This is a genomic window from Sphingorhabdus sp. EL138 (assembly GCF_945890115.1).
GTDB lineage: Bacteria > Pseudomonadota > Alphaproteobacteria > Sphingomonadales > Sphingomonadaceae > Sphingorhabdus_B.
The window spans coordinates 110061-166023 of sequence record NZ_CAMDCK010000001.1; the positions used below are offsets into that span (position 1 = coordinate 110061).

At 56.1% G+C, this 55963-nt stretch carries 63 protein-coding genes (2 of these 63 only partly in view); 37 read left to right on the top strand and 26 right to left on the bottom strand.

Annotation, left to right across the window (positions count from 1 at the left end):
- The 8 genes from Q0O07_RS00605 to Q0O07_RS00640 all read left to right on the top strand — a co-directional run.
- Nucleotides 1-80 carry the 3' end of a ribose-phosphate pyrophosphokinase gene (locus tag Q0O07_RS00605; RefSeq protein ID WP_295489152.1) on the top strand. 856 nt of this gene lie to the left of the window's left edge, so 80 of the gene's 936 nt are visible here — the last part of the coding sequence; its start codon lies beyond the left edge, outside the window; it ends in the stop codon at nt 78-80.
- Entirely contained in the window at nt 80-859 is a 780-nt protein-coding gene (gene hisN, locus Q0O07_RS00610) for a histidinol-phosphatase (RefSeq protein WP_295489153.1), read from the top strand. The genes Q0O07_RS00605 and hisN overlap by 1 nt, the downstream gene beginning before the upstream one ends.
- A complete protein-coding gene (locus Q0O07_RS00615; RefSeq protein ID WP_295489154.1) occupies nt 847-1734 on the top strand; it encodes an AraC family transcriptional regulator in 888 nt (295 codons plus the stop codon). The genes hisN and Q0O07_RS00615 overlap by 13 nt, the downstream gene beginning before the upstream one ends.
- 107 nt (nt 1735-1841) lie before the next feature.
- A complete protein-coding gene (gene rpmI, locus Q0O07_RS00620) occupies nt 1842-2042 on the top strand; it encodes a 50S ribosomal protein L35 (protein ID WP_125231188.1) in 201 nt (66 codons plus the stop codon).
- Between the two features lie 99 nt (nt 2043-2141).
- Entirely contained in the window at nt 2142-2507 is a 366-nt protein-coding gene (gene rplT / locus Q0O07_RS00625) for a 50S ribosomal protein L20 (RefSeq protein WP_295489156.1), read from the top strand.
- 135 nt (nt 2508-2642) lie between these two features.
- Nucleotides 2643-3725 (top strand): phenylalanine--tRNA ligase subunit alpha, encoded by a 1083-nt coding sequence (gene pheS / locus Q0O07_RS00630; RefSeq protein ID WP_295489302.1) that lies wholly within the window; start codon nt 2643-2645, stop codon nt 3723-3725.
- Nucleotides 3722-6121: a phenylalanine--tRNA ligase subunit beta gene (gene pheT, locus Q0O07_RS00635; protein ID WP_295489157.1), complete on the top strand. Its 2400-nt coding sequence runs from the start codon at nt 3722-3724 to the stop codon at nt 6119-6121. The genes pheS and pheT overlap by 4 nt, the downstream gene beginning before the upstream one ends.
- Nucleotides 6122-6196: 75 nt before the next feature.
- Nucleotides 6197-7759 carry a peptide chain release factor 3 gene (locus Q0O07_RS00640; RefSeq protein ID WP_295489158.1) on the top strand — a complete coding sequence of 521 codons (1563 nt, stop codon included), beginning with the start codon at nt 6197-6199 and terminating at the stop codon, nt 7757-7759.
- Here the strand turns inward: Q0O07_RS00640 and Q0O07_RS00645 are convergent.
- A complete protein-coding gene (locus Q0O07_RS00645; protein ID WP_295489159.1) occupies nt 7756-8007 on the bottom strand; it encodes a Beta-galactosidase C-terminal domain in 252 nt (83 codons plus the stop codon). The genes Q0O07_RS00640 and Q0O07_RS00645 overlap by 4 nt on opposite strands.
- Entirely contained in the window at nt 7977-8174 is a 198-nt protein-coding gene (locus Q0O07_RS00650; protein ID WP_295489161.1) for a beta-galactosidase, read from the bottom strand. Before Q0O07_RS00650 ends, Q0O07_RS00645 begins: the two co-directional genes overlap by 31 nt.
- 211 nt (nt 8175-8385) lie before the next feature.
- Between Q0O07_RS00650 and Q0O07_RS00655 the strand changes: the two genes are divergently transcribed.
- Nucleotides 8386-9531: a fatty acid desaturase gene (locus Q0O07_RS00655; protein WP_295489163.1), complete on the top strand. Its 1146-nt coding sequence runs from the start codon at nt 8386-8388 to the stop codon at nt 9529-9531.
- A gap of 91 nt (nt 9532-9622) precedes the next feature.
- Here the strand turns inward: Q0O07_RS00655 and fliP are convergent, their stop codons facing one another.
- From fliP to Q0O07_RS00670, 3 genes are read right to left on the bottom strand one after another with little or no spacing between them, the layout of a single operon-like run.
- Nucleotides 9623-10417, bottom strand: coding sequence for a flagellar type III secretion system pore protein FliP (fliP, locus tag Q0O07_RS00660; RefSeq protein WP_295489164.1), 795 nt, complete (start codon nt 10415-10417; stop codon nt 9623-9625).
- On the bottom strand, nt 10414-10695 hold the full coding sequence (locus Q0O07_RS00665) for a hypothetical protein (protein WP_295489165.1): 282 nt from the start codon (nt 10693-10695) through the stop codon (nt 10414-10416). The genes fliP and Q0O07_RS00665 overlap by 4 nt, the downstream gene beginning before the upstream one ends.
- Nucleotides 10696-10708: 13 nt before the next feature.
- Nucleotides 10709-10942, bottom strand: coding sequence for a FliM/FliN family flagellar motor switch protein (locus tag Q0O07_RS00670; protein ID WP_295489167.1), 234 nt, complete (start codon nt 10940-10942; stop codon nt 10709-10711).
- Nucleotides 10943-11053: 111 nt separating this feature from the next.
- Between Q0O07_RS00670 and flgC the strand changes: the two genes are divergently transcribed.
- From flgC to Q0O07_RS00705, 7 genes are all read left to right on the top strand, one after another.
- Entirely contained in the window at nt 11054-11458 is a 405-nt protein-coding gene (gene flgC, locus Q0O07_RS00675) for a flagellar basal body rod protein FlgC (RefSeq protein WP_295489169.1), read from the top strand.
- A gap of 17 nt (nt 11459-11475) precedes the next feature.
- Entirely contained in the window at nt 11476-11790 is a 315-nt protein-coding gene (fliE, locus tag Q0O07_RS00680; protein WP_295489171.1) for a flagellar hook-basal body complex protein FliE, read from the top strand.
- 2 nt (nt 11791-11792) lie between these two features.
- Complete coding sequence (locus tag Q0O07_RS00685; RefSeq protein WP_295489172.1) at nt 11793-12056, top strand: flagellar biosynthetic protein FliQ; 264 nt, start codon at nt 11793-11795, stop codon at nt 12054-12056.
- The gene (gene fliR / locus Q0O07_RS00690; RefSeq protein WP_295489173.1) at nt 12049-12825 is read left to right on the top strand and encodes a flagellar biosynthetic protein FliR; all 777 of its coding nucleotides are present in this window, start codon (nt 12049-12051) and stop codon (nt 12823-12825) included. Before Q0O07_RS00685 ends, fliR begins: the two co-directional genes overlap by 8 nt.
- Complete coding sequence (flhB, locus tag Q0O07_RS00695) at nt 12818-13891, top strand: flagellar biosynthesis protein FlhB (protein ID WP_295489174.1); 1074 nt, start codon at nt 12818-12820, stop codon at nt 13889-13891. The genes fliR and flhB overlap by 8 nt, the downstream gene beginning before the upstream one ends.
- A 9-nt stretch (nt 13892-13900) precedes the next feature.
- The gene (locus Q0O07_RS00700; protein ID WP_295489175.1) at nt 13901-14212 is read left to right on the top strand and encodes a hypothetical protein; all 312 of its coding nucleotides are present in this window, start codon (nt 13901-13903) and stop codon (nt 14210-14212) included.
- Between the two features lie 188 nt (nt 14213-14400).
- Nucleotides 14401-15228, top strand: coding sequence for a flagellin (locus Q0O07_RS00705; RefSeq protein WP_295489177.1), 828 nt, complete (start codon nt 14401-14403; stop codon nt 15226-15228).
- Between the two features lie 108 nt (nt 15229-15336).
- Here Q0O07_RS00705 and Q0O07_RS00710 read toward each other — a convergent pair whose 3' ends face one another.
- Complete coding sequence (locus Q0O07_RS00710; RefSeq protein WP_295489179.1) at nt 15337-15750, bottom strand: hypothetical protein; 414 nt, start codon at nt 15748-15750, stop codon at nt 15337-15339.
- 54 nt (nt 15751-15804) lie between these two features.
- On the opposite strand from Q0O07_RS00710, the gene Q0O07_RS00715 reads away from it, so the two are divergent.
- Nucleotides 15805-17673 carry a hypothetical protein gene (locus Q0O07_RS00715; RefSeq protein WP_295489181.1) on the top strand — a complete coding sequence of 623 codons (1869 nt, stop codon included), beginning with the start codon at nt 15805-15807 and terminating at the stop codon, nt 17671-17673.
- A gap of 340 nt (nt 17674-18013) precedes the next feature.
- Complete coding sequence (locus Q0O07_RS00720; RefSeq protein ID WP_295489182.1) at nt 18014-18532, top strand: hypothetical protein; 519 nt, start codon at nt 18014-18016, stop codon at nt 18530-18532.
- A gap of 45 nt (nt 18533-18577) precedes the next feature.
- Here the strand turns inward: Q0O07_RS00720 and Q0O07_RS00725 are convergent, their stop codons facing one another.
- From Q0O07_RS00725 to Q0O07_RS00740, 4 genes are read right to left on the bottom strand one after another with little or no spacing between them, the layout of a single operon-like run.
- Nucleotides 18578-19552, bottom strand: coding sequence for a peptidoglycan-binding protein (locus Q0O07_RS00725; RefSeq protein WP_295489184.1), 975 nt, complete (start codon nt 19550-19552; stop codon nt 18578-18580).
- A complete protein-coding gene (locus Q0O07_RS00730) occupies nt 19549-19980 on the bottom strand; it encodes a flagellar export protein FliJ (protein ID WP_295489186.1) in 432 nt (143 codons plus the stop codon). The genes Q0O07_RS00725 and Q0O07_RS00730 overlap by 4 nt, the downstream gene beginning before the upstream one ends.
- Nucleotides 19964-21301: a flagellar protein export ATPase FliI gene (fliI, locus tag Q0O07_RS00735; protein ID WP_295489303.1), complete on the bottom strand. Its 1338-nt coding sequence runs from the start codon at nt 21299-21301 to the stop codon at nt 19964-19966. Before fliI ends, Q0O07_RS00730 begins: the two co-directional genes overlap by 17 nt.
- Nucleotides 21302-21326: 25 nt before the next feature.
- Entirely contained in the window at nt 21327-21716 is a 390-nt protein-coding gene (locus Q0O07_RS00740; RefSeq protein WP_295489187.1) for a flagellar biosynthesis repressor FlbT, read from the bottom strand.
- 133 nt (nt 21717-21849) lie between these two features.
- On the opposite strand from Q0O07_RS00740, the gene Q0O07_RS00745 reads away from it, so the two are divergent.
- From Q0O07_RS00745 to Q0O07_RS00770, 6 genes are read left to right on the top strand one after another with little or no spacing between them, the layout of a single operon-like run.
- Nucleotides 21850-23082 carry a flagellar hook protein FlgE gene (locus tag Q0O07_RS00745; RefSeq protein WP_295489188.1) on the top strand — a complete coding sequence of 411 codons (1233 nt, stop codon included), beginning with the start codon at nt 21850-21852 and terminating at the stop codon, nt 23080-23082.
- A gap of 36 nt (nt 23083-23118) precedes the next feature.
- Nucleotides 23119-25224, top strand: a complete 2106-nt coding sequence (flgK, locus tag Q0O07_RS00750) for a flagellar hook-associated protein FlgK (protein WP_295489189.1) — start codon at nt 23119-23121, stop codon at nt 25222-25224.
- A gap of 10 nt (nt 25225-25234) precedes the next feature.
- Nucleotides 25235-26164, top strand: coding sequence for a flagellin (locus Q0O07_RS00755; RefSeq protein ID WP_295489191.1), 930 nt, complete (start codon nt 25235-25237; stop codon nt 26162-26164).
- 29 nt (nt 26165-26193) lie between these two features.
- Nucleotides 26194-27072: a flagellar motor stator protein MotA gene (motA, locus tag Q0O07_RS00760; protein WP_295489192.1), complete on the top strand. Its 879-nt coding sequence runs from the start codon at nt 26194-26196 to the stop codon at nt 27070-27072.
- Nucleotides 27069-27878, top strand: a complete 810-nt coding sequence (locus Q0O07_RS00765; protein WP_295489193.1) for a flagellar motor protein MotB — start codon at nt 27069-27071, stop codon at nt 27876-27878. The genes motA and Q0O07_RS00765 overlap by 4 nt, the downstream gene beginning before the upstream one ends.
- A gap of 7 nt (nt 27879-27885) precedes the next feature.
- Nucleotides 27886-28347 carry a hypothetical protein gene (locus Q0O07_RS00770; RefSeq protein WP_295489194.1) on the top strand — a complete coding sequence of 154 codons (462 nt, stop codon included), beginning with the start codon at nt 27886-27888 and terminating at the stop codon, nt 28345-28347.
- An 85-nt stretch (nt 28348-28432) separates the two neighbouring features.
- Here the strand turns inward: Q0O07_RS00770 and Q0O07_RS00775 are convergent, their stop codons facing one another.
- The gene (locus tag Q0O07_RS00775) at nt 28433-28885 is read right to left on the bottom strand and encodes a flagellar assembly protein FliX (protein WP_295489195.1); all 453 of its coding nucleotides are present in this window, start codon (nt 28883-28885) and stop codon (nt 28433-28435) included.
- Between the two features lie 135 nt (nt 28886-29020).
- On the opposite strand from Q0O07_RS00775, the gene Q0O07_RS00780 reads away from it, so the two are divergent.
- The 6 genes from Q0O07_RS00780 to Q0O07_RS00805 all read left to right on the top strand — a co-directional run bounded on the left by Q0O07_RS00780 (nt 29021) and on the right by Q0O07_RS00805 (nt 33653).
- Nucleotides 29021-30148, top strand: coding sequence for a flagellar basal body P-ring protein FlgI (locus Q0O07_RS00780; RefSeq protein ID WP_295489196.1), 1128 nt, complete (start codon nt 29021-29023; stop codon nt 30146-30148).
- Complete coding sequence (locus tag Q0O07_RS00785) at nt 30145-30450, top strand: rod-binding protein (RefSeq protein ID WP_295489197.1); 306 nt, start codon at nt 30145-30147, stop codon at nt 30448-30450. Before Q0O07_RS00780 ends, Q0O07_RS00785 begins: the two co-directional genes overlap by 4 nt.
- Nucleotides 30443-30862 (top strand): hypothetical protein, encoded by a 420-nt coding sequence (locus Q0O07_RS00790; RefSeq protein WP_295489198.1) that lies wholly within the window; start codon nt 30443-30445, stop codon nt 30860-30862. Before Q0O07_RS00785 ends, Q0O07_RS00790 begins: the two co-directional genes overlap by 8 nt.
- A 39-nt stretch (nt 30863-30901) precedes the next feature.
- On the top strand, nt 30902-31240 hold the full coding sequence (locus Q0O07_RS00795) for a flagellar biosynthesis regulator FlaF (protein WP_295489200.1): 339 nt from the start codon (nt 30902-30904) through the stop codon (nt 31238-31240).
- A gap of 639 nt (nt 31241-31879) precedes the next feature.
- Complete coding sequence (locus tag Q0O07_RS00800; protein ID WP_295489201.1) at nt 31880-32803, top strand: sigma factor; 924 nt, start codon at nt 31880-31882, stop codon at nt 32801-32803.
- Nucleotides 32793-33653: a hypothetical protein gene (locus Q0O07_RS00805; protein ID WP_295489202.1), complete on the top strand. Its 861-nt coding sequence runs from the start codon at nt 32793-32795 to the stop codon at nt 33651-33653. The genes Q0O07_RS00800 and Q0O07_RS00805 overlap by 11 nt, the downstream gene beginning before the upstream one ends.
- A 123-nt stretch (nt 33654-33776) precedes the next feature.
- Here the strand turns inward: Q0O07_RS00805 and Q0O07_RS00810 are convergent, their stop codons facing one another.
- From Q0O07_RS00810 to Q0O07_RS00845, 8 genes are all read right to left on the bottom strand, one after another.
- Nucleotides 33777-34451, bottom strand: coding sequence for a flagellar hook capping FlgD N-terminal domain-containing protein (locus tag Q0O07_RS00810; RefSeq protein WP_295489203.1), 675 nt, complete (start codon nt 34449-34451; stop codon nt 33777-33779).
- Between the two features lie 9 nt (nt 34452-34460).
- Nucleotides 34461-35774, bottom strand: a complete 1314-nt coding sequence (locus tag Q0O07_RS00815; protein ID WP_295489205.1) for a flagellar hook-length control protein FliK — start codon at nt 35772-35774, stop codon at nt 34461-34463.
- A gap of 76 nt (nt 35775-35850) precedes the next feature.
- The gene (flhA, locus tag Q0O07_RS00820) at nt 35851-37929 is read right to left on the bottom strand and encodes a flagellar biosynthesis protein FlhA (RefSeq protein WP_295489206.1); all 2079 of its coding nucleotides are present in this window, start codon (nt 37927-37929) and stop codon (nt 35851-35853) included.
- Nucleotides 37930-37960: 31 nt separating this feature from the next.
- Nucleotides 37961-39292: a sigma-54 dependent transcriptional regulator gene (locus Q0O07_RS00825; RefSeq protein WP_295489208.1), complete on the bottom strand. Its 1332-nt coding sequence runs from the start codon at nt 39290-39292 to the stop codon at nt 37961-37963.
- Nucleotides 39292-39639, bottom strand: a complete 348-nt coding sequence (locus tag Q0O07_RS00830; RefSeq protein ID WP_295489210.1) for a FliM/FliN family flagellar motor switch protein — start codon at nt 39637-39639, stop codon at nt 39292-39294. Before Q0O07_RS00830 ends, Q0O07_RS00825 begins: the two co-directional genes overlap by 1 nt.
- Before the next feature lie 4 nt (nt 39640-39643).
- Nucleotides 39644-41164: a flagellar basal-body MS-ring/collar protein FliF gene (gene fliF, locus Q0O07_RS00835; protein WP_295489211.1), complete on the bottom strand. Its 1521-nt coding sequence runs from the start codon at nt 41162-41164 to the stop codon at nt 39644-39646.
- Nucleotides 41165-41314: 150 nt separating this feature from the next.
- Nucleotides 41315-42007: a hypothetical protein gene (locus Q0O07_RS00840; RefSeq protein ID WP_295489213.1), complete on the bottom strand. Its 693-nt coding sequence runs from the start codon at nt 42005-42007 to the stop codon at nt 41315-41317.
- Nucleotides 42008-42019: 12 nt separating this feature from the next.
- The gene (locus Q0O07_RS00845; RefSeq protein WP_295489215.1) at nt 42020-43054 is read right to left on the bottom strand and encodes a flagellar motor switch protein FliG; all 1035 of its coding nucleotides are present in this window, start codon (nt 43052-43054) and stop codon (nt 42020-42022) included.
- Between the two features lie 195 nt (nt 43055-43249).
- Here Q0O07_RS00845 and Q0O07_RS00850 point away from each other — a divergent pair, with 195 nt between their 5' ends.
- Genes Q0O07_RS00850 through Q0O07_RS00860 form a run of 3 tightly spaced genes read left to right on the top strand, consistent with a single transcriptional unit; the run spans nt 43250 to nt 46824 of the window.
- Nucleotides 43250-45835 carry a hypothetical protein gene (locus Q0O07_RS00850; protein WP_295489216.1) on the top strand — a complete coding sequence of 862 codons (2586 nt, stop codon included), beginning with the start codon at nt 43250-43252 and terminating at the stop codon, nt 45833-45835.
- A gap of 29 nt (nt 45836-45864) precedes the next feature.
- Entirely contained in the window at nt 45865-46278 is a 414-nt protein-coding gene (gene flgB / locus Q0O07_RS00855; protein WP_295489218.1) for a flagellar basal body rod protein FlgB, read from the top strand.
- Between the two features lie 21 nt (nt 46279-46299).
- Nucleotides 46300-46824, top strand: a complete 525-nt coding sequence (locus Q0O07_RS00860) for a hypothetical protein (protein ID WP_295489220.1) — start codon at nt 46300-46302, stop codon at nt 46822-46824.
- Nucleotides 46825-46945: 121 nt separating this feature from the next.
- On the opposite strand, the gene flgH is transcribed toward Q0O07_RS00860, so the two are convergent.
- From flgH to flgF, 4 genes are read right to left on the bottom strand one after another with little or no spacing between them, the layout of a single operon-like run.
- On the bottom strand, nt 46946-47671 hold the full coding sequence (gene flgH, locus Q0O07_RS00865; protein ID WP_295489221.1) for a flagellar basal body L-ring protein FlgH: 726 nt from the start codon (nt 47669-47671) through the stop codon (nt 46946-46948).
- Between the two features lie 22 nt (nt 47672-47693).
- Entirely contained in the window at nt 47694-48209 is a 516-nt protein-coding gene (flgA, locus tag Q0O07_RS00870) for a flagellar basal body P-ring formation chaperone FlgA (protein ID WP_295489223.1), read from the bottom strand.
- Between the two features lie 2 nt (nt 48210-48211).
- On the bottom strand, nt 48212-48997 hold the full coding sequence (flgG, locus tag Q0O07_RS00875; RefSeq protein ID WP_295489224.1) for a flagellar basal-body rod protein FlgG: 786 nt from the start codon (nt 48995-48997) through the stop codon (nt 48212-48214).
- Nucleotides 48998-49036: 39 nt separating this feature from the next.
- The gene (flgF, locus tag Q0O07_RS00880) at nt 49037-49780 is read right to left on the bottom strand and encodes a flagellar basal-body rod protein FlgF (RefSeq protein ID WP_295489226.1); all 744 of its coding nucleotides are present in this window, start codon (nt 49778-49780) and stop codon (nt 49037-49039) included.
- A 121-nt stretch (nt 49781-49901) separates the two neighbouring features.
- On the opposite strand from flgF, the gene Q0O07_RS00885 reads away from it, so the two are divergent.
- From Q0O07_RS00885 to Q0O07_RS00900, 4 genes are read left to right on the top strand one after another with little or no spacing between them, the layout of a single operon-like run.
- On the top strand, nt 49902-50414 hold the full coding sequence (locus Q0O07_RS00885; RefSeq protein ID WP_295489228.1) for a flagellar basal body-associated FliL family protein: 513 nt from the start codon (nt 49902-49904) through the stop codon (nt 50412-50414).
- A 5-nt stretch (nt 50415-50419) separates the two neighbouring features.
- Nucleotides 50420-51370, top strand: coding sequence for a FliM/FliN family flagellar motor switch protein (locus Q0O07_RS00890; RefSeq protein ID WP_295489229.1), 951 nt, complete (start codon nt 50420-50422; stop codon nt 51368-51370).
- A complete protein-coding gene (locus Q0O07_RS00895; protein WP_295489230.1) occupies nt 51324-51767 on the top strand; it encodes a DUF6468 domain-containing protein in 444 nt (147 codons plus the stop codon). Before Q0O07_RS00890 ends, Q0O07_RS00895 begins: the two co-directional genes overlap by 47 nt.
- On the top strand, nt 51767-52426 hold the full coding sequence (locus Q0O07_RS00900; protein WP_295489232.1) for a hypothetical protein: 660 nt from the start codon (nt 51767-51769) through the stop codon (nt 52424-52426). Before Q0O07_RS00895 ends, Q0O07_RS00900 begins: the two co-directional genes overlap by 1 nt.
- 124 nt (nt 52427-52550) lie before the next feature.
- On the opposite strand, the gene Q0O07_RS00905 is transcribed toward Q0O07_RS00900, so the two are convergent.
- From Q0O07_RS00905 to Q0O07_RS00915, 3 genes are all read right to left on the bottom strand, one after another.
- Nucleotides 52551-53813, bottom strand: a complete 1263-nt coding sequence (locus Q0O07_RS00905; RefSeq protein WP_295489233.1) for a sensor histidine kinase KdpD — start codon at nt 53811-53813, stop codon at nt 52551-52553.
- 201 nt (nt 53814-54014) lie between these two features.
- Nucleotides 54015-55433: a hypothetical protein gene (locus tag Q0O07_RS00910; RefSeq protein ID WP_295489235.1), complete on the bottom strand. Its 1419-nt coding sequence runs from the start codon at nt 55431-55433 to the stop codon at nt 54015-54017.
- A protein-coding gene (locus tag Q0O07_RS00915; RefSeq protein WP_295489236.1) for a response regulator transcription factor crosses the window boundary here: on the bottom strand, nt 55434-55963 show its 3' portion. Its footprint extends 181 nt past the window's final position; only the last 530 of its 711 coding nucleotides appear in the window; its start codon lies beyond the right edge, outside the window; its stop codon occupies nt 55434-55436.

Here is a 55963-nt window from a genome sequence, read left to right on the forward strand (position 1 = left end):
AGCTTCCGATCGCGCCCTTGTTGGGTGAGGCGATCAAGCGGATTGCGGACGAAAGCTCGGTTAGCTCCTTGTTCGATTGATGACACCTGCCGATATCCTCCTTGCCAATCGCTTGGCGGACGCCGCAGGACAGGCAATCCGTCCGTTTTTCCGGACAAGCTTCGCACAGGAAACAAAGGCAGATGCCTCACCTGTAACTGAAGCGGACCGCGCAGCCGAAAGCGCAATACGCCGAATGTTAGACGCAGAATGTCCCCGCGACGGCATCATTGGTGAAGAATTTGGTGAGAAAACTGGCACATCAGGCCGTCGCTGGATTATCGACCCGATTGACGGCACCGTCAGCTTCATGGCCGGGCGCCCGATATTCGGGACGCTCATCGCGTTGTTGGAGGACAATTGGCCCGTGCTGGGTGTGATTGACCAATGCATCAACGGCGAACGCTGGGTTGGCGCTGCGGGATATCCAACAACATTGAACGGCACACCAGTGCAAACCCGTTCGTGTAGGGCGCTTGCCGACGCGACCTTGGCGACATCTGGACCACAATATTTCAGCCAGCATGATGGCGACCATTTTATGGCGCTTGCAGCGCAAACAGCGCATAAGAAAATGCTGTTTGGCGGGGATTGTTATAATTACGCATTGCTTGCCAGCGGCCATATCGACATCGTTGTGGAAGCAGGGTTGAAACTGCATGATTTTGCTGCTTTAATTCCCGTGATAACCGGAGCAGGGGGCATGATGAGCGACTGGTCGGGAGAGCCGCTTCACGGGGGTTCGGATGGACATATCATAGCGGTGGGCGATCCGGCGCGCCTTGACGATGTGCTTGAGGCACTTGTATGCCATCATTAGCGGGCGCAGGCTCCGTTCAATTCATTTTGCCGGCCAAACCGCTTCGGCGCTATCTTTCCTCTTATTATTTCCTTGATACTGGTACCAACGGGCCCGAGCAGGAGGATGTAATCTATCCGGAATGGGCAACCGTGCGCTTTGCCTTGCGCGGGCAGGCAACAGGCAACACCGTCCGTTTGAATTCCCGCGATATTCCCGCCGAAAGCGTTACGGGGCCAACGGGCCGGGCCGCATTGGTGCGCTTTCGCAACATACAGCTTGTCGGGTTCGGATTATTGCCTTTAGGTTGGTATCGGATCATTGGATGTCCAGCAGATCGCTGGGCCGACAGAGTAAGCGCGGTGGATGCGGCCCCTGAGTTCGCGCGACTTGCGCAGTTAAGGCGGGAAATAGACGGAATCACCGATCCAGAGCAAATTGCGGCATTGTTCGATCACATCATGCTGCAATCTCTAGGCGACCCCGACCCGCTAGAAGCGGACATTGACAACATCCACCAAGCCATAGCCAATCCCGAGATCAGCAATGTACGCGACCTTGCAGAGGCATCCGGGATGAGCCAACAACGGCTTGAGCGGCTCGCGCGCCGGATATTCGGTTTCCCGCCCAAATTCATGCTGCGTCGCCAACGTTTTTTGCGGACATTGGCCAATGCAATGCAGCATCCGGACCTCACATGGTCCGATGCGATGGACGGACAATATTTTGACCAAGCCCATTTTAATCGCGAATTCCATCAATTTATGGGCATGTCCCCTGGCCATTTTCTCGTCATGCCGCGTGCAATCAGCAGCGCGTCGACCCAAGTACGCGCGGAACAGGTCGGTCAGCGACTGCAATCCTTACAGGTTCCGGAGCCTTGGAAGGGGCAATAGACTTGCATTCGCCTGCGAATCCCGCTAGTCGCGCGCCTTCCGAATAAGCAGGCTGGCCAATAGGGCTGCCATGTCGGCTTGATACGGACTCAACAAAGGAGACCAAAATGCCCAAGCTCAAGACCAAGAGCGGTGTGAAGAAACGCTTCAAAATCACCGCAACAGGCAAGATCAAACATGGCGTCGTTGGAAAGCGGCACCGTTTGAGCAGCCATAATGCCAAGTATATCCGGCAAAACCGTGGCACCAGTGTGATCTCTGATCCCGATGCCAAGACAATCAAGAAATGGGCGCCATACGGTCTGTAAGACCCGCGCACGTTTTCAGACCAAACGTGGTGCGAAAAAGTGGGAACCGGTTTTTCGGTTAAGCCACGCGACCACGTAAAAAATTAAAGGATATAGATTATGGCACGCGTCAAACGTGGTGTGACCACCAAAGCCAAACATAAAAGAATTTTAGAGCAGGCGAAGGGCTATTATGGCCGTCGCAAAAATACGATCCGCGTTGCACGTCAGGCCGTCGAAAAGGCCGGCCAATATGCATATCGCGACCGTAAGGTAAACAAGCGGAACTTCCGCGCATTGTGGATCCAGCGTATCAACGCCGCAGTTCGCGCCGAAGGCATGACCTATGGCGTGTTCATGCACGGCCTGAAGCTTGCTAATGTCGAATTGGACCGTAAGGTTCTTGCGGACCTCGCGATGAACGAAGGCGCGATGTTTAGCACGATCATTGCGCAGTCGAAAGCGGCGCTCGCGAAAGCAGCTTAAGCCTCTAAAACTTCGATATTGCGCAAAAGGGCGTGGGCGGCACTTGCCGTTCGCGCCCTTTTGCTTATTCAGTTCAGGCAGTAAATTTTAGGAAAGTGCGGGCGTTAGATTCCCGCCTTCGCGGGAATGACGAGAATTATGGATATTGAAACCCTCCAAACCGAGCTGATGGCGGCTATCGAGTCAGCGGACACGCTAGAAGCGCTGGAGGCTGTCCGCGTTTCTGCGCTTGGCAAACAGGGCAGCGTGTCGGCTTTGCTGAAGACGATGGGCGGCATGTCGCCCGAGGAACGGCAAACCCAAGGGCCGATCATCAACGGCTTGCGTGAAAGCATCACCTCAGCGCTTACCGCGAAGAAAGCAGATCTCGAAACGGCAGAGCTAAACCGCCGCCTCGCCACTGAGCGTGTCGACATGACGCTGCCTGCGCCAGACGCCCCGCGCGGGACCATCCACCCTGTTAGCCAAGTCATGGATGAACTGGCCGAGATTTTTGCCGATATGGGCTTTGCCGTTGCCGAGGGGCCGGAAATTGAGGATGACTGGCACAATTTCACCGCGCTCAATATTCCCGAAACGCATCCGGCCCGCGCGATGCACGACACATTTTACTTCCCCGACGACATGGCCCGTGATGGCCAGAAAATGGTGCTGCGCACGCATACATCGCCCGTGCAAATCCGCACCATGACGTCACAGGAACCGCCCATCCGCATCATCGCCCCAGGCCGTGTATACCGCAGCGACAGCGACGCGACCCACACGCCTATGTTTCATCAGATTGAAGGCCTTGTCATAGACAAGGGCATTCACCTTGGCCATTTGAAATGGACGCTGGAAACATTTTTGAAAGCCTATTTCGAACGCGAGGATGTCGTCCTGCGTCTGCGCCCCAGCTATTTCCCGTTCACCGAACCATCGGTGGAGGTTGATGTCGGCTATTCCGTCATCAACGGCAAGCGCGTTATCGGCGGGTCCGAAGGCTGGATGGAAGTGCTCGGCTCAGGCATGGTCCACCGTAAGGTTATTGAGGCCTGCGGCCTTGATCCCGATGTCTGGCAGGGCTTTGCGTTTGGCACCGGCGTCGACCGTTTGGCGATGCTGAAATATGGCATGGATGATCTGCGCGCCTTCTTCGACGGCGATAATCGCTGGCTGCAACATTATGGGTTCAATGCGCTCGATGTACCGACGCTGAGCGGAGGCGTAGGCGCATGAAATTTTCCTTATCTTGGTTGAAAGAGCATCTGGACACCGACGCGGATATGCAGGCTGTCGCCGATTGCCTGAACCGCATTGGGTTGGAAGTCGAAGGCATTGAAAACCCGGCTGACGCCTTGTCCGCCTTCCGCATTGCAAAGGTTATCAGCGCCGCGCCCCACCCACAGGCTGACAAGTTGCAAGTCCTGTCCGTTGACGCAGGTGGGGATCCGCTTCAAGTTGTCTGCGGCGCGCCTAACGCGCGCGCCGGTATGCTTGGCGTCTTTGGCCCGGCCGGCGCTGTCGTGCCCGCCAATGGCATGCTGCTGAAGGTCGCGGCTATTCGCGGCGTCGAATCGAACGGCATGATGTGTTCCATCGCAGAGCTTGAACTTGGCGATGATCATGATGGCATTATCGAGCTTCCAGACAATGCACCCGTTGGGCAAATCTATGCCGATTGGGCGGGCCTTGATGACCCAGTCATCGATGTTAGCATCACGCCGAACCGTCAGGATTGCATGGGCGTGCGTGGCATTGCGCGCGACCTGGCGGCAGCGGGGCTTGGCACGCTAAAGCCGCTGGGCGACGTCTATAAAATTGACCTTTCCGCGCCTTTCGAGGGCAGCGACCCCGCGCCGAACGTCCGCACGGATGACGCAGCCGGATGTCCCGCATTTTATGCGCAATCCGTCTCCCGCGTGCGCAATATTGATTCGCCCGAATGGATGCGCGCCAAATTGAAAGCGATTGGCCAAAAGCCAATTTCGGCATTGGTCGACATCACCAATTTTCTGTCAATTGACCTTGGTCGTCCTTTGCATGTCTATGACCGTGCAAAATTGAACGGCGCACTTGTCGCCCGCAAGGCGGTTGATGGTGAGCAGCTGGTTGCGCTTAATGGCAAAACCTACACCTTGGATGCCAGCATGACTGTCATCGCCGACGACGCGATGGTGCATGACATTGGCGGCATCATGGGCGGCGAACATAGCGGTGTTTCGGAAGATACAACTGACATCCTAATTGAATGCGCCTTTTTCGATCCTGAACATATTGCCCGCACGGGGCAGAAGCTTGGCCTGACAAGCGATGCGCGTCAGCGTTTTGAACGCGGCGTTGATCCGGCGTTTTTAGACAACGGGTTAGCGATTGCCACCAAGTTGTTACTGGACCTAACGGGCGGGACGGCGAGCGCGATCACCCGCGTTGGCCAAGCGCCCGTTGCGCCGCGTATATTTTCTTATGACACCGATTATTGCCGCCGCCTTGGCGGGGTTGATGTTGCGCCAGAGGAACAGCGCAGCATTCTTGAAAGACTCGGCTTTTCCGTCACATCCGACTGGAGCATAAATGTCCCATCATGGCGTCGCGACGTCGATGGACCGGCCGATATTGTCGAAGAAATCGTGCGCATGATCGGGCTCGATAATGTCGTGTCGGTGCCATTGCCGCGCGCAGACGGCGTGGCCAAGCCCACCGCGACGCCCGCACAATCCTTGGAACGCAAAGTCCGGCGCGCTGCGGCGGCACGCGGGCTGAATGAAGCGATCAACTGGTCCTTTCTGCCGCAAAAGGCGGCGGACGCCTTTGGTGGCGGCGCATGGAGCCTAGCTAACCCCATATCTGAAGACATGAAGGTCATGCGGCCCTCCTTGTTGCCAGGGCTGCTGTCTGCCGCACAGCGCAACATGGACCGCGGCGCATCCTCCGTTCGATTATTCGAGATTGGGCGGCGCTACTTTATGGGCGCTGACGGCGCGAGCGACGAGCGCGCGACCACAGGTATCGTGCTGGCAGGCGATCGTTCCGCACGAAACTGGGCAACAGGCAAGGCCGCGCGCTTTGATGCCTTTGATGCAAAGGCCGAAGCGATCGCCCTGCTCAAGGCCGCGGGTGTCGCCACAGACAGTCTGTTGGTGATGGATGATGCCGGCGCGCATTATCATCCGGGGCAGTCGGCCACGTTGCGCATGGGGCCAAAGACCATATTGGCGGCCTTTGGCACTGTACATCCGGCGACTGCGAAGGCGTTCGACCTTGACGGCAGTGTCGTTGCAGCGGAAATCTTTTTGGATGCCATACCGTTGAAGAAGGCAAGCGGCTTCATGCGACCAGCATTCACACCGCCAGCGTTGCAAGCGGTAACGCGCGATTTTGCGTTTCTGGTCGCAGAGAGCATGCCTGCCAATGATCTGGTTCGCGCCATAAAGGGATGTGACAAGGATGATATCGTGGCGGTCCGTCTGTTTGACCGCTTTGTCGGACAAGGCGTTCCTGAGGGGCAAGTGAGCCTTGCGGTTGAAGTTACGCTTCAACCCACCGAGAAAAGCTATAGCGATGACGCGCTGAAAGCCATGTCAGACAAGATCATTACCGCGGCCACAAAATTGGGCGCCGTGCTGCGCGGATAAAAAGGCGGGGCGATTGCCGCTGACCTGCTGACAAACGGGTTGAAGCGTTAATCAATCACCCCTAAGCCGCGCGGCATGACGCTGAACCGCCGGACCTTTGCCATTATTTCCCACCCTGATGCGGGTAAGACCACGCTGACGGAGAAATTGCTGCTGCAAGGTGGAGCAATTCACTTGGCTGGTGAGGTCAAGGCACGCGGGCAGGCGCGGCGTGCGCGTTCGGACTGGATGAAGATCGAACAACAACGCGGCATTTCGGTAACCTCGTCGGTGATGACGTTCCAGAAAGATGGCATTGTTTTTAATCTGCTCGATACGCCGGGGCATGAGGATTTTTCCGAGGATACCTACCGGACGCTGACGGCGGTCGATTCGGCCATCATGGTCATTGATGCCGCCAAAGGGATTGAGCCACAGACGCGCAAGCTGTTTGAAGTCTGCCGCCTGCGCAGCGTGCCGATCATCACCTTCGTCAACAAGGTCGACCGCGAAGGCCGCGCCGCGTTTGAAACTATCGACGAAGTGGCCGATGCACTCGCGCTTGATGTCTGCCCGATGAACTGGCCCGTCGGCATGGGCGGTGAATTTGAAGGCCTGTATGATTTCCATAGCGGACGCCTGAGCCAACCGTCCGGCGACAGTAAGGCATTTGAAGGTAAGACGAGCGATCATAAAGGGCTTGACGCGGCCACGCTGGAACAGGTGCTGACGCCAGCCGGTATCGCACGACTGCGCGAAGAGGCGGAGCTTGCGCAGGCTGGATATTCGGACTTTGATCTGACGGCTTTCCAGAACGGCGACCTGACGCCAGTCTATTTCGGGTCTGCGTTGAAAGAATTTGGCGTGATCGAGCTGATTAACGCCATTGCGGCTTACGCCCCCTCACCTAGGCCACAGCCAAGTTCAAAGGGCAATATCGATCCTTCGGACAAGGAAGTCACCGGCTTTATTTTTAAGGTGCAGGCCAATATGGACCCGCAGCACCGTGACCGTATCGCATTCATGCGCCTATGCTCAGGTACGTTCAAGCGCGGCATGAAGCTGACGCCATCCGGGCTTGGAAAGCCGGTTGCGATTCATTCGCCCATCCTGTTTTTTGCTCAAGACCGCGAAATTGCCGACAGCGCCGAACCCGGCGACATCATCGGTATTCCGAACCATGGCACGCTGCGCGTTGGCGATACATTGTCGGAACGCAATGATGTACGCTTTACGGGTCTGCCCAACTTTGCGCCGGAAATCTTGCGCCGTGTCGTGTTGCGCGACCCCACAAAGACCAAGCAATTGCGCAAGGCGCTCGATGATTTGAGCGAAGAGGGGGTGATTCAGGTATTCTACCCTGAAATTGGTTCCAATTGGGTCATTGGCGTTGTCGGGCAATTGCAATTGGACGTGCTGCTCTCCCGGCTTGAGGCGGAGTATAAGGTTGATGCGTTCTTGGAAGCTGCGCCGTATGACACCGCACGCTGGTTGATGGGTTCGGAAAGCGCATTGGCGCAATTTGTATCGTTCAATGGCGGCAATATGGCCAAAGACCGCGATGGTCACCCTGTATTTATGGCACGCTCGTCATGGGATGTGGGGTATCAGCAGGAAAAGCATCCGGACCTGAAATTTAGCGCAACCAAAGAACGCTAACGCCAGACGGCAACACCAAAAGGTTCGATTTCTGCGCCACCGATGACAAATACTGCGCCAACTGGCGCAGGGGCATGCGCATGCGTTTCAGCGAGATTGAAAGCGAAGGTCAGATCGCCCCGAGAGCGCAAGCGCAAGGTCGGCGGCAGCGGCGTTATCGCGACCCCAGCCTCAGCGCACAGATCCACCAGCAGGTTTTTGACAAACGCATCGTCTGTCAACGTCGCGAGATATAAGCTCCGCCCCAACGGGGCGGCGTTGCGGTCGGCGTGCCCAAAACAACCTTGAGGCCCACAGCGCCGAGGGTTTCGATCGCGCGGTCCATCCACGCCCAATCAAAAACGCCTTCGCTTTTTTCGATCCGCCCCCAAGCAAATTCGCCAATCCGGACATAGGTCAGCCCAAGCGCACGCATCCGATGGGCGTCACGCGCCCAATATTCTTCCGGCCAATGTTCGGGATATTAGCAAACACCTAACACAGGCCATGTTTAGCGGACGCCGACCGCCTGACAAGCCTGTAGACGTTGTGCTTGCAGGAACGCGAATGGCGTAAGGGGAACAACAGCGCCATAATTTGCCCATTCTGCCATTTTCTCGCCATGACTGGTGCGTATCTAGGGTGGCATGACAATAACTGGCCCCATTGATTCGCCTATGCGTAACAGCAATCTGACCGCGCATACCCCCGCAACGGATGTCCAGCCGGATACCGATATTGCGCAGCGCGCGGCCGCGCTCAAGCGCGTGCCCGATGACAAAGCGATGCTGCGCGCTGTGGCAGAATTGACGCGCGACTTGGGCGCGCCCAATCCACGTATTTTTTGGTCTGACTTTCTGGCTTCGGCCTTTTTGGGCTATGCTGGCCTTGCCGTAGCCATCCTGTCCGGTAATCTTTGGCTGCAAAGCGTGGCGGCTCTCATATCCGTGCTTGCGCTATATCGCGCCGGCGGCTTCATCCATGAAGTCAGCCATGTAAAGCATTCCGCCCTGCCTGGTTTTCGCTTTGGCTTTAACGCGGTGATTGGCGTGCCTTTGCTTGTGCCATCCTACATGTATGAAGGCATTCACAATCTCCACCATGCGCGCACGCGTTATGGCACGGATCAGGATCCGGAATATCTGCCGCTGGCGTTGATGAAGCCTTGGACATTACCCTTGTTCATATGCGTCTCGCTGTTTGCGCCCTTTGCTTTGCTGTTCCGCAACGCCGTGCTTGCGCCGCTTTCGCTGTTCATTCCCGCGCTTCGCCAGATTGTGGTGGAACGATATTCGGGCCTTGCAATCAATCCCGCCTTCCGCCGCCGTCCGGCTGAGGGCGAAGCACATCGCAACTGGATCATACAAGAAACCGCCGCGAGCATTTGGTCGATTGTTCTGCTGGGCGGCGTGTTCAGCGGTTTTATTCCGATGCATGCCTTTCTGATATTTTTGGCTATCGTCTCCAGCGTTGCCGTGCTGAATCAGGTCCGCACGCTCGTGGCCCATTTGTGGGAAAATGACGGTGAACCGTTAAGCGTCACTGCGCAGTTCCTTGACAGCGTCAACGTGCCGCCTCCGGGCGTGCTGGCGTCGATTTGGGCGCCCGTCGGGCTGCGTTACCATGCGCTTCACCATTTACTCCCAAGCGTGCCTTATCATGCTTTGGGCGAGGCCCACCGCCGCCTGACGGCACAATTGGCCCCCGATTCCGTTTATCACCGCGCAAATTATGATGGTTTGGCCGGATTGATAACGCGGCTCACACGCAGCACCTTCGTGCGCGGCGCTTAACCAGCAACATTTATAGTGACCCCGAAAGGGTCCACGCGCCCCGCCCGACTTTCGTTTACTAGACGCATGAGCATATTGGGCTAACTGCTTCCTACTGGAAACTTCGGACGAGTGAGCCGGCAACCAGCGACCAGCCATCGGCCAAGACAAAGAAAATGATTTTCAACGGCAATGATATTGTCGGCGGCGGCAGCATCATCATGCCCATCGCCATCAACACGGCGGACACCGCCAGATCGATGATTAGGAACGGGAGCAGAAGCAGGAAGCCGATTTCGAACGCGCGGCGCAATTCTGAAATCATGAAGGCTGGAACGAGGGTCGTGAACGGCACCTCAGCGGCTGATTTTGGCACAGCCTTCGAACCGGCTGGCAAACTCGCCTGCCGCATATCGTCGAAAAGTTTCAGGTCATCTGGCCGCACGTGTTTGAGCATGAACTGCTGAAATGGCTTGCTTCCGCGTTCAAAGGCCTGCTCTTCGGTGATCGTTCCGCTATTGTAAGGCTGGATGGCGTCTCGCCACGCCACGTCAAAGGTCGGCGCCATGACGAAGAACGAAAGGAACATTGCGAGGCTGATCAGCACCGGGTTGGGCGGCACACCGGGCGCACCTATACCGTTTCGTAGCAAAGATAGCGCCACGACTATGCGGGTGAATGACGTCACCGTCATCAAAATGCCAGGAGCCAGGCTCAGGACCGTGAGCAGCAGGACGAGCTGAATAGTTTTGCCAGGTGCCCAGCCGCCAGCCATTCCCGCCGCATCAGAAGCTGCACCAGACAAAGCCCCTGCCGCAGCCTCAACGGCCTGCGCATGGGCCAACTCCGGCAGACTGCCAAGCGCGAACGCGAGCCCGATCGGCAAAAAGACACGGACAAGCTTCATTCTTTGTGACCTACAAGGATGTTTTGCTCAACCAGCAGCATGGAATTGGGACCGATCAGAATGAGGTGATCGAAAAAATCGCGGCGCACCATGACCAACGTATGCTTGGCATCCACCGGCACCCTCAGCACAACTGATACGTTAGGCTCGAAATCGCTCCGGCCAAAACCACGACCTTGGAAAAGGCGGAAGCGCCGAATGCCCCATACCGCCAGTATGAGCAGGGAGAGCACAAGGACAAGGGTACCGAATGTGCGGGCAAGGCTAATGAAATCCAAGTGAAGACTACCTTTACGTGGTTTGGTTCAGGATCTCGCTGATCCTGAGTGAAATCTTGTCGCCTTTGAGAAGCACCTCGCCCGAGGCAACGGGCACATCGCCCGCATAGACCAGGGTAAGATCTTCCTGCCGGCGATCGAGTGGGATCATGGTGCCGCGGGTCATCTTGAGTAACTGAGAAATCGGAGCTTCAGCGGCACCAATCACTACAGATAGTTCAATTCTTACGTTGTCGAGCGCTTTCATTTCATCTCCCTCATGCCACTCATATAGGACTATTTTTCCGCTATCTGGAGCGTACTAGGCAAAATCTTCCTATGAGGGATGCACCACGGCTCATTTCGAAAGGTGTCCCGCATGGAACTGAAGAATATCATGGCTATCTCCGCTTCGGCATTGCGCGCACAGTCGCTCCGCATGCGTGTTATTGCGGAGAACCTCGCCAACTCGGACTCGATTGCCGCAAAACCCGGTGCCGAGCCCTACCGGCGCAAGGTCGTCAATTTCGAGCCCACGGATATTGGAGGGGCTGGCCAGGGTGTCAGCATTTCGAGTGTCGGGCAGGACCAGTCCGCGTTCAAGCGTGCTCTGCGTCCTGGGGCTCCATCCGCCGATGCCAACGGTTATATTGACCTGCCCAACGTCAATACAGCGATGGAGATGGTTGATATGCAGAGCGCCCAGCGATCCTATGAGGCCAACCTCAGCGCTATCCAAGCATCCAAAAATTTGACGATGCGCACCATCGATCTACTCAAATGATACTCGGGAGATAATCCATGTCCATTGGTGCACTTGATGCAATTAATGCCTATGGGCGGCTGGTCCGCCCAACCTCGCTTTCACCTTCTAATGAAGTAACGCCGGGAAGTGAGACATCCAACTTCGGCAACATTCTGACTGGCGTGATCAGCAACACAACAGATTCACTCAAGGCCGCCGAAAATGCAACGGCGCGTCAGATTTCTGGCAAGGGTGACCTCATCGACGTGACCACGGCTATGACGGCTGCGGAAATGGCGATGGATACTGTGGTCGCGGTGCGGGACCGGGTCATAAGTGCGTATTCCGACATCATCAGGATGCAGATTTAGCCATGGGCGCTGCGGACGTTGCCGAGCTCGCCAAAGCGAGCCTTATCCTATTCTTGACCATATCGGCGCCCATGCTGATTGTGTCGCTCGTTGTGGGTGTCTTGATTGGCATACTGCAGGCTTTGACGCAGGTTCAGGAAATGACGCTGACCTTCGTGCCGAAGTTGGTCGCCATGGGGATCGCATTCCTGTTCTGCCTGCCAATGATCGGCCAAGCCATGTCGAACTTTATGCAGTCCATCGCAGGCGCGATTGTCAGTGGATGATCTCGTCTCCAGATATTCTGATTTCTTCATTCTCCTGCTTGTGGTCTTCGCCCGAACGGGTTCAATCGTCATGCTTCTGCCTGCTTTTTCGGACGAAGCCATTCCAACTCGGATCCGGCTTTTTCTGGCCCTTGGCATCGCGACCGGTCTCTCTGGTCTGGTAGCGCCCTATGTGAACCCCGCCGTGACAGGGCCGAAGGCGTTGCCCGGAATTATCATTGCCGAAACGATGGTCGGGCTCAGCCTAGGCATGCTCATGCGCATGATGTTCCAAGCCATAGGTGCGGCCGGCTCGATCATCAGCTTTCAGATCGGCCTTTCCTCGGCGATGGTATCAGATGCTTCCATGGGGGGGCAGGCAACCGTCGTCTCGCGCTTTCTTTTGCTGGCGGCGACGCTGACATGCATGGCGCTTAATGTGCACCATCTTTGGTTTGCGGCAATGCTGCGCTCGTACGAAAATTTTCCGATCGGCCAATTGCCGCCGGGGCGTGATCTTGCCGAATTGGCCGTCATGACAATGGCACATGCCTTCACGCTATCGCTCAGCTTGGCCGCCCCTCTCATTGCCTTTGGCGTGATCTTCAACGTCGCGCTTGGGCTGGTAAGCCGCGTGACCCCTGCGTTGCAGTTGTTCATGATACTCGCGCCGCTCAACCTGTTGCTTGGCGTCGCCTTTTTTGCGGCCATCGTCGGCGCTATCCTGAATACTTTTGCCGTCAGCTATGGTGATTGGCTGAACGCCGGCTGGGCAATGCCCGGTGGCTGAAACCGATCAGGAAAAGACCCAGGAGCCTACCGAAAAGCGCCTAGAGGATGCCCGAAAACGCGGCGATGTTCCTGTGGCGCAGGACGTTCGGCACGCTGTGATGTTTGCAGCGATGCTGTTGCTGCTGGGGACGTTGGGAGCCGCGGCGGCCAAGTCCCTCTCGAAGATATTCATCGTTGTATGGGGCGGGGCGGACCGGATACGCTTTGCAGATGAGGGCGCTCAATCCACCCTTGCTGGTCTCATGCAAGATACTGTTTTGGCCATCACCCCCATGCTCGCCGTATTGATGGCGAGTGCAGCCTCGATCTTCGTGTTGCAGGGAAAACCGGTACTGACATGGACGCGGCTCGCCATAAAGTGGGAGAAACTATCGCCTGTCGCCGGCCTCAAACGGATCTTCGGGCCCCAAGGACTTTTCGAGTTCGCCAAATCACTGCTCAAGGCGGGTTTGATTATCGGCCTCGCGACCGCAATTGTCTGGCCCAACCGGGTCGCGATGGCTGGCTTGGTGGGCGCAGGCCCTCTCTTTTTGTCACAGCAGTTGGTCCTGCTGGTATTAAACGTGCTTCAACCAATTGTCGTAGCGGTTGTCATCGTCGCTGCGGCCGATCTGTTCTTTCAGAACCGTTCCTACATGAAGCGCATGATGATGACGCTCCAAGAGGTCAAAGATGAGATGAAGGATTCCGAGGGCAACCCGCTGATTAAATCGCGGCAACGCGCCATCGCTTATGCACGCGCGCGGCGGCGCATGATGGCGGCCGTGCCCAGCGCTAGTGTGATCATCACCAACCCGACACACTATGCGATCGCGCTTAACTATGAACACGGCGTCAACGGAGCGCCGGTCGTGGTTGCCAAGGGAGTCGACCTTGTCGCACTGAAGATCAGGGAAATCGCGACCGAGGCGGGAGTCCCGATTGTCGAAAGCCCGCCGCTCGCTCGCGCACTATACGCCGGCGTGGAGATTGATCATCCGATCCCGGTCGAACATTATACCGCCGTCGCCGAGATCATCAGTTTTGTGATGCGCCTACGCCGCACACCCAGCCTGACCTCTTAAGGAGCGCACATGAGCATTATCCCCCCCGATGATTTCGAAGTCCCTGCCGCGGGCCTGCGCATGGTCATTGCCGCGCCCGAGGGGGTCACCACGGACCGCAACAACATCAAGGCGGTCCGGATAGGCCACGCCGCTGGATTTTCTCTGTTCACCGCAGCGACAGAACCGGGCGTTTGGCAATTTGCCGGCTGCGGTATTGAGTGGCTCTGCCGCGATGGAAATATTGAGCGGCAATCCGTGGCGGAGGCCATGGTCGAAGTTCTGGCGCCCGGGGTCATCGCGATTGCCTGCCGGTCAGCTAACTCAGGGGTAGGAAAATGACCGGCTGAATAATATATTAGCTGCGACACCGAAAAAATGAGCAGCCGAAAAAAATATATTAGCATTCGAACCGTTCCGCTGAATTCTTTTCCTATGAGCTTCTTAGAGCCCATTTCCGGGCTTTCGGTTGGTTGCCCGATGTAACCACCTCACAAGAATGTGAGGACACTCCTAGAAAGGAATTTACTATGGCTTTTTCTGTTAACACGAACTCCAGCGCGCTTGCTGCCCTCCAGAACCTGAACAACACCCAGAACGAACTTAACTCCACTCAACAGCGGATTAACACCGGTCTTAAGGTGAGCTCAGCCAAGGATGACAGCTCTGCATTCGTCATCGCCCAGAACCTGCGTTCAGACCTCAGCGGAATGAAGTCGGTCACCTCGTCGCTCAATCGTGCGAAGAGCGTGCTCGATGTCACTCTAAATGGTGCCACGCAGATTTCGGACCTGATGAACCAGATGCAGGCGAAGGCACTTGAAGCCAGCGATGCGGGCCTTGACACCGCCAGCCGCACAGCCCTCAATCTCGACTTCGTGGCACTCCAGAGCCAGATTGAGACTGTTATTGATTCGTCGGACTTCAACGGTTCTAATTTGCTTAAAGGACCTGCAGCTACCGGCAATTCGCTGAGCGCTCTGCAGTCGATCCAGGGATCGTCGACTTTGGTCGTCGCTAACATGGATATCGAAACCATGTTGGGCACCGCCCTGACGGGCGACATCTCGACTGGTGCCAACGCGACAACCCAGTTGGGTTTGCTCGAAACAGCCAAGGCCGCGATGGCTGGAAAGCTCAACACGCTTGGTTCGGCCGCACGTCAGGTGGATTCGCAGTTGACCTTCACCGCGAAGCTCGCTGATGCAATCAAGAGCGGTATCGGCACTCTTGTCGATGCTGACTTGGCCGCGGAATCGGCAAACTTGCAAGCCCTGCAGCTCAAGCAGCAGCTGGGTGTTCAGGCCTTGTCGATTGCGAACCAGTCGCCGCAGGCAATCTCGTCGCTGTTCCGTTAAGTTGAACTGAGACATATAGTTAAGGCCGGGGGCGGACTTGTTCCTCCTCCGGCCTTTTTTTATGCGTGGCAGGGGTGCAGGCAGCGCAGGGCGCTCCCCCGCAATAGATCAGAACGCTAAGGCGTCGATCACCAGCACGTCTTTCACCTTATGTCCCGGCTTGCGCACCGCATCGAGCAGCAATTTCCGGAGCGTTTTGACATTGACCGGACGAAAGGTCGAAACGTTCAGGCGCGCATATTCATTGGCTGCGCTCAGCAGTATCGACTGGATAGCGGGCTGATGGGCGGACAGAACCGACCCATCCTCAGGCGTTTGCGGCACAAGTTTCAGCACAACCCGGAACTGGCCAGTAATCCGCCCGCCCTCGATGATGGGCACGGAGATCGGATTGATCGTGAGATAGGCTCCCTCGCCCGTCTTCCCGCCCCCCCCTGCCGCTCTGGCCGGGCTGGCTGCGCATAGAAGCGCGCCTATGATCAGGCCGGACACCCGCGTGGAGGTTAAAACATATCGGCGCACAGTTTTGCTCCTCAAATACCCTTAGTGGCATCTCACTTTCCTATAATAGGAAGGATGCAGCCACTCCTTCGCCCGACCCCCACCAAAGTCGCCTCCCTTCTGCTTGGGCGCGATCGCTTTGCCTTAGCTATCGCGCGCGTGTGGCGCGCCGCGCGCCTCGCGCCTCTCCTCCTCGGCTCTGTTGCGATGGGTTCGGCCAACATTCCCAAATCGGAAGATGCGAACGTCGCCATTGTTATCCCGGCAGCTATCGCGACACCGGATATCTTCGCCTGGACCATCCTGCCGCCAGCCCAAGCATGGAAGAATATTGTAGCCTCGGAAGAACTTGATCGCCCCAAGGCATATTGGCAGGCCGCAATCGCCCTGCTGCACGCAGAGCAAGGCCAAGAAGCAACCGGCATGCTCGATCTGCTTGTCCGCAAGCGGCCAGACGCCGCGATGAACCCTAACTACACCTTGGCGCGCGCTCAGGCACTTGTGCTGATGCGCCGCGACGCCGACGGCCTTGTCGCGTTAGGCGATCCGGCGCTCTTGCGCTCGCCGCAAGGCTGCCTGTGGCGCATTCGTGCATCTGCCGCGATCCCTGAGAGTCCGGACAGGACCCCAGAGTATAATTGTGCCTTGCCGGCCATCGACCGACTTTCCCCCAAATCGCAGCTGCCGTTTTTTATTGCCATGGCCCGCCACGCATACAATATTGGCCGTTACCCTCTTGGCTTAGCATGGATCGGCAAGATCAAGACCGTCGACCCCGAAGCTAAGATATTGGAGGCCAAGCTGCTCTTTGCGAGCGGCAGATCGAACGAGGCCGAAAAGGCGCTCAAAGCGGCGCAATCGACTGGGGACGAGCAAGCACGCGCCGAGGCAAGCTTCATCAAGTTGCAAAGGGCCACGCTCAACAAGTCCCAACGGCCCGCCGAAATCATCAAGGCCCTTGATAATTTGCGATATGGTTGGCGCGACCATCAGGTGGAGTTGGATGCGTTGGCCTTTGGGTTCCGCGTCGCCAGCTCCAGCAACGATCGCAAGAATTCTCTTGGCTTAGGGGCAACCTTGCTACGCAACTTCCCCGAAGAATCGCGCAGCCGCGAGATCCTTCCCGAATACCGGAAAATCCTGCTGTCGGTGCTGGATCCCGCCAATGGACTGAGCATGGATCAATCGATTGGTCTTTACTGGGAGTATCGTGACCTTGGCCCAGATGGCGCGGAGGGCGATGCCATAACTTTGAAGATCGCGCAGCGGCTTGAGGCCGCTGGACTTTATGAACGCGCCGCCCAATTGCTCCAGTATCAACTCGAAAACCGGGCGCAGGATATCGCAAAAGGGCCCATCTCGATTAAAGCGGCAATTTTGAGTGTCCGTGCGGGCCGGTATGACCAGGCCCTTCGGCTGATTACGGACAGCGAAGGTCCGCGCTATCCGGACGATATCGCGAACACGCGAAAGAAGGTTGCCGCAGTTGCCCTGACCTTGCTAGGCCGAAGGCCTGAGGCACTCGCCGCGCTGGACGAAGTTCCCGATGGCTTGGCAATCACCGCTGAAATCCTTTGGCATGATCAGCAATGGGTTGATCTTGAAGCCGCACAGGCCCTGCTTCTTAGGCGCACCGGTGCGACGTCCCCCGTCGCGCGGACCTTGATTTTCAGGCAGGCTTTGGCGCTGTCCATGCAAAGCAAAACGCCCCAGATAGCTGACCTGCGCCGTCGCTACGGTGGCGCATTCGCTGGCCAGCCGGACGGAGCAGCCTTTGATCTGCTGACGGCACCGGCTGATGGCATTGATCCCGCTGCGATCGCAGATGCGATCAAGAAGCTTCCGTCCGTGAGCCCGGCGGGTGCCTTCGGTGACCTCCTGAGCCTTGCTCCGCCGCCCAAAGCCCGTCCAGCCAAATCGGGGCGCGCGCCACCACGCGCATGAGCAAATGAAGATTAATTGCCATTAAAAGGCGATCAATCCATAATGACCCACAATGCGCATAGTTGGCGTTTCCACACACTCTCCGAGTGCGTCTTGCCGCCGCATCGGGCACCGTTTCGGGGGCCCGATTACCTCCGCACGGCCATGCGTCGATTATTATGGTAAAAATAAAAAAAATGTTTAAATTGGTGATTATTATTCGATCCGAATCGCGTTAGGTTTTTATCGTTTATAGGTCGGTCAATGGGCGCGCAATTAGCTAGAGGAGGGTTTTGTGGCACTGCAAGTCAATTCGTATAACTTCTCGCCTGCTGCCTTCAAGCCCTCAATAGGCTCAGACGTGGCATTTGCCTCTCAACGGGGTAATGTAGCGCGCACCGGTCAAACTTCATTGAACATCGCCCTGGCCTCCATTAACGGCGCTATTTCCTCGTCGGAAAATCTTGGGGACAAGTTGGGCCCAGTCGATTTGAAGATGCGCATTGAATCTCTTATCGACGAGCAGATTTCAAGCGGGGTCCTAAACGACAAGCAAGCCGCTGTGCTGCGCGCCTATTTTGGGACGGGCGTAGCTGTTCCTGAAGAAACCGACGAAGTGCCTCCGCCACCGCCACCGCCACCGCCACCGCCACCGCCAGCCATAGCTTCCGAGGCCGTGAACCAAACGGGGCGCCCCGAAAAGCGTGCGGAAGTGCCCTATCCCGGCGCGAGGCCCGATACCAAGGATCCGCTCGATCCAATCGCAGTTTTCATTCAGAAACTACGCAATGAATCTCCGACAGGTTTCAATGGGTATAATTCATTGTCCGGTGCCTCAACTGCACGTCGTGATCCGGTTCTGTTGGACATCAATGCCTGATTAATCCGTCGGCGCAAATGTGCGTTGCGTTTGGGCCGAACTGAATTATCCATTTTGCTCAAAACGCTGCGGTCGTATTTGGCGCGCAACATACCCGTTCAGCCATTCGCGGTGGGCGACGGTCGCACTCCCAGCCCGATTGATACGATCACCGGCGCGGTCTGCCCCGATCTGCGCCGCGAGCAGCTCCCGCGCTCTTCCTTCTGGAATGCCCTGCCCCAGAAACCGCTCAGCGTCCCCCCTTCCCAAGTGATGCGCAAGATAAGCGACACGGCTGATAGCATTGGTACTCCCGCCAATCGAAACGCCGGACCGCTTGAGTTTCTCCACATTATGCCGCGCATAATCCGCCGTGGCCTCGATCGAGCTTTGTGGATCGTAGCGCTGGGAAAGCAACTGATGGCGCGCACCGGGTTGCACGCGGCCATTGCCATCAAGCCAGCCTTGCCGGCGGGATAAATTATTCAGCCAAGTTCCGGCCCGCTCCGCCTCTGAAATCCAGGTGCCCGACAGGAACTGACCCAAGCCCGCCGCGCTCGACCTGGGGTTGCGCGACCAAGGGTTCCATTCTCCACCACTTCGCTTGCCGGCCTCGGCATCGACAATGGCGGCCAATGCAGAACTCGGAAGCCCCACCCGCTGCGCCGCATTCTCGACGATTGGCTGATATTTGCTGTTGGCGCCAAGGGCCGTGGTGCCTCCGCTAACCGTATCAATCTCAGGCTTGCCCAAAGGTTGTGTTGGCAAAGCTGCGAAAGGGACCGTGCCCACCGCACCCTTTCCATCGAACTGATCCGAACTCGCGACGCTTGGGTCGGCCATTAAGGACAACAATGCAGACAGGCTATAAGTTCCGCCGCCTTGAGCCAGCGGCATGTTCGCATCACGCGGCGAGTCGCCATCGGCATCACCCAAGGCCATCTGCCACAGCTTGCTTGTCACCTCAGCGCGGGCTTGCGCATAGATAAGATCGGCCTTGCGGGCGGGACTAAGGTTACGCAATTGTGTCGGGTCAATCATGCCGCAACTCCACGCTCAAGCTCGCGCGCGCGGAAGACGAACGCGACCCGGTCATCGTTCTGCGCCTGCTCAGTCCGCTCGGCGGCCAACCGCAAGGCTTCCTCATGTGTCTCTACCAATTGCTCAAGCGCCTTGCTTTCTGCAAGCACCTGCAAAAGTTCGGTGCGACGCTCTTCCAGTTCTGCGGCGGCATGGCCAATACTCTGCCTCAGGTCGGCCATCATGTCCAACATCTGCAACAGATAGAGGTCGCTGCGCATCGTAAGATCATCTACTGGCAGGTTGCTTTCATTGGCATATGCGTCCTGCGAATGGCCCAGCCGAGCTTCCAGAGTTTCGAGACCCTCCGCCGCGAACCTGAAGGCCTCAGCCGCCGCGTCTACCTCGCGCTTACGGATACGCAGGACTGCATCATAAGGAGAAGCCATCTGTCACCCCCTGTATTGCGGCAAGCGCCTGAAAGGCTTCGTCAATCGTACCCGGATCATCTTTGCCTTGGCCGAGCAACTGCTCGATCTGCGGCGCTAGCAAGATCGCGCGATCCACTTGAGGGTTCGCGCCCGAACGATAGGCTCCGAGGCGCACAATCTCCTCCATATCACCAAAGAGCGAAAGCGTTTCCCGAGCCTTCAGCCGGATGGCGTTTTCCTCGTCCGTCTGTGCCCGGGGCAGAGTCCGAGAGACGCTCTTAAGTACATCAACGGCCGGATATCGGCCCCGTTCGGCGATACGCCGGCTCATGACGACATGGCCATCGAGAATGCCCCTAACGGCATCGGCAACAGGTTCGTTATGGTCATCACCGTCCACGAGCACGGTGAATACGCCCGTGATCGAACCCTGTCCTGGAAGTCCGGGTCCTGCCCGCTCGAGCAGCCGAGGCAATTCCGCAAAAACCGTCGGCGTATAACCTTTCGTTGCAGGCGGCTCGCCGGCACCAAGTCCAATCTCCCGCTGCGCCATTGCAAAACGGGTGACCGAATCCATTAAGCAAAGAACCCGCTTACCCTCGTCCCGAAAATGCTCGGCAACCGCGAGGGTCGTCCACGCTGCCTGTCTGCGCAGCAAGGCGGACTCATCCGATGTTGCGACAACCACAACGCTGCGCGCTAGGCCTTCCGGGCCAAGATCATCTTCTATGAATTCCTGAACCTCACGGCCCCGCTCACCGATCAGCCCGATGACGGCGACATCACAGTCGCACCACCGCGCAAGCATCGAGAGCATGACCGACTTGCCGACGCCCGAACCTGCGAACAGCCCCAGCCGCTGGCCCTCACACAGGGGCACGAATAAATCGAGCACCCGAACACCTGTCTGCATGCGCGCACCTACTCTCGCACGGTTCGCGGCGGGAGGAGGAAGGCTCTTGATCGCGCGCGGTTCGCGGCCTTGTGTAATTGGTCCCTTGCCGTCGACCGGCTCACCGAGCCCATTGATGACCCTGCCCAGCCAAAGCGAAGATGGCCGCAGTTCGAATTTGCTCGCCTGGAGTTCAGCGTACATCCCGATAGAGACGCCTTGCGTGTCGGAAAATGACATGCATTGCGCCTGACCGCGATCAAACCCGACCACTTCAACCTGAAAGGGACCGTCCGGTGTCATGATCGAGAGATGAGAACCCGTGCGCGCCGCCCCATCGAGCCCGGCAACTTCGATCATGTTGCCGCGTGATGCGGTGACGCGCCCATAGCGGGTATGCACAGGCATCTGGCGCAGCGAATGGGTGACATCGTTCAGGCTGAGCATATACAGAACCGAAGGCGCACCAATTTCAGACCGACGCTGCCTGTGCGTCTTCCAACGCAATCAATTCGCGGCAATCGGACAGAGCACTGTAATAGTCGGAACAGGCGACCTTATGCGCGAAACTGACGCATAGAGCAGCCGTTTCGATTGACGGCGCTTCACCAATAATTTCCCGCACGCGGACAATGATCTCGTCCTGATGACCGGCGCGCTGTTCTTCGTCAACATATGCCATCATTGTGGAGTGGTACAGTTTCCGAGCCGGCGTCGTGGCGTCTTCCGCGGACATAAACTCGCTGCCGCGCAAAATTACGGCGCGGTTCTCTATCTCAATGGTCACACGCCCGCTGGCGCGCAACACCGCGCCATTCACGATGATCCGCTCATTGTCTTTCAGATTAACCTTCAACCCCATGGGGAAATCTCCTGCTTCTAGTTCTTATAGGCAAAAATCTCCGCGACTGGGTGTTATTGGGCAACTTTTGCCGCCCTGCACAACACTTATCGGTTCTGATCCTATAATCTCTGCAGGACTAAGGAGAATTCGAATGACAGTCACTTCCTCACTTGCGGTCGGCATTGCCGGCATGACAGCCAACGCGAATGCTATGTCTGGCGTAGCCGACAATATCGCGAACCTCAATACGGCGGGCTACAAGCGCGCCTCAACTTCATTCAGCTCCCTCGTTGCCGACCAGACAGGTGGCGACGGCCGCACAGGCGGGGTAACGTCCAAGACGAACTCGCTTATCTCAAAGCAGGGCTTGATCCAAGCCAGTGCCAACCAGACAGATCTCGCAATCGACGGCAGCGGCTTTTTTGTGACGCGTTCCGGCTCGGCATCGTCTGACCAGATTACATACTCCCGCTCAGGCGCGTTTACGCCTGATCGCGATGGCTATCTTCGTAACAGCGATGGCTTGTACATTCAGGGCTGGAAACTCAGCGGCGACGGCAACATGACGGTTGCGGCAACGCTAGATACGGCAACGCCGATCCAGATTAGTGAGCTGTCCGGCACGGCTGCCCCCACAAGCAATTTCAAGATTAACGCAAACTTAGATTCTAGGGCGCCTACTGGGACGCAGTTTACCAACACCTTCACTTATTATGACTCGCTGGGTGGTTCCCGTCAGCTGAGCGTCGTGTTCACCAAGATCGCGGCTGCAAACAGTTGGGACTGTGATCTAAATGACGGCGCGACACTGCTTGGGACCGGGACACTCGCATTCAACACTAACGGCACGCTCCAAAGCGTAACAGGCGCGATAAACACTGCCACGACCGCGATCTCGATCGCTTCCGGCACTGCAGGCTCAAGCCCGCTGAAGCTTGACTTTGGCACACTCGGCCAAGCCAACGGCTTGCGCCAATTTGCCGAAAGCTCTGTCGTCGTTAACGCCTCGGCGGACGGAGGCTTTCTTCGCACCATAAGCAGTGTGGACGTCAGCCCGACCGGTCAGCTCGACGTGCTGTTTTCTGATGGCACGCGTCGTCCGTTCTATAAGCTTCCGCTTGCGACATTCCGCAATGCAGACGGCCTCACTTCGCTTGCCGGCAACGCCTATGTTGAATCTCCCGATTCAGGCTCGCCGACCATTAGTGACCCAGGTTCACTGGGTGCGGGTTCAATCAAGGCCAGTTCTCTCGAAGCCTCGAACGTCGATCTGGCTGAGGAATTCAGCAACATGATCCGCTACCAGCGTGCCTACAGCGCTTCGTCGAGGATCATCACGACTGCAGATGAAATGCTGCAGGAAGCCAACAACCTGAAGCGCTAAACATTCGCCGACGCCTGATCCGGAGATATTCCCCCAGTGCCACTGAATAACATCCTCAGTATAGCGACATCGGGAATGTCTGCGGCCCAGGCCGCAATTGACACGATTTCGAATAACGTCTCGAACGCGAGTACCCCGGGGTATACGCGCCAGCAGATCAATTTTTCTGCGAATGCGGCGGGCAAAACGCTCAACGGGGTTACCTTCAGTGCGCCCGAGCGTGTTGCCAGCCAGTTTTTGGAGAACTCGGTCTTCAATCGATCAAGCCAAGCTGGATATGACGATACGAACAACACCTATCTGGGTCAGTTACAATCGCTACTCGGCGCGCCGGACTCTAAATCCGGTCTGGGTGCCAGCTTAAACCGGGTTCAGGCGGCAGCCATTTCATTGACTGCGCCAGGTGCCGGTCAGCAAGCCACGACTGCGTTTGTCGCCACGGTTGAGGATTCGTTGCGGACGCTGCAGCAGACCGATGCCGATGTGAAGCAACTGCGGCTTGATGCCGAATCCGAAATCGCTGGCAAAGTGCCGCAGATCAACCAGCTTCTCGCCCAGATCCACGGCCTCAACCAGCAGCTCGGCAGCGTCTCGGCGGGACTGCGGAGCAATGCGGATATCGATCAGCGCGGTCTCGCGATCAAGAAGTTGAGCGATCTGGTATCCATTGCCACAACGGACAACCCCAATGGGACCGTTACGATCAAGTCCGCTAGCGGGAACGTCTTACTTGATCAGCAGCTCCGTGAACTCTCCTACGCCAGAAGTTATGATGGCGGCAGCGAAGCCTTTGGCGCTATCGGCATCAACTTTGCAGCCCAGTCGGGCCAAGCCGCAACGCCGACCGGCGAAACGATCACATCATCTGCAATTGGCGGTCAGCTGGGGGGCTTACTGAATATCAGGGACACCGAATTGCCCACAGTGCGCGACAATTTGGCGTCCTTGTCCGCAGGTTTGGCGATCGCGCTTAACAAGGCATCAAACCAGGCGAGCACAGCGCCGGCTCTGCAAACCCTTATCGGCAGGAATACCGGTCTGTTGGCGACAGATCGGCTCAACTTCACCGGCAAGACGACCTTTGCGATTACCGATGCCAGCGGCAATTTAGTTAGCAAGGCGACGATCGATCTGAGCAGTCTTGGGGCTGCTGCGACCATTCAAGACCTCGTCAACAGCATAAACAGCAGCGCCGTTGGCTCGGGGCCCGTTTCGGCAACCGCAACCTTCAGCAAGGGCACGCTCAGCATTGCATCGAATTCCTCCGCCTATGGAATAAGCCTCGTCGACGATGCAACGACCCCAGCTGATCGGGCAGGGAGCGGACTTTCGGAATTCTTTGGCCTAAATGATCTGGTACGGTCCGATAAGGCACAATTGGTGCCAACTGGGCTGACCGCAACTGAGCCGCATAGTTTTACAGGTTCAACCAGCCTAATGCTGCGCGACAGCACGGGCCGGGTGCTCGCGACGCAAACTATCGATTTCGACAACCCATCCTTGACGGGAGTCCAGGATGTCCTGACGGCTCTGGGGGCCGGGGAACTTAGCCCGTTCGGATCCTTCTCGCTCGACAGCAAGGGACGGTTTGCCTTCACGCCATCCCTTACTGCACAAGGCGCGCGGATTGCCGTTTCCGATGACACCAGTGCCCGAGGGGACACAGGCGTCTCATTCGGTTCGCTGAGCGGTTTCTCCAACGCCGCTCTGTCACCAAGCAACTTCTATGTGCGCAAGGATATCAGTGTCAGCGCCAACAAACTTCCGATGGCGACCCTGTCTGCATCTGCGACAGTGGGCGCTATAGCCCTTGGGAATTCCGACCGAGGCGGCCTGAGCAATTATCTTGTCCAACTCGATAAGGAGGTCAGCGTTGGCAGCCGGTCGCCTGCCCGCCTTCAGGACGCGCTCAATGGAACTATAGCGCAAATCTCGTTGCGGGCCGATATCGTTCAGCGCCAGTTTCAAGATAGTTCCTCACGCCTCTCCGACGCCGTCAAGCGACGCGACGCGGTGAGCGGCGTAAATGTCGATGAAGAGCTTGCCAGTCTTGTAATTTTTCAAAACAGCTACGCCGCATCTGCCCGCGTCATTTCAACGACGCAGCAGATGTATGACACCCTCCTTTCCATGATCAGATAAGGCCACTATTATGACCCGCGTCTCCTCAAACAGCATCCAGCAAAGCACAATCGAGTCGATCGCGCGCGCGCAGGAAAAGATGGCCAGCCTCCAGTTGCAGCTTGCCACCGGCAAGAAGGCCAACACATACCGCGACCTTGGCGCCGACACGACAAAGACCTTGACGGCTCGAACCGCGCTAGATCGGACGCAGGCGTTTCAGGGCGCCAGTAAGCAACTCACGAACACCCTCAATCTCTATGATATCAAGTTCGGCCAACTGAACACCCTTGGCGACAATCTGAAATCCGAACTGGCGCAAAAGAGCGATGGGAACAGCGCGCCACTGCAGACGGCGGTCGAACAGGCTTTTACCGAGTTTCGGAGCGTTCTTCTGTCTGATGATGCTGGGTTTTCAATGTTTTTGCCGCCGAAGGGAGGGGGCGACGCTTTCAAACTAACCGCCCTGACCGACGCGGCGCTGTTAGCGGGTGAGACACCCGAACAGGCAGACGACCGAGCATTCGGGACGACTACGGGCAATAACAGTGCGCTCGTCGCCGAGGGCGTTTCGATGGCCTACGGGGCCGACGCGCGCACGACCGGCTCTCAAATGCTAGCGGCCTTCAGAACAATAGCGAATGAATTGCCGCTCTCGAGCCCGCTGACGTCGGCTCAGTCCTCAGCGATTGATGCTGCCGTTAGCCAGATCAACCAGGCCCAGCTCGGCATTAATGCGCTGACGTCTCAGAACGGCGCGAATGTTGCACGGCTTGAAGACATTAATGACCTCGCCAATCGCCGCACCGAGACGCTCCAGCTGATCGTATCAAGCTTCGAAGATGCAAACATCCCTGAAGTGGCAAGCAAGATATCACAACAAAAGAGCCTACTTGAATCTTCATACGCCCTATTCTCGCAGCTTTCTGGGCTTTCTCTAGTTAACTATCTGAGAAATTGATACGTTTTTAGAAAGACTGTGCATCCAACATGTTAAATGTAATTGGCTTCATTATCATCTTTGGCTGCGTATTTGGTGGCTATGCTATGGCAGGCGGCAAGATGGGTATCGTACTTGCGGCACTGCCGCACGAAATGTTGACCATCGGCGGTGCGACCGTCGGGGCACTGCTCGTTGGCAATCAAATGAATATCGTCAAGCAGTGCGGCACTGGCATAGTGCGCGTGTTCAAGGCGCCGCGTTTCCAACGCAAGGAATACACCCAGCTTCTTTGCTTGATGTTCGAGCTGCTAATGACCTTCAGAAAGGGCGGCGCGACCGTCCTCGAGCCGCATCTGGATGCCCCTAAGGACAGCAACATATTCACGCGCTACCCCGCCGTGCTTGCGGATCACCATCTGTGCGATTTCATCTGCGACTATTTGCGGCTCATGACCCTTAACTTCGAGGATCCGAACCAGCTCTCCGAAGTAATGGACAATGACATCGCGCGCATCCACGAGGAAGAGCTTGGTCCGCACATGGCGCTGCAGTCGGTTGCAGACGCTTTGCCCGCGATCGGCATCGTCGCTGCTGTGCTTGGCGTGATTAAAACTATGAGCTCCATCGACCAGCCTGTTGAAATTCTCGGTGCAATGATAGGTGGCGCGCTCGTCGGGACATTTCTCGGCGTGCTCCTGAGTTATTGCTTCGTCGGGCCGATTTCGCAAAAGCTTAAGCAGGTCGTTGAACTTGAGGGACTGTCCTTCAGCGTTGCCAAAACTGCGATCATTGCCTACGCGAACAAGCTTGCTCCGCCCGTGGCGATAGAGATTGCGCGGCGCATGGCGCCCGGCGTCTATGCCCCCTCTTTTGCCGAACTCGATGCAGAGCTAGAAACGGTCCGTTCGGAAATGAGCGCCAAATGAGTGCAGCGAATGAACGCCCAATTGTAATCCGACGGGTCAAGCGCGGTGGCCATGGTGGGCACCATGGCGGCTCCTGGAAAGTTGCTTACGCTGACTTTGTGACCGCAATGATGGCCTTTTTCATGCTTCTGTGGCTCATCTCGACCCCTGACAAAGCAAAGCTGAAGGGGCTCGCTGAATATTTCACACCCAATTCTCCCTCTCCATCGAGGCCCATGGGGGCGTCAGGCACCCAGAAATCGCAATCCGGTGCGGGCAATACGCAGAGCAAAAATTCAAGCCCGACCGCCAGCCAGAAACGCAGCGGGTCGAGCACGCAAGTCAGGATGATAGCGTCCGATATCAAGACCGCTATCGTAACGTCGCCACAGCTCAATAGCGGGCCTTCCAATCTCCTGCTTGAGCCGACACCCGATGGTGTGCGGATCAACCTGATGGACACCGCAACCCGCACGATGTTCAAAGCGAATACGGCTGTCCTCAACGAATATGCCGAACAGCTCCTTGCCGTCATCAGCAGGAAGATTATCCGCTCGAAAGTTAAGATTAGCGTTGAGGGACATACTTTGCCGACTACCTCCGGAGGTGCGGGCAATTGGTCGCTTTCCTCAAGACGCGCGCAAGCGGCGATGCAGGCGATGAATGATAATGGCATCGCCAGCGATCGATTTGTCGAGGTTATCGCTCTGGCAGGGACGCGGCCAATCTATCCTGACCAGCCGACAAGAGCGGAAAATCGTCGGGTCACTGTAGTTTTGCTCAATGAAGCCGGGTCCCTTCCCGGTGATGCCAGTTTCAAATTCTAAGGCGAAAATGAAACATATCATCATTCCAGTCGCTAGCCTGATTGCCGGCCTCGCGCTCGGTGCGGGCGGCATGTTCTTCTATGAGCGCCAATTTGGCGCCGCACCGGTGCAGGCAAAAGCCGCACCTTCCCCGTCGCGGGAAGACAGCGAGATATTGCCGGCCTTCAAAGTCCGCGCGCCTATCGTGGCGGGTGATGGAACGTTAGAGACTTATGTTGTGTTCACAGTGCAATTGGCCGTCGCAAAGACAGCCGCTGAAACAGCTCCGGAACAGCTCCCGGTGATACTGAATGAAATCAACATGCGCACCTATGAAGCGCCCTTGGCGCAAGGGCCGGATGGCAGAATGCCGAGCGTCAAGATATTCCGAGATCTTGTTTTAGCGGCTGCTAAACCGATTTTGGGGCAGGGCGTGTTGACCAATGTCATGGTGACGGATGTCGTAATAGGCCAAACGGAACCGCTCTGAAAAATCTTTGAGTTGCCATTGCAACATTGTCCGACGCTAGCATTCAGAAATGTGGGATCTGTCCGGCAATTACGTCAACGCGGCTTTAACTGCCCAACCCTGCGGCCTCGACGCTGTGTTTCGCAAGCTCTACCTGAGCGCGCAAGCTGATTTCGCGCATGAGCGCTTGAACCGAAGGATCTGAATGTTCACCTTGTTCAGAAAGCCATGATGTCAGACCCTTCAGCGCGCTTGGGTTCCGGTTCCCTTGCAAAGCTTCAGTATGCAAGCTTTCGAGATGGCCGAGCCCCTCGTCTGCATCCTTTACCAAACGCTTTCTGTGTTCCCTGTCTTCGCCGCCGCCAGCAATGGTCATGAGCATGTCGACAGAGAATGTGCCCCGCGCCGCGGCGGCCGACCTTATTGTGTGCGTGCTTACTGCCGAAGCAGTAGGATCACTAGTTGGTGCAAAAATTTCCGGCGCGGCTTTTGAACCGGTACGGCCGACTGCGGTTGCAGGCGGGGTAAAAGCAAAAGGATTGGGAGCAGTAATACGCATATCATCTTTATAGGAGCATTATTCGTTCAATAGTGACCACTGGGAAAATTCTTCCAAAAAGACCGAACGAGAAAAATTTGCCGCCAAAAAATTTTTCCGGAACTAACACCAGGACATTTTTTCCTATAAAGAGGTATGAACAGTCACAGTATTCGTTTCCGGCTCCAGCTAGGCTTGCATTATCTGGTGGGTATCTTTGCCTTACTCGCAGCGATGAGTTCGCCAGCTTTAGCCAACTCGCGCATCAAGGACATAGCCGACTTCGAGAATATCCGGACTAACCAACTGGTCGGGTACGGGCTGGTTGTTGGCCTCGCAGGCACAGGTGACAAAATCCGAAACGCGCCCTTCACCGAAGAATCGATGAAAGGCATGCTGGAGCGCATGGGCATCAATGTCCGCGGCGCAGATATGAAGGTCCAAAATGTCGCCGCCGTAGTTGTCACGGCAACCATGCCGGCCTTCGCGCGCCCTGGCTCGCGAGTCGACGTTCTGGTGTCCGCCATTGGAGACGCGTCAAGCCTGCAGGGCGGCATGCTCATTGTCTCTTCGCTACGCGGACTGGACGGAGAAGTTTATGCTGTCGCGCAGGGGCCCATTGCGGTGTCCGGCTTCAAGGCCCAAGGCGCAGGCGCATCGATCATCCGCGGCGTTGCAACGCACGGACATATTGCCGAAGGCGGCATTATCGAACGAGAGGTGGCCTTCAGGCTTAACTCGATGGATGTTTTGAATCTCGCCTTGCGAAATCCTGATTTCACAACTGCACGACATGTTGCCGAGGCGATCAACCGGGCCATTCCGAATGCCGCAGAAATGCTTGATCCCGGCACTGTCCAGATAAAAGCGAACGGCCAAGCCATGGCCCAGCTTCTAAGCCGCATCGAAAATCTGGAGGTTCAGGTGGACCAGTTGGCCCGTGTGATCATCGATGAATCTTCGGGTACTATCGTCATGGGGCAAAATGTCCGCATCAGCCCGGTGGCAATCGCCCAAGGCGCGCTAACCATCACGGTGTCTGAAAACAGCGTCGTCTCTCAACCCAATCCCCTATCGACCGGCGAGACCGTAGTGCTCCCTGCAACGCAGATTACAGTTGACGACGGGCAAGGTAAAAAGCTGGCGGTCCTTGATGAGGGCGTTTCACTGCGCTCGTTGGTCAAAGGTCTGAACGCCCTCGGGGTAAGCCCGCGCGATCTGATAACGATCTTTCAGGCCATTAAAGCGGCGGGCGCCCTTCAAGCAGAGGTGGTCGTGCAATGAGTAGTTCGGTTAACGCTTCGCCATTTGTCTCTGGACCGGCCCAGCCCGTTGTTCAGGTTCCCAATATCGAAAACTTGCAAAAGCAAGCACGTGATTTTGAAGCCGTGTTCGCGGGTAAGTTAATCAACACGATGCTTTCAACAGTCGAAAAAGGCGATTTTTCGGGCGGGAGCGCAGAAGAGACCTTCCAAGGCATTTTGGGTGAACGGATGGGTGAAGCTTTGGCTGCTCAGGGTGGCTTTGGCATCGCACCTTCGGTTCTGGCACAACTTATTCGGTTGCAGGGAAATTCGCATGAGTGATGAAGTGCTGGAATTACTGACAGATCTTCAGGAAGTGATCACCCAAGAAAACGGGATCCTTGGGGAATATCCCTATGATGGGCTGGCAACAGTGGTGGACACAAAGGCGCGCCTGACCACTCGGCTCGAGACCGTGCTTATGCACCAGAATAGGGAAACGCCGCAGTGGCTGGAGCAAATGGACCTTCCGCGTAAACGGCAGCTTCGCGCCAGCATCGAACAATTGTCCGCCGGTACGTCTCTCAACGAGCGACTACTCAAACGTAAGATCGAACAGTCGGGTGAAATGATAGCATTTGTTGCAGGCGAAGCCCGGCGAATGGCAAACAATCACAGCTCTACCTATACGTCGCATGGCTCCTTGGACCGTCGAGACATTGCGACCCCCCTGTCGGTAAATACGACTAGCTAATGGCCGCTATTCAACGCATATTTTTCTCAGGAGCAATGCATGCTTGACGCATACCGGCGCAATCAACTCAATGCCGAGCATCCCCGGTCTATGGAGCGACGGCTCCTTGCAGAGATTACCAGCGAAATGATTTCAGCTGCAGACCAAGGTCTCTTAGGGTCGGCGCTCATGCCATCGTTGCACCGCAACCGCGAGCTCTGGTCGGTCTGGTCGGCCACTTGCCTTGACAATGACAACGCCTTGCCGCCCGAGATCCGTGCGACGATCGTGTCTTTGGCGTTGTGGGTAGGCCGCTTCACCAGTGAAGTCGTCGCTGGACGAGAAGAAATCGAACCGCTGGTCAGCGTCAACCGTTCGGTCATCGCAGCCCTCGCCTGAACAAAGGCGTCTAGGACCAATCAGCATCCACTTGGTCGGACATATTCCACGCACAAGAGCACCTTTCGTCTGGAGAAGATAGGGTGCAACATTTGCCTCCTAGCTTGCCCACGACGATATCCGCAGATGGGGGGGGCTAATATGCGGCCAATCGGAGCGGACACAGATCTGCGATCTGGGGGGCAATGGGGGACATGTTCGTCGACGCAATCAACCTAAAGCGCGTTGCGGCGAGAATCACCTGCGACACCGTCCGATGATTCGCATGAGGCGGACCCAGCGGCAGGAAAATTTGGTCAAATCGACCAGCTAAAGGCAAATGTTGCCGCACAAAATCAGAAATCAGCGATATTTGTCCTCAATGTGAGAAGATATTGTAAGCCGACTAACGTAACAATTATGTTGCCGCTGGAAGTAAAAATACGGCGTAGCGACGCAAATCTAAGACAAATTACACTCATTATGGCACTTTATACCGCCATAATGAGTGTAATAACCAAGCCATATCTGATAATATTACTTCAATTTGATGATAATAACTGTAGTAGAAGTACAAATAATTGCTTTTAGACAAGCTTACCAAACCGTCAAAAGTAGGTTAGCAAAATGTCTAAAGCGATTTCCAATCTTGAGTCACTGGTGCAAAATGTCATGGCCTGTTTACCAGATGAGGCAGGTGATTTCGCCTCGCCTGCCCAACGTTCGGCTTATAACCGAGGGTTCGAGAGACTTCTTCGCGCTCTTCGCCCGCGCATCAGCTATTTCATCCGCCGTTACGGGCTTCTCGGTCATTGGGAAGATGCCGAACAAGTCGGTGCGATGGCCGTCCATCGCGCGATCGCCGGCTACAACCCGGAGAAAGCGCAGTTCACCACATTTGTGAATTGGCAAATCAGGGGCGATATGCAGGGCCTTAGATACACAGTGATGGTTGACCAGCGCGCACCAGCCAAAAAGGTCAAAGCGTCAACTGTTTCCCTGCAGTCGCTGATGTCGAAAGCGGATGGCCAGGATGAGTACCAGTTTGATATCGAAGATGATTCTGCCCTTGCCATGGTTGAGCGTTCTGCAGAAAACCATCTTGCAAAAAAGACTATGAACGCCCTTCTCGATAGCGTCACAAAGCGCATGACCGAGGCGGGGACGCGCGATCTGCTTTGCAAGCAGGGACCGACCGCCACTCGGAAGCCGGGTGTTGCTATGCTAAAGGTCAACTCGATTGATCCCGATCAGCTGCGCCAGCTGGAGGTATGTGTTGCCGAAAGCCGCAAAGTCATCATCAGGAAGATGTTCGAAATGGATGCTGCTGGCAATAGCGACGTAGCGAGCGAGCCGAGCCCCGAGCGCGCCCGACATTTGGCCAGAAAGGCCGCTGCAATGATGCGAGAAATCATCGCAGAGGAAAGCCAGTTTGCGCTTCTCGCCGATAGCCTGCCGCCACTGGATGTTCTCAAAACGCGTCGTCCGGCCAATCGTAGCACCGCGCGGGGACGTCAGGCAAGTGTAGCGAAGCTGCCCGTGCGCAGCTCCGTCCCAACGAAAAATGTGTCCCTTGCCATTTGATCAGGCCCAGATAAATGCCACGCGAAGTTTCGGCCTGCCGACCAGCGCCCTGAAATCTATGGCGCTGGTCGGCGTTGGCTTGCACTCCCTTGATCAATTGACCGTCCTTCAAGCGGGTAAGCTGCTCGCGCTCGAAGCTACCTTTGTGGAACAGTGCAGCCTCAGTTCGCTTGTGGTGCACTTGGACCGTCCGACGGTTATTGTCGTGAGCTTCGAGGACAATTCCATCGGCGAAGTGGCCGAAGACCTGGCAGTCACAATGTTTTCAGCCACGCAACCGATCGGCCTGATTGCAGTGAGCCAAGAGCGGCAAGATCTCCATAGGCTTATGGATCTGGCCCCGAGCGCTATACGAAAAATGGCGCACCCATTATCTTATTCCGAAACGTTGATGCACTTCATTTATTATTACGAGAATTTATTCAGCGAAAAATTGATCAGAAGCCAGAAAAACGACGATACAATAAAGCAATTTATTCAGAATAGTTTGAAGAGAGAAAAATTTCATACATTCTGCAACTGGCTTCGCCTTATCCGCAAGGCACGTGAATCCTTCTTCCCCGTTGAATGGCTAAGCGATCCTATTTGGGACATCATGATTGCCCTTGCTTTGGCCAAGGTTGAAGGGCGCATAACGCCAGTATCAAACATCGGGCTGGAGGCGAATGTTCCCGTCAGCACGGCACTGCGAAAGCTCAAGGAAATCGAGGCACGGGGCTTCGTCAATCGCTGGCCTGATCCCAAAGACAAGCGACGCGAATATGTCGAATTGTCTGAATTGGGAATGCAAAAATTTTCGGAGTTTGTTGAAGTTGTATGGGACAGATGTGCAGAAACTGGATTTATGTAAATGCCGGTTTAGAGGCAATCTGCAATTATCTTGTTGAAATCGGCGCGACTGAGAAGCCATTTGAATGCCAAACCGATATCAAGGCTTGCCACTAAAGCCTTGCCAAGCAACCGCGCCGTTCAGCTATATCCCCGAAACGGCGATTAATGAACTGACAGGCAACTTGGCGCCGCCGTTCAAGCCCAAAACCACCTGACCACCCGACATCTCGACCGAACTGACGGTACCCGTCGAACTCACTTGCACAGGAACGGTCGCCCCAGTCGCATCCGTTGCAACAATGGTGAGGGAATATGGACCATTCGCAGCGCGGCCTCCGCCGACCGTCTGCCCATCCCACGCAACACGGCCTGACGCGGAGCTTGGGCTGAGCGCCATTTCCCGCACGACCCGGCCGTTGGCATCCGAGATGGTTGCGGTAATCGATGCCACAGGGCGGCTGACAGAATATGTCCAGCTTGCAGACCCACCGCTAGAATCAAGGCTAGATATCGCATTATCGAAGGTAGCCTGCCGGCCAATGTAATTGGCCGCGCCAGCCATATCTTGGCCGTTCATTCGGGTAAGGATTTGGTTCAGGACCGAGGTCTGCTGGACCGATTGCTCAACCTGCGAATACTGCGCAAGTTGCTGGGTGTATTCAGATGATTTCATCGGATCGAGCGGATCCTGATTCTTCATCTGGGTCGTCATCAGCCGCAAGAACATGTTGAAGTCCTTGCTGGTCGAATTGACGGTCTGCGTGGCGTTCGTCGTTGCCACGTTGGTTACACCGGGGACTGTTCCTACCTGAGCCATAGCATCCTCCTAAGCTCTTAAATCAAATTGACCGCGCGCGCTCCGCGGGCGGGTTCCAAATACGGTATCTTCTTCGGGTCTAAGGTCTTCCCAAGCCCCATTCCGCGAGGGTGTCCGGCGTTCCTCCTGAGGGGTCTGCCGCTGGCCAGAGCCGCCTCCGGACCCAGATTGAAGCTCAAAGCGTAGACTGCCCTCGTCCATTCTGACCCCGGCACCGGACAGGTTGCGAACCAGCGTCGGCAGTTCCTGCCGCAACAGATCGTTGGAAGCCGAAGTGGAGGCCGTGATGATCGCCCGAAGTGCTCCGTCCTTCTCGAAAGAGAGACGAACATCGAGTTGGCCGAGTTCCTTCGGGTCAAGCCTGACGCGCATATGCTCTCGCCCATCTTCGATGGACTTACGCATTTCTAACGCGAGCCCTTTCCCTAACCCTTTGGATGTCTGAAGCGCTGGCGCGGTTGGCAGCGCAGCAGGCGGGGTCGGCACAGGCGAACTGGACCGGTCGGTATTGGTAACATTCGCGTCTTGACGGCTTACGCCTGCGTGCGCCGCGCCGGCCTGATTGTCTGGCATCGAGGCTGCGAAACCTGAGGCTTCAATTGGTCGCTGTTGCCCCGTTACGGCAACATTGTCTGCGCGCGGCGCGAGCGCCCCGTCGGGAACAGCGATGTCGGACGCTGCGGCGTTACCATCAGATGCCACTGGCGGCTTGTCTGCCGCCACACGCGATGCGCTCTGAACATTTGGTGCGGCAGCAAGCAATTGCGCGGGTTCACCGAGCAACTCCTGCGCCGCGCTACCCATCTGCTGGGGCAATTCGCTCTCGACCTCTGCCTCGGTGCCGCGCCCGCGCGGCGGCATTGCGGGCGTCGCTGAACGGCTCCCGAGCTGCGGAGGCAGGGGCATGTCATCTGCAGCTCGGAATCTCATGGGCTCGGACCCCGCAGAGATCAGAGCATCGCCCACCTCTGTCGTTGTCGCCGCAGCCTGCATTTGAGCCGGCACGTTTGGCGCAGCGGCTGCTTGAATATCTTGATCCGCCGGCCATTCATCCTCGGAGCTTGCAATCAGGCCAGCGCCTGACAGCAATCCGGGTGTGACTTGGGCAAGGCCCTGAACCTGCAACCCTAAACTAGAAGCATCAACCGCGGTTGCAGGGCCCGGAGCGCCAAGCGTGGATTCCACCGAGGTTAACCCTTGGTCCAGTATCTTCCCCGCATCGTTGATGGCAAGGCCAAAAGCCTGCGCATCTCCTTCAGGCACAACAGCACCGGCCCACTCAATCGGGAGATACGAGACAGAAGGGACGGCAGTTACTGACATGGTTTTACTTTAGATATTTCTATTCAATTCTTATTATAGGACAGATTCATGACGCCGCAGAGAAGGCACCCTCATTTTAACCGATGACACCCAAATTGCGCACACGCATCCGGGCGTGAACTTCATTTTGCGACAGGACCACGGTCGCTGGACGAATGCGCTCCATCACAGAACGGACATAGGGCCTGATGGAGGGGTTAGTCAGCATGCAGGGTAATTGTCCATCTGTTGCCATACGGTCATAGAATTCGCGGACGGTCGTGACAAACGCCTGCAGGGATGAAGGCGCCATCACGAGTTGACGGTCTTCGCCCTGCCCCACCAAGCTTTCGACGAAAGCGTTATCCCAATAGGGTGAAAGCGTGACGACCGGCAGCATGCCATCCTGGGCCTGTGCCGCACAGATTTGGCGCGCCAGCTTGGTTCTCACATGCTCTGTTATCATCGTGACATTCTGCGTGAAAACAGTCGCCTCGGCTACGCCTTCAAGAATCCCGGGAATGTCGCGGATCGAGACGCCCTCATTGAGAAGGTTCTGCAAAATCCGCTGCACACCAGAAATGGAGATACGCGCGGGAATGATGTCCGCAACGAGCTTGGCCGAATCCTTGTGAACCTGCGTAAGGAGCTTCTGCGTCTCTTCATAAGACAGCAGATCCGAAATGTTTTCCTTCACCACTTCTGTGAGATGCGTAGTGATGACCGTGCTGTTATCGACGACGGTAAGTCCGCGAAATCCGGCTTCATCGCGCAGATCTTTGTCGATCCATAAGGCCGGTAGCTTAAACACTGGCTCGGTTGTCACCTCTCCTGGCAGGCCCACATTTTCGCCACCTGGATTGATGATCAAGAGTTTGCCGAGTTTAATTTCGCCTCGGCCGGCCTCGGTTTCACGAATGTTTACAACATATTCGTCGGGGCCGAGCGTCACATTATCGATGATCCGCACCGTCGGGAGGACAAAGCCATATTCCTGTGCCATCTGCCGGCGCAACGCTCGGACTTGATCATCCAGTCGCATCTCCGTGCTCTGATCCGTCAAGAGCGGCAACAACCCATATCCGATTTCGAGCCGGATCGCGTCGATCGCAAGCGTCTCCGAAATATTCTCTTCGACGGGTCCCTCAACTGACTCTGCCAAAACAGCTTCCTCGCGCGCTGCTTCCCGCTCCTGCTTGTTCTTGCTCAGTTGCCACGCGGCAAAACCCGCAGCGGCGCCAAGTGAAGCAAAGGGGAGAAAGGGCAGTCCCGGAAGCAGCGAAAAGCCAATCATAAGGGCCGATACAAGGCCATATGCCATGGGATGCCTAGTGAACTGCTCGACAAGAGCGCCTGATGCCTTTCCAGCCTCCCCCCCCTTTGTCACAAGCAAGCCTGAAGCGATCGAGACGATCAAGGCAGGGATTTGTGTTACTAGCCCATCGCCAACTGTAAGGAGCGTATAAACTTGGAAGGCTTCACCAACGGGAAGGTCATGGACAAACACACCTAAGATGAGCCCAACTATGATATTGACCGCCGTGATCAGCAGACCGGCTACGGCATCGCCCTTAACAAATTTGGACGCACCGTCCATGGCCCCGAAAAAGGAGCTCTCTGCCTCGATCTCAGAGCGCCTTGCTTTCGCCTGCTCCTCGTTAATCATGCCAGCCGAAAGATCGGCGTCGATCGCCATTTGCTTGCCGGGCATAGCATCCAGACTGAAGCGCGCCGATACTTCAGCGATGCGTCCCGAGCCCTTGGTGATGACGACAAAATTGATGACGAGCAGGATCAGGAAGAGCGTAATCCCGATGATGGCTTCTCCGCCCATAAGGAACTCGCCAAATGCGGCGATCACCCCGCCCGCCGCTTCCGGGCCTTCGTGGCCATGCGAGAGGATAAGGCGCGTCGAAGCAATATTGAGACCCAGCCTGAGCATGGTCACGATAAGCAGAATGGTTGGAAAAGCCGCCAGGTCGATTGGCTTTTCGATGAAAAGGGCTGTCAGCAGGATCAGAACGGAAACCGTGATTGAAAGCGAGAGCCCAATATCAAGTAACCAGGTCGGAATGGGCAACACCAGCAGTGAGATGATTGCAATGACGGCAAGCGCCAGAGCCATATCCCGTCCAGCGCCCAAACGGTGCGCGATCTGATTGAGCAACCCATTCATAAAATAATCCTTATCGTTCGCCCGCCGATGATCAGGCGATTGGGATTCCAGCCTCGACGAAGCTCTTCAGCTTGTTGCGCATGGTGCGCACGGAGATCCCTAAGATTGAGGAAGCCGCAGTGCGGTTTCCGCTACAATGCTGCAGCGTCTGCAGGATCAAATCCCGCTCCACGTCCGCCATGCACCTTCCCACCATGTTGCCCGACAAAGGTGTCGGCGTTGCTGCAGGTTGCAGGAGCAAAGGGGTACCATCCGCAAGTGTCAGATGCTCGGGTGCAAGTTCGCGGCCGCGCGAGAGAATAACGCCGCGCAGCATCACATGCTCAAGCTCCTGAACATTGCCCGGCCAAGGTTGCACTTGGAGAATGGCCAGTGCTTGTGAAGAGACCGGGCGGATGTCGAAACCGTTAAGGCGCGCAAAGCGCTCTGCAAAATACTGTGCCAGCACAGAGGTGTCCTCGGGCCTGTCACGCAGCGGCGATATTTTGATGTTTACCAAACTGAGTTGCTGATACAGCTCCTCAAGAAAGCTGCCTTCATCTACCCGTTGGGCTAGGTCTTTCTGCGACCCTGCAACAAGACGGATATCAACATTCTGATATATATCGGTACCAAGACGCCGTATCCGCCTAGTTTCGAGTAATTCGAGCAGGCTGGCCTGGACCAAGGGATCAAGCGCATCAATGTTACGAAGGTAGATTGTGCCACCGCTTGCCTGTTCAATTCTGCCTGCCCTTTTGGCAACTGCCCCATCGAATGCGCCCGGCTCCTGACCAAAAAGTTCCGCCATGATATGCTCGGCGTTGGCCGCTGCGCAGTTCACCACAACAAAGCGCCCGCCGCGGCCAGAGAAATTGTGAACGATCCGAGCAAGCATCTCCTTGCCATTCCCGCGCTCACCTACCAGAAGTACCGGCAAAGGCGACTTGCTCATGGCAAGCGCGAAATCGAGTGATTGGCGGAAAGGTGCGGACACACCGACAACATCCACCGACCGCATTGAGACAGACAGAATTGCTGCCCCAATAAGGTCTGCATCTGGTGGAAGCGAAACATAATCCTGCGCACCAGCGTGAATGGCCGCCACAGCTTGTTCCGCTGGTGCATCGACACCGCACGCAATCACCGGGACCAGCATACGCTCGGCACGCAATTGAGCGATGAAACGTGCAACGTCGCACCCGACGTCGACCATAACCAAATCAGCTCCGACTTCGCGAAGTATCGCCACAGCATCATCAGGAGATGGAACGATCTGGACGGCTGCGCCGACTGTGTCAGCCAGCTTAGCTGCAGTCCTAAACTCAGCTCGATCCGAACCGACAAGGAGCATCCGGACCGGGACTTTAAGGCCGAACGACATCAGTTGACCTGCCGGACCATTTCGGTGAGCGCAACGCCCAGCAATCCATCTGTTAGGACGACTTCACCGCGCGCAATAAGCCGATTGTTGACCCATACATCGATCGGCTCACCTGCTCTACGGTCAAGGTCAATGACATCGCCCGAGCGCATCCGCATCAGTTCACCGACATTGACCTTGGTCTTGCCCAGCACTGCTTGGATCTTAACCACCACATTATGAACGGGCTCAAGGTTCAGCTGAGCGTCAGTTGCCGAAAACTGGTCACTCTCTTCCAATGCCTGTCCCGATATCTCAGGCAGCTGTGGAAGTTCAAATTCAGTCGTAGAGTCTTGATCATCTTCCATTACATTATCCATTCAGCCACTGGCGGAACACGTTGGCGGCGGCAGTCGGATCAGTGGCAACACGGCTACCCAACTGGCTAATTACTGCGGCTTTCTTCGTCGCGGCGGCCTCTTCGGCCATACGGAGGGCATCTCCCCTCGCCTGATCGCTTAAGGCGTTCTGGGCGTCGGCAAATACGGCGTTGAGGCTTGAATCGCCCTCAAGAGGGCCCGCTGCGGCCAGCTGAAACTGCCCTTGTTCGCTGCCACCGCCGCGGCTGCGCAGGATGCGCAGGACCACAATACCCGCACCCGCGATGATGATGAGCTTCAATACGCTGATGATCTGATCCATATTGATGCCGAACGGGAGCGCCGTGCTGACCTCTGCTACGTCCTCGGCCTTTGCGAATGCCATGCTTTCAACAATCACACTGTCGCCTCGCTCCGTGACGGCACCTACGGAATTCTCGACGAGACGGGTGACCTGCTGGATCTGCGGCTTCGGAACTCCGGCTTTACCGCCATCAATTGTGACAGCGACTGTAAGGCGCTTCACGCTTCCGGGCGCATTGACCAACACTTTGCGGGTGACACTGTTCTGATAAGTTGTGTCCTCTGAAGTCTGGTTGCTCTGGGTGGCGCGACTGCTGCCCGCAGCGCCGTCGGTGGCGTTTTCGGGAAGCTGGTTCGACACAGTCGTTCCCGAAGGCTGCGAATTCTGACCCTCGGTATTTTGGTCGGCGGATTCTACACTGACTTGACGTTGAATGACCTGATTTTCGGGATCGTAGACTTCGGTTTCTTCGCGGGTTTGAGACCGTTCGAGTTGAACTGAAACCTCGGCACGAACCTTTCCTGCCCCATAAATTGGCTCCAACAAGGATTCGATCTGTGAGCGCAGGCGCGCGGCGACCGCAGTCTGCTGCTGCTCCAAGTCGCCACCGCCGTCCGACCCAGGTTCCCCCGCCCGCGCCAGCAAGGCACCCGTCTGATCCACGATAGAAACATTGTCCGGTAGCAGCTCGGGAACCGCCGATGATACCAAGTAGCGAATGGAATTGATCTGTTCCGGCTTCAGCCGCCCAAGCGTTTTGAGCGTTACAGACGCGGTCGATTTTCGCGGTTCACTTGCAAAGAGTTCCCGCTCGGGCATCACGATCTGCACGCGAGCGCCAGATACGGAATCTAGCGTCTGTATGGATTTGGCCAATTCACCTTCGATTGCGCGCGTTTCGTTCATTTTAGCGCGGGAAGCGGAGACGCCAAAAGGCTGTTCTGCATCTAGGACATCATAGCCTATCTTGGCGCCAAGCTGCTGCGAGGCGAGGCTCATGCGCAGTTCCGCCATGCGGTCGCGCGGCACCATGAGCGCCGTTCCATCTGCGGCCACCTGATAAGGAACATTCTGGCTCTTGAGCTGATCAGCGATCTGGCTCGCAGCGCCAGGTTCAAGGCCAGTGTACAGGAAGCCCATCTCAGGGGACGAGCCCCGAAAGGCGACATAGCCCAGCACTGCCAGCATTAAGGCAGCAACTGCCCCCATTACGAGGAGCCGCCCCCTGCCCATCTGTCCCAGAAAATTTAAAATACTTTGCACGCCTGGGTTATCCGTCCTTCGGTTTCTCTCTTCCATCATAGGAAGAAAGTGACACAACCGAGCACGCAGCTAGGCAAATTTTGCCTTATGCCGTCATCAAGCCTCAAATTCAGCGTCGTCTGGGAGAATCACCGCCAGGGTTTCGGCCATGGTTGCGCGGCGTGTCGGCCCGTCGATCTTGAGGCCACCTGCGCCCCAAGAGAGCAGCGCGTCGCCAAGGCTGATTTCCGCATTGCCGTAGATATTGATCTCGCAGGCCTTTCGGCTTGCCTCGTCGGCGCGCGGAAAGTTGGACTGCAACGGCTCAACGAGCGTAGGATGCACTTCTACATCTATCGTCTGCAACTGGTGCATCTCGCCAAGCAATTCTGAGATGGCTGTGGAAACGGGGCCGAGAGGGGCAGTCCGCAAAGCTTGGCCAGCCAGAAACTCACCCGTGGCCAAGGCAAGAGAGGCACTGTCTCGCACAACCGCCTCGAACCGCCGCTCAACGGTTTCACCCAGTTGCTCAATCGACGATTGGATGGCATCGGTTGCAGCCAGAACGCACCCCGGCAGCTCTCGCCGCGCCTGCTCCAAACCAGCCCTCTCGCCCTCGATACGCGCCTTTTCGACTAGAACCCGCAGGTCCACAAGTGTCTGCTCAAGCTGCCCTTCAAGGTTCGCGACCAGCAACCGCAATTGATGGTCATTGAGGCCGGCTGTGCCGATCCGGCCGCCATTATGGTTAGCAGCACTGGTAACAAGCGTCCCGAAGGTGAACCGTTGAGGCTGTGGTGTGTCAGGCATATCCATGTGCAATCAGTATACCAGACCGTCGTCGTTACGCGGATCGATCAGGACGATCTCGCCGCGGTCGGCCAGCGTCTTGGCAACACGCACCAGATTGGCCTGCGCCGCTTCACAATCCCGCGCACGCACAGGCCCCATGGCCTGCATTTCTTCGCGCATCAGTTTTGCGGCACGCTCCGTCATGGCGCTGAAGAACTTCTGTTTGACCTCGTCGTCCACAGGCTTGAGCGCGAGTGCGAGATCGCGCTTCTCTGCCGTGCGGATGATAGCCTGAATAGCTTCGGGCAAAAGCCCGAGCAGGTCAGTGAAGGTGAACATCAATGCCCTAATCTTCTCTGCATCATCCTCAGAGAGCTTTTCAAGGTCCCCCAGCATGAATTCACCCGTCTTGACGTCGAGGGAGTTGAACATCTCCGCCAGCGCTTCGTGAGAATTGCGGCGCTGTGTCCTCGCCAGATTGTTCATGAACTCCTGACGCAGGGTCTCCTCAACGCGCTTCAACACATCGCTTTGCACTGTATCAATATTCAGCATCCGGTATAGGACGTCCGCCATTATTTCTCTGGGCAGTGTCTGGATCACACGCGCAGAATGCGAAGGCTCTAGGTTATGGAGGATCAAAGCCACCGTTTGGGGATTCTCATTTTTCAGATAGCTTGCAAGCACACTATCACTGACATTGGACAGCTTGTCCCAGACCGTTCGGCCTGAAGGTCCGCGAATGTCCGACATGATCTCGCCAAGCTGGTCCTCGGAAAAAAAATCTCCCAGCCAGTTCTCCGCAGCCTCCATAGATCCGTAAAGCCCAGATCCGCCGCCAAGTTCCCCGGAAAACCGCGCCAGAAAATGCTCGACAATGGTGGTGGGAACACGGCCGAGACTGGCAATCCCGGCAGACACTTCTTTGATCTCTTCGACACTGAGTTGGTCCCAGATCGGCGCGAACTTGTCCTTGCCCATTGCAAGCATGAGTGCAGCTGCCCTTTGCGGGCCACTAAACTGCCTAAGTTCGGCCAGTTCTGACGGCGCAGCCGCTTCGCTCATAACATTACCTCAAAAAGTTGCTGTTTCGGGCTCGGGATGCCCATCTCCTTCCTATTATAGGACAGTAGGCTTCATCCGTGCGGGATGATAGACGGTAGTTTTTTGGATGCGTTGGCTATGGCATTAAATGTCGCCTTTTCAGTGCTTGGAGGCTCATCATCTTCAGCGGATACATTTGCGTCGAGCAATTCCCTCATGAGGTCGCTGGGGCAGAACCTGATAACGCCCAACGAACAACCTGAAACGGCGGCTGTCCTCAGGGCCAAGGCCCTGTTCACGGCTCCGGTTGTTCTTCCTCCTTGGCTTAATGCCAACGGCAACCCCGCTTCCTCGCCGACGCTGTCAGCCGTCAAGTCGCTCAAAACGTTCGTAGATCCCAAGGTTGATTCAACCCTGCCGGTCGATCTGCAGCAGGCCTTTACCGCTTATCGTGCGCTTGACCGGATGAAAGTCCTTGCCAAGGCCGCGACATCGACTGGGCTGTCAGCCACAGAACGGTCCGCGCTGGATCAACAGTTTAAAAAGGGCCTTACCGACCTTCGCGGCTATCTTTCATCGGTTTCGCCTGATAAGTTGAAGATGTATTTCGATGCTCCAAGCAGGCTTGCGGTGTCAAGCGTGATCCCGCGCAGCACATTGCCAACGACCCATATTCTGAAGGGCGCGCTTCCCACGCGGACCACGGCGATCGACACTCTAACAGGAACCGAGGTCGTCAACCTGAACGTTGTGAAGGCCGGTCGTACCTATCAAGTGCAGACTGATCTCAGCACCATCGAACTGCCACGCACGCTCGACAAGATCGCGCGGGCTTTAAACGCGGCGATTGCTGCGGTGCCTGCCACCGCCAGCAATGGCGATCCCGTTATGGGCAATGATGGGCAACCCGTTGGGGCCTTATCTTCCCGATTTAGCGTCAAGTCCGTTGGCGACAAATGGGGTTTGGCTTTGCAGTCGGGGGCCGGTGAAGCGATTTGGGCAACGCCGCCCTCGGATCAAGACGGGCTCATGGTCATATCCTCCCGCCAAACCGGTTCGACAGTCGCCCCCGTGCAGATTGGCCGGATTGACAATCCATTAAATCAAGCCGCCTATCGCACCGCAGCTAGCCTGTCCGCCGTCGACTCCGCGGCCACTGCCCGCGCACAACTGACCAGCAGCAAGGCCGCCGAACTTCAGGCATCCGTCGATGTAAAGGGTGCCGTCACCGATGCTGATGGCAACACCTTCATGCTGGGCCAAACAGCCGGAGCGATGAACGACGTCTCTGCAGCCGGAATGCAGGAGATGTTCCTGCGCAAAGTAAACCCATCTGGTACATTGCTGTGGCAGCGCCCCATCCCGAATGCCTCGGCCACAGATGCAAGCGCCATTGCGCTCACGCCTTCGGGACAAGTGGTGGTTACGGGCAGTGTTAAAGGAGGCAAAGCCGAGGCCTCCGCCAGCAACGGCGACATCTTCGTCGCGCGCTTTTCGGCAGATGGCGCCGAGATGATGCGGCAGACGACGCAGATGGCCGGGGACCAGCGCCCCACCGCCGTGGCGACGGACGCTGCCGGCAATATCTTCGTCACAAGCAAGAACGGTTCGAACGGCAGCATGCTGATCAAATATGATACAACCGGCAATGAAAGCGCCCGAGCCACCTTTGCTAATTCAAACCTAGCCGCGGTTCAGGTTGGGGCTGATGGCCTGCCTATCGTTCTCACCCGCAGCGCGGACAGCACAAGCCTTGTCCAGCGGTTAGATGCGCAACTCAATGCAGTCGGCCAGCCGCTCAACCTCGGGGCAATGCAGCCTTCGGATATGGCAATCGGCCCGGACGGCACGATCGCGGTGAGCGGGACAGTCAGCAGCGACGCCACGGACAGCGATGTGGTCGTGTCACTCATCGATGCCGGCCTGACAGGCGAGCGCAGGGTGACAATCGGCACTGCGGCAAGCGAAAGGGCGGACAGCCTGATCTACGATGACGGCTTCTTCTTTGTTGGAGGCCGAACGGCAGGTATTCTGGGCGAATATCGCACAGGTATCGTCGATGGCTTCGTCGCGAGGATTGATCCACAATCGGCACAAGTCGTCAGCACCACCCAGTTTGGTAAGCCCGGAACCACCACTGGCCCTGTTGCAATCGCAAAATCTGCTGCCTCGTCGAGCACGCTCGAAACGCTAGGCCTAGGCACGGGGCGGCTCACCCCCAACGTCGAAAACCTGCTCGTCAACACCACGCGACTGAAGGTTGGAGACAGCTTCTCGGTAAATCTCGACGGCGGCAAATACAGCAAGATTAGCATTGCACAGGGCGAGACAATCTCGTCTCTGGCCGCCAAAGTCCGCAAGGCGCTCGGTTCAAAGGTAGCTGTCACCACAGTGACCAGTGGCAATGGCCTCACCCTGCGCGTGCAACCAAGCACCGGTCATGCGGTTCAACTGCAGGCAGGGCCTGATGGTCAGGATGCCCTTGCCAAGCTCGGGCTAAAAGTCAGCCGGATTTATACCCCTCCGGCAACCTCGCCCAAAGATCCGGCGGTCGTGCCGGGCGGGCAATATGGCCTTAGTCTTTCCGATGCGATGTCCCTCGGATCTTTGGCCGATGCCAAGACCGCGTTAATGAAGGTAAGCTCTGCCGCATCGATGACGCAGACGGCCTATCGCACCCTGTACTGGGACGCGAACAAGGCCGCTAAGGTCGATGGAACCGGAGCCAATTCGGTCCTGTCGGCAAACCAGAAATCACAGTTGCAGCAATATCAGGCGGCTATCTACCGTCTGGGCGGCTGAGCCGGCCGAAAAGCTAAGGAGCCGAATACATGACAGACCGTCCAGACATTCTCTCAGGAATGCAGCGCGCCCTGCGCCAACTCGACGTACGGCAACGGGTAATTGCTGGCAATCTTGCCAATAGTGACACGCCGGGCTTCAAAGCCCTGGACGTCAAGTCTGACTTTGCCAATATGGTGGATCAGCGCGTGGGGAAGGCAGATAATCCCACTGTAGCCTTAACGGCGCGCATGTCGGAGCTTGGCGCCAAGAGTGGCAATAGCCTTGGGGTGCGGAGCGATGTGATCGTCGATAACAGCGCGACAGAGATCAAGCCCGACGGGAATAGCGTTAACATTGAAGAGCAGATGATGAAAATGTCCCAAATTCAAACAGAATATATCACGTTGATAAATCTTTATAAGAAAAATATATCGTTGTTTAAATCGGCCATTGGCAAATAGCCCAGCCCGCAGGATTAATGAATGACAGATTTTTACAACATAAAATTGTTTTGCGAATTATGTAACGTCACAATTTATGAGGATAAACTTCACCTTGATGATGGAGAAACTTACGCACTTCCATCCGGTGGCACAGTTGCGTCAAAATATTTCCGTGGTGTCGGATGGTGCATGGATTGCAAGGGCGACAAGCTAATTTACGCGCCTTACCCAATCACACAAGCGATCAATGAAATAACCCAGCTACAATCACAGCTTAGTCAGATCACTTCTTCTTGGACCTTCCAGACTTTTGGATTCCTAATGACCTTGACCCGGGCAAGAGCGAAAAAAATTAAACAAAAAATCCTGAAACAGAAAAACATTGTCGAATTTGCCAAGACAAGGGCTGATTATGAACGCCAATATTGCATAGCATGTGGCTCAAGCCACATCATCCCGCTGAGCAAGCGCACCAAATCTATCGAACTTATCACGCACGTATGCGGAGAGGCGGTGGCGTGCCAAATCGATACGGGTTACTACGCGTGGACCAAGGACGACTGACGCGCAACGGCGTCGAGCAGCAGCCAGCCATCTATGTCAAAGTTCAAACCGGACCGGCCTTGACGCAGTTGTGCAGGCGTCTGCTCCGTTAAGTTCGCAAATGCAACGATCTCGGGTCGGTTCAGAACGGGGAAACCGCATCAATCACCTTTTGCCCCCAGCGCATCTTCTGGGCGTCGCTTATCTGACCACGGCCGCCATAGCTGATCCGCGCTTCGGCGATTTGGGTATGCTGGATGCTGTTATCGCGCGCAATATCTTCAGGGCGGATAATTCCAGTTACCGTGAGTTCACGAAGCTCACTATTTACGCGCACCTCCTGACTGCCCCGGACCATGAGGTTGCCGTTGGGCAGAACGTTGGACACAACGGCCGCGACTGTCATGTCGACCTTCTCGCTGCGCGCGATATTTCCGGTGCCTGCTGTCTTGGAACCAGAGTTTGTCCCCAAGAGACTGCCCGGGTCGAGAGACGGTGGCAGCAGCTTTTCCAATCCAAACAGACTGGAAACCCCGGACTTGTCTGATCCATCGCGGGAACGGGTTGTGGAATTGCCTACCGTCGCGCTGTCCGAGATATTGATCTTGATGGTGACGATATCGCCCACCCGGGCAGCGCGCTGGTCCCGAAAGAAGCCGCTGGCACCCGATCGGAATAGCGAGGCTGAAGGTTCTGTCACGACCGCGACATTACCGCGGCGTTCCTCTTGCCCCTGTTGCGCGATAGAAGGCTGTACATTAGGGGTTACCGGCATTTCAGCCTTGCTGAGCGCAGATGATTTGGCCTGACCTGCGACAGGATAGCCCAAGAGGGCTATTCCAACTACGAGCGGTGCAAATTTCTTCATGTTCGAATTCCCTAGTTGCCGGTCAGTAGCCAGCCAGATTCACGATTGCCGGTCCTTGAACCACGGCATCAACAGTGCGATTGCTGACATTGCTGAACACACGTACCGGCATTCCCATCCGTCCGTCGGCAAGCGCCCGCCCGGTGCTGGTGATCAGAATGCCGCCGATCTGCACCCGCAAAGTGACCGGTGCGCCGCGATACACCAATTGCTGCTCGATCACGTCGGACGCGCGCAAAAAGGCACCTTCAGGGATCGCTCGGGCAGCGGCCTTGCCGACGATGGCGTCAAGCGGGAGAAGCCCGCTCGTCGCACGCGCCTGCGTTGTCTGCGTTACAAAATCCTGCTCCGTAAACACTTGGCCACGTTCCACCGCCCGGTTGAGGGCGGGCCAGGGTACGTCCGTCACCACGCTTGCCGCGCGCGGTCCGACGGCGGCAGGCGCCTGCCAGACATCCTGAGCTTGCAAGCTACCAGGCAAAATAGCGAAGGGGATAGCGCCAAGCATTGAGCGCATTAGCCAAAAACGAATAGTCATTTCTACCTCATCTGGCTCGTAGTGGAGAGCATCTCGTCTGCCGTCTTCACAACTCGGCTGTTCATTTCATAAGCTCTCTGCGCCGTAATCAGCGCTGTAATCTCAGAAACCGGATTGACGTTGGACGCCTCAAGAAACCCCTGCACCAGCATTCCATAGCCTGGTTCGCCAGGCGACGCGACTGACGCCTGCCCGGATGCCGCTGTTTCAACAAAGAGATTGCCGCCAAGTGCTTCCAGACCGGCTTCATTTGTGAACGTGGCCAACTGCAGCTGGCCGACTGTCTGCAGTTCCGGTGCATCCGCATTCTTGACCTGAACTTCGCCGGTTTTAGAGATAACCACGTCGACTACACCCTGCGGTATCGCGATGCCCGGTTGCACCCTTAGCCCATCGCTGGTCACAAGCTCGCCCTGATCGGAGACCTGAAACGAACCCGCACGGGTGTAGGCCGTCGCGCCCGTTGGCAAATCGACCTGAAAATAGCCCATGCCATCAATCGCGACGTCAAAACGGTTGCTCGTCTGGGTCAGGGCACCTTGCTCCGCGATCCGGTATATTCCGGCGGTCTTGACCCCTGATCCGATCTGAATACCCGACGGTGCCATTGCGTCCGTGCCAGCGGTCGCGCCCCCCGGGCGCTGTGCCTGCTGATAGAGCAAGTCCTGAAACTCTGCGCGCTGACGCTTAAACGCGGTTGTGTTCATGTTGGCGATATTGTTCGATATAACATCAACATTGGTCTGCTGTGCCTGCATTCCGGTTGCAGCAATTGAAAGTGAACGCATATTGATATTCCTTATGATAAAAAGATAACTTGAATGAACTCAGCCCAGCTGACCCAGCTTCTCGATTGCCTTCGCGCGAAGGTCCCGAATATTCTCCAGTGCCCGCTGGCTGTTCTGATAGGAGCGCATAACCTCGATCATTTGCGTCGTCTCGACCAGCGGTTGGACATTAGAACTTTCCAAACCACCCGACTGCAACTTGACCAACGGAGCTGCCGACGCTGTCATACCGCCGGCTGAAAACATGTTGCTCCCGATGGGCATCAATTTGGATTCGTCGGAGAAAGTGACAAGCGACAGGCGCCCCAGTTCCCCTTGCGGGCCGGTTACTGAGCCGTCCTGCGCGATGCGGATTTGCCCTGCTTGTCCGTCCGGAATGGCAATGGGCTGCCCTGTCGATCCGAGCAACCGCCTCCCGGCAGATGTCTCAAGCTCGCCTGTAGATGATATGCGCAGCATCCCTGCACGTGTATAAGCAGGATTGCCGTCGGGGCCCTCGACCGTGAGATAGCCTTGACCATCGATCATGACATCCAAAGGATTGCCAGTCGCTTGATAGGCACCGGGCGATATGTCATGCGTTGTGCCATAATCAAGCACGTACGAAGTCGATTGCATGCCTGGAGCGGTCGGCGTGGCGTTCTTCTCCACATATTCTTGGAACACCGGCATTTCCCGCCGGAAGCCCGTCGTGTTCATATTCGCCATATTGTTGGCGATAACGTCCAGCCGGCGGCGCAGCGCCTGCTCCTGACTTAATAGCAAATAACTCGACACATCCATCGTAGGGACCTTCCTGATCGCCTCTTTGTATGCGCATGCGGCAAATTTTGCTCGATGCTATCCTATAATAGGAAAAAATGTACCTCCGCGGACGGCGGCCGGAAAAATTGAAAGGTTGCAGATGGCAGAACCAGAACTTGATCAAGAAACGGACGATCTACTTGATCCCCAAGAATCCGACGGTGTAGCAGCCAAGCGCAAGCGATTTCGGATCATTGCCGCAGCGTTAGTCTTGCTTTTGCTGATTGCAGGAGGGCTAGGATATTATTTCCTAGTCATGCAGCACGGCGACGCGAAAGCGGAGGCCCCAGAGGAAAAGTCTGCTAAAGCTGCGATCTATGTTCCGGCGCCTGAGATGATCGTTAATTTGCGAACGCCCGATGGCCAGAGTGCATTTCTAAAAATTAATTTCGCCATCACAGCACATGATAAGGAGGCGGAAGAGATGCTCAAGGAACGCATGCCTGAAATCCGCGACGCGCTTCAGCCTTTCCTGCGTGAACTGCGCCCGGAAGACCTTGCTGGTTCAGCAGGCGTCTTTCGCATCAAGGAGGAAATGACACGACGCGTGAAGGATCGTGTCGGGCCAGACAAGGTCGACGATATCCTTATCCAAGACCTTATTCAGCAGTGACTGATATGACCGAACCAAGCCAATCAGAAACATCACTGCCGGAAGGCGATGCCAGCTCCATGCCGCCACTCGGCATTCGGGCAATGATCGAGTCCAACGTCATCAGCCAGGTACAGTTGCCGTTGCTAGAGGTTGTATGCGACCGAATGGTCCGCACATTCTCGACAAGCATGCGTAACCTCACGTCCGGCGCTGTCGAAGTCGAATTGAAACAGCTCGTATCTTTGCGATTCGGCGAATTCCTCAATCGCCAGGATGGTCGTTCTGTCCTGGGCGTGTTTACCATCGTGGAATTGGAAAATTTCGGTCTAATCACGCTGGACAACGGGCTGGCGCGCCACGTGATAGAGACTTTACTCGGAAATCGCGTCGTCTCGCAGCAAGGCGATAGCCCGCCTATGTCCGAGAACCGCAGCTTCACACAGCTGGAGATAAAACTGGTCGGCCATATGCTCGAAGTTGCGCTGGCCGACCTGCAGGAAGCGTTCAAAGAAGTTCGTGATGTTCAAATGAACCTCGATCGGATCGAAACGGGCATCCATTTCGCGACGATTACCGGGATGAGCAATGTGGCCGTGGTCGCCGAGTTTTCGGTCGGCATTCGTTCCCAAACCGGGATTATGTCCGTGCTGCTGCCCTATACCACGATTGAGCCAGTGCGGGAGAAGCTGCAGCAGAAGTTCATGGGCGAGCAGCTCAATCTGCAGAGCGTTTGGGATGTACACATGCAAAGGGAGGTTGCAGCCATGGATTTGGAGATCAAGGCCGTGCTGGGCGAGCAGATTATGACCGTTCAGGAAGTGCAAAACCTTAAGCCGGGGGATGTCATTTCCTTGGGGGTCGTGCCCAATACACCGGTTCGCATACAATGTGGCGATATTGTTGTTTCAAATGGATTTTTTGGACCACATGAAGGCCGCATGGCGATATCTATCAATAAACCCCTCGGCCAGTGAGATTGTCATGATCGACATGTCTAATACGCTTAATTTTGTACTGATGATATTGTGCATCGCCGTTCTGGTTCAAACTGCAAGGCTGATGCGCAGCATCAAAATGCTCCGCAGCACGGACTTCAAGGCCATGATCGTCGCACTCGACAGGTCTTCCGAGCAGGCCCGTCAGGTTACCCAAGAGACGAAGGAAGCTTTGTCCGGCTGCGCGCTTGCCAACAAGCTAACGTTGACCAAATCGCAGGATTTGCGGGACGAGCTATCCTTTATGGCTGATGTCGCCAACTCTGCGGCAGACAGAGTCATTGAGGCGGTGGAGCAGGCAAATGCCCACCCTCTTTCCAAGGTTGTTTCGCAACTAAGAACCGAAATTGAAACCCGCCAGAAGGATGATATATAATGCGCTTCAGGCCCACCCTCCTGCAACTCACCGCTTTCAGTGCACTCAGTGCTTCTGTTGGCCTTGGGAGTGCCATTGCCAACCAGCCTGTAGAGACCAGCCGCCTTGGCGCGTCGATCAAGGAAAATCTTGTCGAGCGCGATCGGGTGGCAGCCGAACAAAAGCGCAAGCTCGATTTGCAGAAGCAAGTGGTGCAGGCTGCCGAGACCCGTTTGCGGGAGCGGCTGGGCGCAGGCCAGCCGCAAGCCGGGGGCGCACCGGGCGCACCGGGCGCTGGGGGGGCACCAGGGGCTGTGGGCGCACTGCCCGGCCAAGCGGCGCAAGCTGCCCTGCCGGATGAGGCTATCAGCAACCTTGCCCGCATCTATCAGGCCATGAAGCCAGCCAAGGCAGCCCTTGTCATGGAGAAGCTGGGCCTTGATGTTCAGGTCAAGATCACCAAGGAAATCCGCGAACGTTCAATGGGGATGATCATGGGAGCGATGACGCCCGATGGCGCAGCAAGATTAAGCGCGGCGCTCGCCAACAACGGTCGTCTGCCAGCTGGTTTTGGCCAGCCTCCGGGTCTGGGCTTAGCGAAAGCAACGAGCCCCGCAGGTGATCAGCAAGGTGCAAAACCTGTGGGTCAGAATGCCTCTGCCCGACCCGCAATCCGCTGACGGTTTAGCGGCGCGGGCTTTTTGAGGGCAAAGCCCGCCCGAGAACTGCTAAGCCTGCGCCCCGCCGTCTTGCGCTCCGCAAAATGGCCTTCAACCGCGCAGGTGATATGTATGCGTTCACGACCTAGTCGGGGAAGAACAGGTCAAATGTAACCGTATTTTTGTCATGAACGGCATAGGATATTGTTCCAAAATGCGCTTCCGCAACTTTTTTAATGAGGAATAAGCCAAGGCCAGAGCCCTCCGCTTTGGTGCCCGACCCGCGGACCCCCTGCATGAAAATATCCTCGTTCAATAAGTTGGGACCGTTCAGCATATTGGTCACTGTAATAGAGGTGCCAAGCCGATCTTCACGCTGAATGATGTCGAGCTGTATTTCGCTGAAGGCCGGTGCATATTTCAGGGCGTTATCCAGAAGGTTCCGCAAGGCGATGCGGACAAGGATGGGGTCAATATCGGCGAAAATATGCGCGCCACCCGAACCCAATTTGATCCGATCCTGAAGGTCAATCGGGCAATCAAATTTCGCGAGTGAGGCCACATCATGTACGTTCATAGAACGGGTTGCGACCGGATTTTTATTCTCCAGCAACGGAAGGACCAAAATAGCGTTGGAAATCGACAAGTTGATAGCATCAAGGACGGCCTGCGCGCGACCAATCGCCTTCTTAAAATCCCTCGCCTTTGGGCTGTCGGGCTTGATTTCCGCGTCAAGTGCCTCAAGCGCAGCGTGGGCGTTGTTGATTGGCTGTCGGACATCATGCGTTAAAAGGTCCAACGTGAAAAGTCTTTCATCCGCGATGGCGGCTAAACGCTTTTCCTCCTGCTCCATCTCCACGCCAATTTCAAACATTCTAGCCGCGCGGCGGCTCGCAAAGCGGCGAGACCGGAGTGCACGTTCCCCAACCATGCCCATAAAACCAACTTGTATGAAGACCCCTGTCACGACGACCAGCGAAAGCCCGAGGAGTGACATTTCAGGATCTATGCGGAACCCCGCCCCTTCCCGCCCTTCAAACAGCAGCCAACCGCGCCAAAGCATAATGACAGCGCAGGCGCACAGGCTCGAGATCAGAATGGCTTGGCCCCAAAGTCCCCGCCAGTATCGATTCTTAAAGCACACCCAAGCGGTCGCAAAAACGATAACGCCACCTGATGAATATCCTATCACCGACGGAAACCATCCATAAGGGAGAAAGGCAGAAGTGAGCAGCATCACCACAGCAATGCCAAAAATAGGGAAGGACTTGTGGAAATGAACAATCTTGCCCTGACCACCCGCCAGTGAAAAATAGGGCAGCAAAAGGGATGATCCAGCCAGTATAAAACCCAGCAAATTATAGTCGCTGGCACTTTTCGTTTCAACAAATACCGATGGATTTATCATCGAGAGAGCCGACATTACATTGGCAAGCGCCCACAATACGGACAGTCTAATATTTTTAGATTTCAGGAAAAACAAAACAGCCAATGCAAATGCGTTTAAAATCGCAAAGTGCATAAAACTTATATTTTGTAATTGCTGTTCAATGGACATTTTCAAAAAGCCGTTGGTAAATAAATGAGTTATTTAATAAATATTTATATCTTACTGTCGAACGAGAAATATGATTTTCGTAACATCAGGATTGTCTGTCTCAATCGAACATTCTCCCAGATGATTTTGCGCGATAAGATTGGCAACGAAGAGCCCGGAACTGGTCATTTGAGGCGAAGCCCTGCCTTTCTCGCGAAGATCCCGCGACACGTCCATTTCTTCCATTTTTTGTGGGTTCATGTTGCCCGAAATCGTGAATAGGACACCTAGCTGCACGCTATCAACCGTCACCGAAACGGAAATATTCTCTCCCGCGTCCGCCACACTCAAAGCGTGCTCCAAAAGATTATGGAGCGCCACGCGCAAAAGGGTCGGGACACATTCAATAAAGATGTGCTGGTCCGGCGGCGCCACGACAATCCGCTTCTGATTGGCATTACTGCAATCCAGCCGCGCCATTTCAAGGATTTCCATCGCGTCGGTTTGTTGCCTGAACCAGTTTTGGTCGTCCGCAACCAGCGTGCTGGCAACGATGACGTTGGACAAAGCGCGGGTGATACCATCCAATGAGCCCTTGGCCCGATCCAAGGCATAATTTGCGCGGTCCGAAATCGAAGGCAGCTTATCAAGGTCCGGTGTTATTGACTGGAGAGAGGCCTGCGCATTGTTGATCGGCTGTCGAACCTCATGCGTCAAAAGCTGGATTAAATCAAGGCGCTGTTTTGCTAGTTCGCGCATGTTTCGCCCGCGCTGTGCGAGGATAGCGGACCTTTGCCAAACGCGCACATTACGGCGATCCGCAAACTTGGCCTCCTTATCCCGCCGGTTAACCAGCATGCCAAAGAACCCGATCTGAAGGAAAATTGAAATGACAACCAAGATCTCCATCGCGCGGATTTGTAACATGGACGCGCCCACAAAAAGTCTGTCGTCACCCAGTGGGTAAGAGGTTAAGCCCCGCACTGCCAACGCAATAATGGAGACGGCCATACCCGCGAGCACGATCCTGCGTCCTAATTCGTTCTCGTTTGCCCAATATCGATTTCGCAGTAAAGCGAGGAAGCAAGCGACCGAGATGGCAACGCCGACCACGGAGGCAATGAGCAGTCTATACTCAGCCAAAGCGGGTGCAAGAGCGAACGGCGTTCCAACGACTGCTGCCATGGCGAATGCTTTGGACCAATAATCGTGCGTTAACCCTTTGGTACGAAAACTCAGGGCCACATACCGAAACAGCCCCCCAACTAAGGATGAAAAGCCAGCCCATTCTATAAGGTCTTGCGAGCTGAACACGGTCAGTATGTGTGGTGCGCCCAATATGGACAGGGCGGAAAAGCCGCTCGCGAGTTGCCAATAGAAGATATGGACCCGATTATTTGGCTGAAGCAGCAAAAGCTGGCAAAAGGCAAAGGCGACGATCTGGCCTAAATAGACGTAACCCAACGCGGCCAGATAGTCGCTGTTGCTCACCTAAACCTCATCTGGCTTAGCAACTACCTCAACCGCTTCAGTGACTTGATAGCCAAACCCATGCAACGTCTTTAGCGGCGAAGGTTGATCTGTGACATTTTCTATCTTGCGACGGAGACGAAAAATTGCCGAATCCAAATTTCGGTCGTCAACGCTCTGCACAAGACCCGCAACTTCCGCGAGATCGTGCCGCGATACAGGGGTTGTCGTATCTGCACACAATCGATGCAAGATCATGAGCTCAATCGCGGTCAAGTCTACAATGGCACCGAGGGGTGAGACAAACTGCGACCGGCGACCATCCAGAGTCCAAGACGCGTTGCGAACCGACCGCATCGTCATGCGGCGGCAGACCGAGGCAATAGCATTATACACCTGATCGAAGCGGACGGGTTTGTTCACGAACATGTCCGCGCCCGCCGTAAGCGCCGAATTAAATGCATCTGCGCCCATTCTGCCGCTGATCACCAAGATACCTGCAGAAGAATGTTGCCGGATCAGGGTGATGAGGTCGACGCCATCAATACCGG

Bases quoted from the DNA above. Each gene is read 5' to 3' on its own strand.
- hisN (WP_295489153.1), top strand. From the start codon at position 80: ATGACACCTGCCGATATCCTCCTTGCCAATCGCTTGGCGGACGCCGCA.
- Q0O07_RS00615 (WP_295489154.1), top strand. From the start codon at position 847: ATGCCATCATTAGCGGGCGCAGGCTCCGTTCAATTCATTTTGCCGGCC.
- rpmI (WP_125231188.1), top strand. From the start codon at position 1,842: ATGCCCAAGCTCAAGACCAAGAGCGGTGTGAAGAAACGCTTCAAAATC.
- rplT (WP_295489156.1), top strand. From the start codon at position 2,142: ATGGCACGCGTCAAACGTGGTGTGACCACCAAAGCCAAACATAAAAGA.
- pheT (WP_295489157.1), top strand. From the start codon at position 3,722: ATGAAATTTTCCTTATCTTGGTTGAAAGAGCATCTGGACACCGACGCG.
- Q0O07_RS00640 (WP_295489158.1), top strand. From the start codon at position 6,197: ATGACGCTGAACCGCCGGACCTTTGCCATTATTTCCCACCCTGATGCG.
- Q0O07_RS00650 (WP_295489161.1), bottom strand. From the start codon at position 8,174: ATGCGTGCGCTTGGGCTGACCTATGTCCGGATTGGCGAATTTGCTTGG.
- Q0O07_RS00655 (WP_295489163.1), top strand. From the start codon at position 8,386: ATGACAATAACTGGCCCCATTGATTCGCCTATGCGTAACAGCAATCTG.
- fliP (WP_295489164.1), bottom strand. From the start codon at position 10,417: ATGAAGCTTGTCCGTGTCTTTTTGCCGATCGGGCTCGCGTTCGCGCTT.
- Q0O07_RS00670 (WP_295489167.1), bottom strand. From the start codon at position 10,942: ATGAAAGCGCTCGACAACGTAAGAATTGAACTATCTGTAGTGATTGGT.
- flgC (WP_295489169.1), top strand. From the start codon at position 11,054: ATGGAACTGAAGAATATCATGGCTATCTCCGCTTCGGCATTGCGCGCA.
- fliE (WP_295489171.1), top strand. From the start codon at position 11,476: ATGTCCATTGGTGCACTTGATGCAATTAATGCCTATGGGCGGCTGGTC.
- Q0O07_RS00685 (WP_295489172.1), top strand. From the start codon at position 11,793: ATGGGCGCTGCGGACGTTGCCGAGCTCGCCAAAGCGAGCCTTATCCTA.
- Q0O07_RS00700 (WP_295489175.1), top strand. From the start codon at position 13,901: ATGAGCATTATCCCCCCCGATGATTTCGAAGTCCCTGCCGCGGGCCTG.
- Q0O07_RS00705 (WP_295489177.1), top strand. From the start codon at position 14,401: ATGGCTTTTTCTGTTAACACGAACTCCAGCGCGCTTGCTGCCCTCCAG.
- Q0O07_RS00715 (WP_295489181.1), top strand. From the start codon at position 15,805: ATGCAGCCACTCCTTCGCCCGACCCCCACCAAAGTCGCCTCCCTTCTG.
- Q0O07_RS00725 (WP_295489184.1), bottom strand. From the start codon at position 19,552: ATGATTGACCCGACACAATTGCGTAACCTTAGTCCCGCCCGCAAGGCC.
- Q0O07_RS00730 (WP_295489186.1), bottom strand. From the start codon at position 19,980: ATGGCTTCTCCTTATGATGCAGTCCTGCGTATCCGTAAGCGCGAGGTA.
- fliI (WP_295489303.1), bottom strand. From the start codon at position 21,301: ATGCTCAGCCTGAACGATGTCACCCATTCGCTGCGCCAGATGCCTGTG.
- Q0O07_RS00740 (WP_295489187.1), bottom strand. From the start codon at position 21,716: ATGGGGTTGAAGGTTAATCTGAAAGACAATGAGCGGATCATCGTGAAT.
- Q0O07_RS00745 (WP_295489188.1), top strand. From the start codon at position 21,850: ATGACAGTCACTTCCTCACTTGCGGTCGGCATTGCCGGCATGACAGCC.
- Q0O07_RS00755 (WP_295489191.1), top strand. From the start codon at position 25,235: ATGACCCGCGTCTCCTCAAACAGCATCCAGCAAAGCACAATCGAGTCG.
- motA (WP_295489192.1), top strand. From the start codon at position 26,194: ATGTTAAATGTAATTGGCTTCATTATCATCTTTGGCTGCGTATTTGGT.
- Q0O07_RS00765 (WP_295489193.1), top strand. From the start codon at position 27,069: ATGAGTGCAGCGAATGAACGCCCAATTGTAATCCGACGGGTCAAGCGC.
- Q0O07_RS00770 (WP_295489194.1), top strand. From the start codon at position 27,886: ATGAAACATATCATCATTCCAGTCGCTAGCCTGATTGCCGGCCTCGCG.
- Q0O07_RS00775 (WP_295489195.1), bottom strand. From the start codon at position 28,885: ATGCGTATTACTGCTCCCAATCCTTTTGCTTTTACCCCGCCTGCAACC.
- Q0O07_RS00780 (WP_295489196.1), top strand. From the start codon at position 29,021: ATGAACAGTCACAGTATTCGTTTCCGGCTCCAGCTAGGCTTGCATTAT.
- Q0O07_RS00785 (WP_295489197.1), top strand. From the start codon at position 30,145: ATGAGTAGTTCGGTTAACGCTTCGCCATTTGTCTCTGGACCGGCCCAG.
- Q0O07_RS00790 (WP_295489198.1), top strand. From the start codon at position 30,443: ATGAGTGATGAAGTGCTGGAATTACTGACAGATCTTCAGGAAGTGATC.
- Q0O07_RS00795 (WP_295489200.1), top strand. From the start codon at position 30,902: ATGCTTGACGCATACCGGCGCAATCAACTCAATGCCGAGCATCCCCGG.
- Q0O07_RS00810 (WP_295489203.1), bottom strand. From the start codon at position 34,451: ATGGCTCAGGTAGGAACAGTCCCCGGTGTAACCAACGTGGCAACGACG.
- Q0O07_RS00815 (WP_295489205.1), bottom strand. From the start codon at position 35,774: ATGTCAGTAACTGCCGTCCCTTCTGTCTCGTATCTCCCGATTGAGTGG.
- flhA (WP_295489206.1), bottom strand. From the start codon at position 37,929: ATGAATGGGTTGCTCAATCAGATCGCGCACCGTTTGGGCGCTGGACGG.
- Q0O07_RS00825 (WP_295489208.1), bottom strand. From the start codon at position 39,292: ATGTCGTTCGGCCTTAAAGTCCCGGTCCGGATGCTCCTTGTCGGTTCG.
- Q0O07_RS00830 (WP_295489210.1), bottom strand. From the start codon at position 39,639: ATGGAAGATGATCAAGACTCTACGACTGAATTTGAACTTCCACAGCTG.
- fliF (WP_295489211.1), bottom strand. From the start codon at position 41,164: ATGGGGGCAGTTGCTGCCTTAATGCTGGCAGTGCTGGGCTATGTCGCC.
- Q0O07_RS00840 (WP_295489213.1), bottom strand. From the start codon at position 42,007: ATGCCTGACACACCACAGCCTCAACGGTTCACCTTCGGGACGCTTGTT.
- Q0O07_RS00845 (WP_295489215.1), bottom strand. From the start codon at position 43,054: ATGAGCGAAGCGGCTGCGCCGTCAGAACTGGCCGAACTTAGGCAGTTT.
- Q0O07_RS00850 (WP_295489216.1), top strand. From the start codon at position 43,250: ATGAGGTCGCTGGGGCAGAACCTGATAACGCCCAACGAACAACCTGAA.
- flgB (WP_295489218.1), top strand. From the start codon at position 45,865: ATGACAGACCGTCCAGACATTCTCTCAGGAATGCAGCGCGCCCTGCGC.
- Q0O07_RS00860 (WP_295489220.1), top strand. From the start codon at position 46,300: ATGACAGATTTTTACAACATAAAATTGTTTTGCGAATTATGTAACGTC.
- flgH (WP_295489221.1), bottom strand. From the start codon at position 47,671: ATGAAGAAATTTGCACCGCTCGTAGTTGGAATAGCCCTCTTGGGCTAT.
- flgA (WP_295489223.1), bottom strand. From the start codon at position 48,209: ATGACTATTCGTTTTTGGCTAATGCGCTCAATGCTTGGCGCTATCCCC.
- flgG (WP_295489224.1), bottom strand. From the start codon at position 48,997: ATGCGTTCACTTTCAATTGCTGCAACCGGAATGCAGGCACAGCAGACC.
- flgF (WP_295489226.1), bottom strand. From the start codon at position 49,780: ATGGATGTGTCGAGTTATTTGCTATTAAGTCAGGAGCAGGCGCTGCGC.
- Q0O07_RS00885 (WP_295489228.1), top strand. From the start codon at position 49,902: ATGGCAGAACCAGAACTTGATCAAGAAACGGACGATCTACTTGATCCC.
- Q0O07_RS00890 (WP_295489229.1), top strand. From the start codon at position 50,420: ATGACCGAACCAAGCCAATCAGAAACATCACTGCCGGAAGGCGATGCC.
- Q0O07_RS00895 (WP_295489230.1), top strand. From the start codon at position 51,324: ATGAAGGCCGCATGGCGATATCTATCAATAAACCCCTCGGCCAGTGAG.
- Q0O07_RS00900 (WP_295489232.1), top strand. From the start codon at position 51,767: ATGCGCTTCAGGCCCACCCTCCTGCAACTCACCGCTTTCAGTGCACTC.
- Q0O07_RS00905 (WP_295489233.1), bottom strand. From the start codon at position 53,813: ATGATAAATCCATCGGTATTTGTTGAAACGAAAAGTGCCAGCGACTAT.